This window comes from Citricoccus zhacaiensis, from assembly GCF_014645315.1.
Classification (GTDB): domain Bacteria; phylum Actinomycetota; class Actinomycetes; order Actinomycetales; family Micrococcaceae; genus Citricoccus; species Citricoccus zhacaiensis.
The window spans coordinates 1-45,615 of the sequence record NZ_BMLQ01000012.1; the positions used below are offsets into that span (position 1 = coordinate 1).

At 69.6% G+C, this 45,615-nt stretch carries 40 protein-coding genes and 1 pseudogene; 22 read left to right on the forward strand and 19 right to left on the reverse strand.

Annotated features, from left to right (window positions below):
• Positions 1–337: 337 nt before the first annotated feature.
• The 4 genes from IEX49_RS15505 to IEX49_RS15520 form a co-directional block, all read right to left on the reverse strand.
• On the reverse strand, positions 338–2,050 hold the full coding sequence (locus tag IEX49_RS15505) for a dihydrolipoamide acetyltransferase family protein (protein ID WP_188807024.1): 1,713 nt from the start codon (positions 2,048–2,050) through the stop codon (positions 338–340).
• 27 nt (positions 2,051–2,077) lie between these two features.
• Complete coding sequence (locus IEX49_RS15510; RefSeq protein ID WP_229672782.1) at positions 2,078–3,151, reverse strand: alpha-ketoacid dehydrogenase subunit beta; 1,074 nt, start codon at positions 3,149–3,151, stop codon at positions 2,078–2,080.
• Complete coding sequence (locus IEX49_RS15515) at positions 3,148–4,353, reverse strand: thiamine pyrophosphate-dependent enzyme (RefSeq protein ID WP_188807026.1); 1,206 nt, start codon at positions 4,351–4,353, stop codon at positions 3,148–3,150. Before IEX49_RS15515 ends, IEX49_RS15510 begins: the two co-directional genes overlap by 4 nt.
• 154 nt (positions 4,354–4,507) lie before the next feature.
• Entirely contained in the window at positions 4,508–5,617 is a 1,110-nt protein-coding gene (locus tag IEX49_RS15520; RefSeq protein ID WP_188807028.1) for a histidinol-phosphate transaminase, read from the reverse strand.
• Between the two features lie 95 nt (positions 5,618–5,712).
• Here IEX49_RS15520 and IEX49_RS15525 point away from each other — a divergent pair, with 95 nt between their 5' ends.
• Entirely contained in the window at positions 5,713–6,129 is a 417-nt protein-coding gene (locus tag IEX49_RS15525) for a phage holin family protein (protein WP_188807030.1), read from the forward strand.
• A gap of 38 nt (positions 6,130–6,167) precedes the next feature.
• On the opposite strand, the gene IEX49_RS15530 is transcribed toward IEX49_RS15525, so the two are convergent.
• On the reverse strand, positions 6,168–7,772 hold the full coding sequence (locus IEX49_RS15530; RefSeq protein WP_188807032.1) for a hypothetical protein: 1,605 nt from the start codon (positions 7,770–7,772) through the stop codon (positions 6,168–6,170).
• 37 nt (positions 7,773–7,809) lie between these two features.
• The gene (locus tag IEX49_RS15535; RefSeq protein ID WP_188807034.1) at positions 7,810–8,271 is read right to left on the reverse strand and encodes a hypothetical protein; all 462 of its coding nucleotides are present in this window, start codon (positions 8,269–8,271) and stop codon (positions 7,810–7,812) included.
• 248 nt (positions 8,272–8,519) lie between these two features.
• Between IEX49_RS15535 and IEX49_RS15540 the strand changes: the two genes are divergently transcribed.
• From IEX49_RS15540 to IEX49_RS15565, 6 genes are all read left to right on the forward strand, one after another.
• A complete protein-coding gene (locus IEX49_RS15540; protein ID WP_188807035.1) occupies positions 8,520–9,134 on the forward strand; it encodes a flavin reductase family protein in 615 nt (204 codons plus the stop codon).
• 127 nt (positions 9,135–9,261) lie between these two features.
• Positions 9,262–10,794 carry a DUF1846 domain-containing protein gene (locus IEX49_RS15545; RefSeq protein ID WP_188807168.1) on the forward strand — a complete coding sequence of 511 codons (1,533 nt, stop codon included), beginning with the start codon at positions 9,262–9,264 and terminating at the stop codon, positions 10,792–10,794.
• A 133-nt stretch (positions 10,795–10,927) separates the two neighbouring features.
• Positions 10,928–12,400, forward strand: a complete 1,473-nt coding sequence (gene purB, locus IEX49_RS15550; RefSeq protein ID WP_188807037.1) for an adenylosuccinate lyase — start codon at positions 10,928–10,930, stop codon at positions 12,398–12,400.
• Between the two features lie 149 nt (positions 12,401–12,549).
• On the forward strand, positions 12,550–13,851 hold the full coding sequence (locus IEX49_RS15555; protein ID WP_229672783.1) for an acyltransferase family protein: 1,302 nt from the start codon (positions 12,550–12,552) through the stop codon (positions 13,849–13,851).
• Positions 13,852–13,987: 136 nt separating this feature from the next.
• Complete coding sequence (locus IEX49_RS15560; RefSeq protein ID WP_188807041.1) at positions 13,988–14,641, forward strand: trimeric intracellular cation channel family protein; 654 nt, start codon at positions 13,988–13,990, stop codon at positions 14,639–14,641.
• Between the two features lie 196 nt (positions 14,642–14,837).
• A complete protein-coding gene (locus tag IEX49_RS15565) occupies positions 14,838–15,710 on the forward strand; it encodes a methylenetetrahydrofolate reductase (protein WP_188807043.1) in 873 nt (290 codons plus the stop codon).
• Positions 15,711–15,812: 102 nt separating this feature from the next.
• Here the strand turns inward: IEX49_RS15565 and IEX49_RS15570 are convergent, their stop codons facing one another.
• Positions 15,813–16,517 carry an SDR family NAD(P)-dependent oxidoreductase gene (locus IEX49_RS15570; protein ID WP_188807045.1) on the reverse strand — a complete coding sequence of 235 codons (705 nt, stop codon included), beginning with the start codon at positions 16,515–16,517 and terminating at the stop codon, positions 15,813–15,815.
• Positions 16,518–16,590: 73 nt separating this feature from the next.
• On the opposite strand from IEX49_RS15570, the gene IEX49_RS15575 reads away from it, so the two are divergent.
• From IEX49_RS15575 to IEX49_RS15585, 3 genes are all read left to right on the forward strand, one after another.
• Positions 16,591–17,499 (forward strand): LysR family transcriptional regulator, encoded by a 909-nt coding sequence (locus IEX49_RS15575; RefSeq protein WP_188807047.1) that lies wholly within the window; start codon positions 16,591–16,593, stop codon positions 17,497–17,499.
• 142 nt (positions 17,500–17,641) lie between these two features.
• Positions 17,642–19,009 (forward strand): MFS transporter, encoded by a 1,368-nt coding sequence (locus IEX49_RS15580; RefSeq protein ID WP_188807049.1) that lies wholly within the window; start codon positions 17,642–17,644, stop codon positions 19,007–19,009.
• 42 nt (positions 19,010–19,051) lie between these two features.
• Entirely contained in the window at positions 19,052–19,615 is a 564-nt protein-coding gene (locus IEX49_RS15585; RefSeq protein WP_188807051.1) for a septum formation family protein, read from the forward strand.
• A gap of 8 nt (positions 19,616–19,623) precedes the next feature.
• Here IEX49_RS15585 and IEX49_RS15590 read toward each other — a convergent pair whose 3' ends face one another.
• Positions 19,624–20,277, reverse strand: a complete 654-nt coding sequence (locus IEX49_RS15590) for a hypothetical protein (RefSeq protein WP_188807053.1) — start codon at positions 20,275–20,277, stop codon at positions 19,624–19,626.
• 140 nt (positions 20,278–20,417) lie between these two features.
• On the opposite strand from IEX49_RS15590, the gene IEX49_RS15595 reads away from it, so the two are divergent.
• The gene (locus IEX49_RS15595) at positions 20,418–21,095 is read left to right on the forward strand and encodes a TetR/AcrR family transcriptional regulator (protein ID WP_188807055.1); all 678 of its coding nucleotides are present in this window, start codon (positions 20,418–20,420) and stop codon (positions 21,093–21,095) included.
• Positions 21,096–21,166: 71 nt separating this feature from the next.
• Here IEX49_RS15595 and ligM read toward each other — a convergent pair whose 3' ends face one another.
• Complete coding sequence (gene ligM / locus IEX49_RS15600; protein WP_188807056.1) at positions 21,167–22,594, reverse strand: vanillate/3-O-methylgallate O-demethylase; 1,428 nt, start codon at positions 22,592–22,594, stop codon at positions 21,167–21,169.
• 235 nt (positions 22,595–22,829) lie between these two features.
• Here ligM and IEX49_RS15605 point away from each other — a divergent pair, with 235 nt between their 5' ends.
• Positions 22,830–23,312: an acyl-CoA thioesterase gene (locus IEX49_RS15605; RefSeq protein WP_159553023.1), complete on the forward strand. Its 483-nt coding sequence runs from the start codon at positions 22,830–22,832 to the stop codon at positions 23,310–23,312.
• A gap of 102 nt (positions 23,313–23,414) precedes the next feature.
• Complete coding sequence (locus IEX49_RS15610) at positions 23,415–24,035, forward strand: MarR family winged helix-turn-helix transcriptional regulator (protein ID WP_188807058.1); 621 nt, start codon at positions 23,415–23,417, stop codon at positions 24,033–24,035.
• Between the two features lie 39 nt (positions 24,036–24,074).
• On the opposite strand, the gene IEX49_RS15615 is transcribed toward IEX49_RS15610, so the two are convergent.
• The 8 genes from IEX49_RS15615 to IEX49_RS15650 are packed head-to-tail and all read right to left on the reverse strand — an operon-like array spanning position 24,075 to position 32,907.
• Entirely contained in the window at positions 24,075–25,367 is a 1,293-nt protein-coding gene (locus IEX49_RS15615; protein WP_188807060.1) for an MFS transporter, read from the reverse strand.
• Positions 25,360–26,643 (reverse strand): 2-hydroxyacyl-CoA dehydratase family protein, encoded by a 1,284-nt coding sequence (locus IEX49_RS15620; RefSeq protein ID WP_188807062.1) that lies wholly within the window; start codon positions 26,641–26,643, stop codon positions 25,360–25,362. Before IEX49_RS15620 ends, IEX49_RS15615 begins: the two co-directional genes overlap by 8 nt.
• Positions 26,640–27,722, reverse strand: a complete 1,083-nt coding sequence (locus tag IEX49_RS15625; protein ID WP_229672818.1) for a 2-hydroxyacyl-CoA dehydratase family protein — start codon at positions 27,720–27,722, stop codon at positions 26,640–26,642. Before IEX49_RS15625 ends, IEX49_RS15620 begins: the two co-directional genes overlap by 4 nt.
• Positions 27,723–27,727: 5 nt before the next feature.
• Positions 27,728–28,969, reverse strand: a complete 1,242-nt coding sequence (locus IEX49_RS15630) for a CaiB/BaiF CoA transferase family protein (protein ID WP_188807066.1) — start codon at positions 28,967–28,969, stop codon at positions 27,728–27,730.
• Positions 28,966–30,108, reverse strand: coding sequence for a CapA family protein (locus IEX49_RS15635; RefSeq protein ID WP_188807068.1), 1,143 nt, complete (start codon positions 30,106–30,108; stop codon positions 28,966–28,968). The genes IEX49_RS15630 and IEX49_RS15635 overlap by 4 nt, the downstream gene beginning before the upstream one ends.
• A 20-nt stretch (positions 30,109–30,128) precedes the next feature.
• A complete protein-coding gene (locus IEX49_RS15640) occupies positions 30,129–30,962 on the reverse strand; it encodes an amino acid ABC transporter ATP-binding protein (RefSeq protein ID WP_308421958.1) in 834 nt (277 codons plus the stop codon).
• Positions 30,962–31,960: an amino acid ABC transporter permease gene (locus IEX49_RS15645; protein WP_229672784.1), complete on the reverse strand. Its 999-nt coding sequence runs from the start codon at positions 31,958–31,960 to the stop codon at positions 30,962–30,964. Before IEX49_RS15645 ends, IEX49_RS15640 begins: the two co-directional genes overlap by 1 nt.
• Positions 31,957–32,907: a transporter substrate-binding domain-containing protein gene (locus IEX49_RS15650; protein WP_188807070.1), complete on the reverse strand. Its 951-nt coding sequence runs from the start codon at positions 32,905–32,907 to the stop codon at positions 31,957–31,959. Before IEX49_RS15650 ends, IEX49_RS15645 begins: the two co-directional genes overlap by 4 nt.
• Before the next feature lie 233 nt (positions 32,908–33,140).
• Between IEX49_RS15650 and IEX49_RS15655 the strand changes: the two genes are divergently transcribed.
• Positions 33,141–33,344 (forward strand): hypothetical protein, encoded by a 204-nt coding sequence (locus tag IEX49_RS15655; protein WP_188807189.1) that lies wholly within the window; start codon positions 33,141–33,143, stop codon positions 33,342–33,344.
• 74 nt (positions 33,345–33,418) lie between these two features.
• Here IEX49_RS15655 and IEX49_RS15660 read toward each other — a convergent pair whose 3' ends face one another.
• Positions 33,419–34,519 (reverse strand): YeiH family protein, encoded by a 1,101-nt coding sequence (locus IEX49_RS15660; protein WP_229672787.1) that lies wholly within the window; start codon positions 34,517–34,519, stop codon positions 33,419–33,421.
• 71 nt (positions 34,520–34,590) lie between these two features.
• Between IEX49_RS15660 and IEX49_RS15665 the strand changes: the two genes are divergently transcribed.
• Both IEX49_RS15665 and IEX49_RS15670 read left to right on the forward strand, forming a co-directional pair.
• Positions 34,591–35,634, forward strand: a complete 1,044-nt coding sequence (locus IEX49_RS15665) for a LysR family transcriptional regulator (protein WP_188807073.1) — start codon at positions 34,591–34,593, stop codon at positions 35,632–35,634.
• Between the two features lie 136 nt (positions 35,635–35,770).
• Complete coding sequence (locus IEX49_RS15670; protein ID WP_188807075.1) at positions 35,771–36,769, forward strand: MDR family oxidoreductase; 999 nt, start codon at positions 35,771–35,773, stop codon at positions 36,767–36,769.
• Between the two features lie 86 nt (positions 36,770–36,855).
• Here IEX49_RS15670 and IEX49_RS15675 read toward each other — a convergent pair whose 3' ends face one another.
• Positions 36,856–38,022 carry an epoxide hydrolase family protein gene (locus IEX49_RS15675; protein ID WP_188807077.1) on the reverse strand — a complete coding sequence of 389 codons (1,167 nt, stop codon included), beginning with the start codon at positions 38,020–38,022 and terminating at the stop codon, positions 36,856–36,858.
• A gap of 131 nt (positions 38,023–38,153) precedes the next feature.
• Between IEX49_RS15675 and IEX49_RS15680 the strand changes: the two are divergent.
• The 6 genes and pseudogenes from IEX49_RS15680 to IEX49_RS15705 all read left to right on the forward strand — a co-directional run.
• Positions 38,154–38,477 (forward strand): annotated as a pseudogene (locus IEX49_RS15680) (VOC family protein); the annotation flags it as partial.
• A 70-nt stretch (positions 38,478–38,547) separates the two neighbouring features.
• Entirely contained in the window at positions 38,548–40,185 is a 1,638-nt protein-coding gene (locus IEX49_RS15685) for an MFS transporter (protein ID WP_188807079.1), read from the forward strand.
• Between the two features lie 174 nt (positions 40,186–40,359).
• On the forward strand, positions 40,360–42,573 hold the full coding sequence (locus IEX49_RS15690; RefSeq protein WP_188807081.1) for a tannase/feruloyl esterase family alpha/beta hydrolase: 2,214 nt from the start codon (positions 40,360–40,362) through the stop codon (positions 42,571–42,573).
• A gap of 233 nt (positions 42,574–42,806) precedes the next feature.
• A complete protein-coding gene (locus tag IEX49_RS15695; protein ID WP_188807083.1) occupies positions 42,807–43,709 on the forward strand; it encodes a MetQ/NlpA family ABC transporter substrate-binding protein in 903 nt (300 codons plus the stop codon).
• A 145-nt stretch (positions 43,710–43,854) separates the two neighbouring features.
• The gene (locus tag IEX49_RS15700) at positions 43,855–44,886 is read left to right on the forward strand and encodes a methionine ABC transporter ATP-binding protein (protein WP_188807085.1); all 1,032 of its coding nucleotides are present in this window, start codon (positions 43,855–43,857) and stop codon (positions 44,884–44,886) included.
• Between the two features lie 5 nt (positions 44,887–44,891).
• The gene (locus tag IEX49_RS15705; protein WP_373286746.1) at positions 44,892–45,551 is read left to right on the forward strand and encodes a methionine ABC transporter permease; all 660 of its coding nucleotides are present in this window, start codon (positions 44,892–44,894) and stop codon (positions 45,549–45,551) included.
• Positions 45,552–45,615: the final 64 nt, after the last annotated feature.

Consider the following 45,615-nt stretch of genomic DNA (forward strand, 5'->3'; position numbering starts at 1 on the left):
ACCGGCCGGTACCAGTCCGGGTTGCGATCACATCGGAACAGCACTGTGATGAGTCACACCCGCAGGGTGGACAATCTTCTGATCAAGCTACCGAGGTGGGCCGGACGGGTATCGGCCGACCACCCCGATGAATGGACAAGTCCCGAAAAAGACACCCGAAGGTCAGTGGGTTTTTGAGCCACATCCATGGGACGGAACGGCCGGTAGCCATCCTGCCAGCCAGTCCCAGACCAGCCACCACCAAGACTCACAGTGGGTGTTGAGCTTAAACACCCACCCGAACTCGACTGAAAGTGCCGGGGTGAGGCGATGCCGGGGCTGCGCGGTGAGGTGGGGACTACTCCAGCAGGAGGGCCGGCTCCTCCATGATCGCGGCGACGTCCGCCATGAACCGGGCGGACAGGTCCCCGTCCACCACGCGGTGATCGAAGGAGCCGCCCAGGGTGGTGATCCAGCGCGGGATGACCTCCCCGGAGACCACCCAGGGCTTCTGCCGGATGGTCCCGAAGGCCACGATGGCCACCTCACCACGGTTGATGATCGGCGTGCCCGTGTCGATGCCCAGGGCGCCGATGTTCGTGATCGAGATCGTCCCGTCCGCCATCTCTGCCGGTTGCGTCTTGCCGTCCCGGGCCCGCCTGGCCAGGGTCCCGAGGGCCTCGGCCAGGTCGCGGAGGGACAGCTCGTTGGCGTTCTTGACGTTCGGCACCAGTAGCCCGCGCGGGGTCGCGGCGGCGATCCCGAGGTTCATGTAGTGCTTGACGAGGATCTCCTCGTCCGTCCACGAGGCATTGACGTGCGGGTTGCGCGCCGCGGCCCAGATCACGGCCTTCGCGAGGATCAGCAGCGGGGTGACCTTGACCCCCTCGAACTCGCGCGAGGACTTCAGCCGCTTGACGAACTCCATCGTCCGGGAGGCGTCCACGTCCACGAAGATCGAGACGTGCGGGGCGTCCCGGTAGGACTCGGAGACCGCTGCCGCCGTCGCCTTGCGCACGCCCTTGACGCGGATCCGCTCGGTGCGCCGCGCGTTGTCACCGGTGTCCGGCATCCAGAACGAGCCGGAGGTGTCGATGTTCGTCTCCCGCTCGGCCAGGTAGTTCTCCACGTCCGTCCGCGTGACCTCGCCGAACTGTCCTGTGGCCCGCACCTTGGTCAGGTCCACGCCCAGTTCCTTGGCGATGCGCCGCACCGGCGGTTTGGCCAGCACGCGCTCGAACAGTCCAGCCACGTCCGTCTGGCGTTCGCGTCCGGCTGCCACCAGGTTCCCGACGGCGGCCGGCAGCCGCAGCCCACGCGACGCCGGGGCATTGGCGGGCGTAGGGGCGACCGGAGCTGCCGGAGCTGAGCGCTGGGCGGCGGCATCCTGACTGGCCGCTGGATGCGCCGGAGGCGTCGCTGGCGCGGCTGGGGCAGTCGGAACGGTCGGGGCGGTGAGTCCTGCGGCGTCCCGGACGGGCTCCTCGCGCAGCCTCGGGCTCCAGGACGGCGCCACCGCGGCCTGTCCGGACGGCTTCCGCGGGCGGCGGGTGGCGGCGTCCGCCTTCGGCCCGGAGCCGGTCAGCGCGGCACCGGCTCCCCCGGCAGCGCCACCCTCGGCAGCGCCACCCTCGGCCGCATTGACACCGGTCGCGCCACCGGCAGCACCGCGAGCGGACGGCCCGGCGGGATCACCACCGTCGGTCGGAACGGGGGCCTCTTCGCCGACGCCGTCCTCGGCGGTGTCACCGGATGCTGCTTCCGCTTCGGCCGGCATCGTGTATCCGGTCTCCGCGGTCGCCGGAGCCGAACCCTCCGGGGAACCGTCCGGGGAGGCCGCCGTGGTGATGCCGATGATCGGGGTGCCGACCTCGATGGTCTCGCCCGCCGGGGCCATGAGCTCGGCGACGGTGCCGGCGTAGGGGCTGGGCAGCTCGACCAGGGACTTGGCGGTCTCGATCTCGCAGAGGACGTCGTTGACGGCGACCGAGTCTCCCACGGCCACGCGCCACTCCGTGATCTCGGCTTCGGTCAGGCCTTCGCCGACGTCCGGCAGGGTGAAGATCTCCATGGGTGCCTCCCGGCAATCAGTAGGCGTTCAGTACGCGAAGGTGCGGTCGACGGCGTCGAGGATGCGGTCCAAATCCGGCAGGTACTGCTCCTCCACGCGGGACGGCGGATAGGGCAGGTGGAAGCCGCCGACGCGGATGATGGGCGCCTCGAGGTGCAGGAAGGACCGCTCGGTCAGGCGGGCGGCGATCTCCCCGCCGAGTCCGCCGAAGGTGGGCGCCTCGTGGGCGATCACCATGCGGCCGGTCTTCTCGAGGGAGGCCTGCAGGGTGTCGAAGTCGATCGGGGACAGCGAGCGGAGGTCCACGACCTCGATCGAGCGCCCGTCCTCGGCGGCGGCATTCGCGGCGGCCAGTGCCACCGGGACCAGGGGCCCGTAGGCGGCGATCGTCGCATCGGTGCCGGTGCGGACCACCTGGGCCTGGAAGGCGCCGAGCCCGCCGTGTCCGTCCGCGGCCAGGTCGACCTGGCCCTTGAGCCAGTAGCGGCGCTTGGGCTCGAAGATGATGACGGGGTCCTGCGACTGGATGCCCTGGCGCGTCATCCAGTAGGCATCCTGCGCGTTGGACGGGGTGATGATCCGCAGGCCGGGGGTGTGGGCGAACAACGCCTCGGGCGATTCCGAGTGGTGCTCGATCGAGCCGATGCCGCCGCCGTAGGGGATGCGGATGGTCACCGGCACGGTGGCGGTGCCGCGGGTGCGGGCACGCAGCTTGGCCAGCTGGGTGGTGATCTGGTTGAAGCCCGGGAACACGAAACCGTCGAACTGGATCTCGGCGACGGGCCGGTAGCCGCGCAGGGCCAGGCCGATGGACGTGCCGATGATGCCGGATTCGGCCAGCGGTGAATCGACCACGCGGTCGGCGCCGTAAGTGGCCTTCAGCCCCTCGGTCACGCGGTACACGCCGCCCAGGGAGCCGATGTCCTCGCCCATGAGCAGGGTCTTCGGGTCGGCGGCGAGTTCATCCGCCAGGGCCCGGTTGATGGCCTTGGCGATGGTCAGGGTCTCGACGCCTGCCGCCCCGCCGGCAAGCTGGGTGGGCCGCTCGGCTGACGGCGCTGCGGGCCGGCCGCCCGGCAGGGTGGTGCTCTCCGCGCTCATGCCCGACGTCCTCCATCTGTTGCGTCTGGGGCCTCTAGTGCCTCTGCTGCATCCGCGAAGCCGGCCTGCCATGCACGGTGCCAGGCCTTCTCCTCGGCTACGAGCGGATGCGGTTCCGCATACACCGTGTCGAACACGGCATCCAGCGGCGCGATGGCGTCCCCGGTCATGGCCAGCACGGCTTCGCGGCTCTGGGCCGCCAGCCGCTCCCCCTCGGCGGCGACGTCGGCGAAGAACTCGTCCGGGTCGGTGCCCGCGGCCCCGGTGGCGCGCAGGTACTTCTCCAGGCGGGCCATCGGGTCGACGCCGGCCCAGGCCGCCTCCTCCTCCCGCGTCCGGTACTTCGTGGGGTCATCGGCGGTGGTGTGCGCTCCGACCCGGAAGGTGTGGGCCTCCACCAGGACGGGACCGGCTCCGGTGCGGGCCTGTTCCGCGGCCCAGGCGGTCACGGCGTACATGGCCAACGGGTCGTTGCCGTCCACGGTGATGCCCTCGAAGCCGTAGCCCGCGGCGCGCTGTGCGAGCGGGACGCGGGTCTGGGTGGAGGCGGGCACGGAGATGGCCCACTGGTTGTTCTGGCAGAAGAACACCACGGGCAGGTTGTAGCTGGCGGCGAAGACCATGGACTCGTGGACGTCCCCCTCGGAGGAGGCCCCGTCCCCGAAGCACGCCAGGGCGATCTGGCCCTCGCGCCTCAGGCGGTCGGCGTCCCAGCCAGCCTGATCCCGCTGGATGCCCCACGCGTAGCCGGTGGCGTGCAGGGTCTGGGCGGCGAGCACGAGCGTGTAGGGCTGGAGGCGGTGGTCCTCGGCGGTCCAGCCGGCATGCGCGGCCCCGCGGAACAGCTCGAACAGTTGGCCCGGGGTGACGCCGCGGCCCAGGGCGAAGAGGTGCTCGCGGTAGGTCGGGAAGATCCAGTCGGAATCGTGCAGCGCGGTCAGGGCGCCGGCCTGGGCGCCCTCCTGGCCGATGGCGGGGACCCACAGGGCGAGTTGGCCCTGCCGCTGGAGGGAGGTGCCCTCGGAGTCCACCCGGCGCTCGGTGGCCATGAGTCGGTACATCCGCTGCAGGGCCGCCTCGTCGAGGCCGGCGAGGTAGGGCGTGAACCTGGTGTCCTGGTGCAGGGTGCCGTCGGCGTCCAGCAGGCGGACGGCACCATCAGGCAACTCGGTCGCCGTGGTCAGCGGCTGCGGTTCGTTCACGTGGAACTCCTTCTCCCCCGGCACGTCCGGCGCCGGTCCGGGGTCAAGCCTAGTCGCGCCGGGCCCTACTCGCGCGTTGAACGACGCCGGGACGGCACCTTTCGCTTCCTCCGCCGCTCCCGCGGCACGCACCCGGAAGGTGGGGGCTGGGAGGCTAGGCGGCCGGCGTCGGGCCGTCGGGGAAGTCCGCGCAGAGCTGGAGGAAGCGCGTGTTGGCCTCCTCCTCGCCGATGGTGACCCGGACACCCTCGGTGCCGAAACCGCGCACGGCCAGCGCCTGACGGCCGGCCGCCTCGAGGAACTCGGGCGTGCGGTCACCCAGGGGCAGCCAGACGAGGTTGCCCTGGGAGTCGGGGACGTCCCAGCCGAGGTCGGCCAGGCCGGTCAGCACGCGCTCACGCTCGGAGACGACCTTCGCCACGCGCTCGTTGACCTCGTCGATGTGGTCGAGGGAGGCGATGGCGGCCTGCTCGGCCACCGAGGACACGGCGAAGGGTGTGGCCAGCACTCGCAGGTACTGGGTGACGTGCGGGTGGGAGACGGAGTACCCGACCCGCAGGTTGGCCAGCCCATGGGCCTTGGAGAAGGTCCGCAACACCGCCACGTTCGGGTGCCGGCGGTAGACCTCCAGCGCATCGACGGCGTCCGGCTGGGTGATGAACTCGGTGTAGGCCTCGTCGAGCACCACCAACACGTCCTGCGGGACCTTCGCCAGGAACGCCTCGACCTCGGCACCGGTGAGGGCGGGCCCCGTGGGGTTGTTCGGGGTGCAGACGATGATGACGCGGGTGCGCTCGGTGATGGCCGCGGCCATGGCGTCCAGGTCGTGGCGGAAATCGGCGGTCAGCGGGACCTGGATGTCCTTGGCTCCGGCCGCCCGCACGACGATCGGGTAAGCCTCGAAGGAACGCCACGCGTAGATGACCTCGTCCTGGGTGCCGTCCGGGTGGGTGCCGGCATAGGTGGTGATGATCTGCGTCAGCGCACCCAGGGAGCCTGCACCGGTGACGATGTCCTGCGGGGAGATCTGGAGGTGCTCGCCGAGACGCTCGCGGAGGGCGGTGGACAGCGGGTCCGGGTAGCGGCAGACGTCCGTGAACCGCTCCATGACCGCACGGACCGCGGGCACCGGGCCGTAGGGATTCTCATTGGAGGACAGCTTGTAGGGCGTGAGCCCCTCCACCGGGGCGGCGGGCTTGCCCGCCGCATAGGCCGGGAGCTGACTGAGGACCGGGCGCGGGCGGATGGGCTGCGGTTCGTTCATGGCTCACCAGCCTAGTCCCGGGTCGTGAACGGCTGACGTGTCCACGGACCGTGTCCACAGGCGGTGTCCACAGGCGGGCGTGGGACGATGGCCCCATGGTGAAGTTCCTACTCCGTGTCATCGTCAACGGCCTGGCCCTCTGGGTGGCCACCCTGATCCTGCCCGGTATGGAGGTCATCCCCTCCGACACCGTCGGAGACACCGGCGACACCACCTTGAACACGGTGATCGCCTACCTCGTCATCGGTCTGGTGTTCGGCGCCGTCAACGCGGTGGTCAAGCCGGTCATCTCCCTGCTCTCCCTGCCCCTGACGTGCCTGACCCTGGGTCTGTTCACGATCATCATCAACGCCGGCATGCTCATACTGACCGTCTGGCTGACCTCCTACCTGCCGATACAGGTCACGGTGGACGCCTTCTGGTGGACGGCGGTCTTCGCGGCCATCATCATCTCGATCGTGTCCATGGTGGCCAACGGGGTCTTCGGGCTCAATCGCTCCTCGCGGGACTGACTTGAGGCGCGTGGGCCGGCGCCCGGCCGCACCGGCGTTCACGGGAGGATGAGCTGAAGCGGCGCCGGGGGCAGCGCCCTCCGGCCCTGCCGGTTCGAGCCCCCGTCACCGCCTGAACCGGGCCCGGAGGAACTGCTCGCCCCGGCACCCAACGGACTCCGGGGGTTGCCGGGACGGATCCGCTCCAGCTGCACACTCCGCGTCACCCCGCCGCCGACCGTCAGTGCGGCGATGTGCTCGAGTGCCGGCACCTGCCGCGCCACGTCCGGGTTTCGGTCCAGCAGGGCCGCGTGGAACGCGTAGTTCTCGAAGGAATGACCGGACATCACGCCCTTCCCCTCGGGGTATAGGGACTCGTCGTAGCCGCTCACGGTGATGGTGGTGCGGTTCGCGGCCTGCGGATTGGCCCGTCCGTCCGCGGCGGCAGGAACATCGTGGTCATGCTCCAGGTGTGCCGCCTCCACGCTGGCCGGGACGCTGATCTCGCCGGTCGGTGAGCCAATCGTCAACAGGCCCTGCACGTCATAGTGCTCGGCGATCCGGACGTCCGCGGCGATCCGGGCGGCGTGGAGGCCGCCCTGGCTGTATCCGGTCAGCACCAGGGCATCATCCTGTCCCGCCCCCGCCGCCCGAAGGGCCTCATCCACGGCGGCGGAGACGTGTTGGGAGTCCAGGGCCAACGCCTCGGCGTTCCCGCCCATGTCCCACGGGTTGGTGGACCAGCCGTTCGCATCGTGGAAGTCCCCGGTCTGGGTTCCCGGAAGGGAGACAAGCCACACCGTCTCGGGCGTACCCGCGCCCTCCGGGGTGATCCTCGTGATCTGGACGGACCCCGGGGCGGCCTCGCGGGCCAGATCCAGGTGGGACATGACGGTGGAGATGCTCCCCTCGCCCTCCGGCGTCCAGGTCTCCTTCCACTCGTCTGCCGGTGGGACCTTCTCCTTGGTTCTCACCGGACCGATCTGGACGATCCCGGCGGCTCTCCCCAGCGCCGTGGCCAGGGGGTACAGCTGTTCCGGCCCGGACAGGGCGCCCGTGGCTCCCTCGTCCCGGGCCGCATAGCCGGCGACGTCCGAGGCCACCCGGAATCCCACGCCGAGTCCCAGGGACAGTGTTCCGAGCAGTCCCGCGATGACCTCGGGAGCGGCCTGGATGGCCAGTTCCGTGATCGGCTGCGGGATCGGATGGTTGGAGAGGGCGAGCACCGCCGCGGAGACGAAGGCGGCACCGCCGGCCAGCTCGATGACGGCGCGCTGGGCGGCGGCTTCCGCGTTCCGGTAGGCCTCGGCCGAGGACCGCACGCCGAGGTTCAGCACGTCGGCCTCGGCACTGATGGACAGCAGCCCGGAAGACAGTATTGCAGTGCGTGCCGCCAAGGCCCGGCCCGCTCCGGTCTGGGCCGCCGCCAAGGCCAGGAGGGAGCCCGCCCCCGCGGCCCGCATCGACAGGGCCGCCGCCTCGTCCGTGGCCGCGGCCAGCAGCAGGCTGCCCCGTTCCAGATCGTCCAGGTTGGCGTGGATGCTGGTCGGCCCGCCGTGGACGGAGAACGACGCCGGCGCCTCGCCACGTCCGCCCTCCGTCCGACCCGGAAAGCCGTCCATGAGTCCGGGGCGACCGACGCCCACGGGCACGATTGCCGTCATAGTGCCGGGCGCAGCCGCGGCCACTGGTCCGGCCACCTCAGCACATCCCCAGGGTCGCGGCGCTCGCCACCGTGGCCTTGACGGTGTTGATACTGGACCGCAGCTGACCGATCCTCACGTGCAACTCATCGATCGCCACGCGGGCCAGCACCGCGGATTCCTCCGCCAGCTCGGCCAGGTCCGCCGCCCGCCCACGCAGGCGGTCACTCCGGTCCAGGAACGCCGCCCCGGCCGGCGAGCGCCAGTCCAGGAACGAGAGGCTGTGGACCGACTCGGCCACCCCGCGGGTGCCGGTCCCGACCAGCCGCAGCTCCTCGACCACCTGGTACAGCTGGGCGACCGCCGCCTCCAGGAGACGGAGCTGCTGCTCGTCGCCGAAGACGAGGTCCAGCCCCGACCCGACCGCAGGACACCACACGTCCGGATCGATGTTCGGAAGGGGCAAGGTCCCGCCCACCAGTCCGTGGGCCGCCGGCACGCCGCCGCTGGATACTGTCACGTTCGTCCTCCCACCCTGCACTGCCCCGGTTTCCGCCGGTCACAGCCCCGTTTCTCCTGCTGTCCTCGACGCTAGGTACTCCCGCCGGCTCCTGGGTGGCTGTCAGGGGCTAGTGGGGACAAGCCCAGAGCAATCGGCCCGCTGTGGAGGACCCCACCGCTGCGCCGGACACGACCGCGGGAGGTGACCGGCCGTCGTCGGGCACGGCGTCCACCCCGCCGAACCGGAGGTGCTGGAAGACTGTCCCCATGAAGACCCAGCGCACCGAGTTCGATCCGGCCACCCTCGGCGACCGCGAGACCACCCTGCTGGTGAAGTCGATCCTCATCCCGCGGCCCATCGCCTGGGTGGGGACGGTGGACGCGCGCGGAATCGCGAACCTGGCCCCGCACTCGTTCTTCACGATGGTCTCCGAGGAACCGCCGATCGTGATGTTCTCCTCGACCTCGCGCAAGGACTCCCTGAACAACGCCGAGGCCACCGGGGAGTTCACCGTCTCGCTCGTGGCCCGGCGGCAGTTCGAGGAGGCCAATCAGACCTCGGCGCGTTATGCCCCGGAGGTGAGCGAGTTCGAGGCCGCCGGGATCGAGGCCGAACCCTCGGCCGTCGTCGTACCTCCGCGGGTGGCCGGTTCGCCCGCCGTGATGGAATGCGTGCTGGAGAGCATCCTGCCGGTCGGCGGGAATTTTATGGTGCTCGGGCGGGTGGTGCACGTGGCGGTGGACACGGACACGCTCGCCACGGATGCACGCGGCCGCACCCTGCCTCTCGCCCAGAAACTGGACCCGTTGACCCGCCTGGGCCGGAACGAATGGGGCACCCTGGGCGAGGTGGTGGCCATCGACCGCCCGCAGGGCGCGTAGCCCCGCGGACGTCCGGCCCGGGTGCTAGCTTGACGTCGTGGCCTCGTCGATCTCCCCCTCCGCTCCATCCGCCCCCGAAACCCCCGCCCGAAACTCCCTGGCGGCCTCCGCGCCCGGCGATGCGGGCCTGACCGGGGGCTCCCCGTCCCCGGCACCGAATGGCCTCCCGGGCCACCGGACAGGTTTCGACCGGGACCGCTACATCGAGCTGCAGTCCCGCCACATCGAGGAGCGGCGCCAGGAAATCGGCGGCAAGCTGTACCTGGAGATGGGCGGGAAGCTCTTCGACGACCACCACGCCTCCCGCGTGATGCCCGGCTTCACCCCGGACAACAAGATCGCCATGCTGGAGCGGATCAAGGACGAGCTCGAGATCCTCATCTGCCTCAACGCCAAGGACCTGGAACGCCAGAAGGTCCGGGCCGACCTGGGAATCCCCTATGAGGAGGACGTGCTGCGCCTGGTGGACGTGTTCCGCGAGCGCGGGTTCCTGGTGCAGCACGTGGTGCTGACCCAGCTGGAGGACTCGAACCAGGTGGCGCAGGCCTTCAGCGAGCGCCTCGAGCGGCTGGGGCTGACGGTCGCCCGGCACCGGGTGATCCCGGGCTACCCGCAGGACACCAAGCGGATCGTCTCCGAGGAGGGTTTCGGACGGAACGACTACTCCGAGACCACCCGGGACGTCGTGGTGGTCACCGCACCCGGGCCGGGCTCGGGCAAGCTCGCCACGTGCCTCTCGCAGGTGTATCACGATCATGCCCGGGGCATCGCGTCCGGCTATGCCAAGTTCGAGACGTTCCCCATCTGGAACCTGCCCCTGGACCATCCGGTGAACCTCGCCTACGAGGCCGCCACCGCGGACCTGGATGACATCAACCTGATCGATCCGTTCCACCTCTCCGCCTATGGCGAGCAGGTCACCAGCTACAACCGGGACGTGGAAGTCTTCCCGCTCCTGAAGGCCCTGCTGGAGAAACTCACCGGTTCCTCCCCGTACGCCTCCCCCACGGACATGGGCGTGAACCTGGCCGGCAGCTGCATCGTGGACGATGAGGTATGCCGCGAGGCCTCCCGCCAGGAGATCGTGCGCCGCTACTACAAGGCTCTGGTGGATGAACGCAGCAATGACCGCGAGGCGGACATCTCCGAGCGCGTGGCCATGGTGATGTCCCGGGCGGGCTGCGGCACCGAGGACCGCGCCGTCGTCGCCCCCGCCCTGGCGATCGAGGAGGCCACCGACGCTCCCGGCTCCGCCATCGAACTGGCCGACGGGACCATCGTCACCGGCAAGACCTCTGGCCTGCTGGGCTGTTCGGCGGCCATGCTGCTGAACGCGCTGAAGCATCTCGCCGGGATCGAGGACAGCGTCCACCTGCTCTCCCCCGCCGCAATTGAGCCGATCCAGACCCTCAAGACCGAGCACCTGGGCTCGAGGAACCCGCGACTGCACACGGACGAGGTGCTGATCGCCCTCTCCGTCTCCGCGGCCTCGGATCCGAACGCGCGGGCGGCGCTGGCACAGCTGCGCAACCTGACCGGCTGCGACGTCCACACCACCACCATCCTGGGCACCGTGGACGAGGACATCTTCCGCAACCTCGGCATGCTCGTCACCTCGGAGCCCCGGTTCCAGCGCAAGGCCCTGTACCGCAAGAGGTAACCCCAGGGAACCCGCATCAATTGCTGGATTCCACCCCGGTGCAGCCGGCCGGCACCGGGGTGGAATCCCGCACCTGATGTCTCTCCCGTGTACAGAACCCGGCGTACAAGCCAGGGATGGAAGAATGACAGCCATGCCTGAGTCCTCCACGCCGCAGCCGTCCGCCTCGCCCGCCGCCTCGCCGGCCTCCCCCAACACCGAGGGCCCGACGCCGGCCCGCCAGTCCCTCGCCGACGCCGGCATCCCGCTGGGCCCGCTGGATGGTCGGTACCGCTCGGCCGTCGCCCCGCTGACCGAGCATCTGTCCGAGGCCGCCTTGAACCGCAATCGCCTGCATGTGGAGGTGGAGTGGTTCATCCACCTGGCGCACCACGAGGTGCTGCCCGGCCTGCACCCGCTGACTGAGGACCAGGAGAAGGGACTCCGCGCCATCGTCACCGACTTCGGCGCCGAGGGCGTGGCCGAGCTGGCAGCCATCGAGAAGGAGACGGTCCACGACGTCAAGGCCGTGGAGTACTACATTGGCCGCCGGCTGCCCGCCCTGCAGCTGGAACGCCTCACCCCGCTAGTGCACTTCGCCTGCACCTCCGAGGACATCAACAACCTGTCCTACGCCGTCGGCGTGCGGGACGCGATCAGCGAGGTATGGCTCCCGGCCGCGCGGGCCGCCGTCGGGACCCTGCGGGACATGGCCGAGACCGCGGCGGCGACCCCCATGCTCTCCCGCACCCACGGCCAGCCGGCCACGCCCACCACGCTGGGCAAGGAGATGGCGGTGTTCGTGCACCGCTTGGACCGCCAGCTGAAGCGCATCGAACAGCAGGAGTACCTGGGCAAGATCAACGGCGCCACCGGAACGTACGCTGCGCACCTGTCCGCCGTCCCTGGGGCCAACTGGCCGAAGGTGGCCCGCACCTTCGTCGAGCACCTCGGCCTGACCTGGAACCCGCTGACCACGCAGATCGAGTCGCATGACTGGCAGGCTGAGCTGTACGCGGACATCGCACGCTTCAACCGCATCCTGCACGGTTTCTGCGTGGACGTGTGGAGCTACATCTCGATCGGCTACTTCGCGCAGATCCCGGTGGCCGGTGCCACGGGCTCCTCGACCATGCCCCACAAGGTCAACCCGATCCGCTTCGAGAACGCCGAGTCCAATCTCGAGCTCTCCAACGCGCTGCTGGACTCCCTCAGCGCCACGCTCGTGGAGTCCCGCTGGCAGCGCGACCTGACCGATTCGACGTCCCAGCGCAACATCGGCAATGCCCTGGGCCACTCGGTGCTCGCCCTGTCCAACGTCGCCAAGGGCATGGGCCAGCTCAAGGTGGCCGACGCCGTGCTGGCCGAGGACCTGGACCACAACTGGGAGGTGCTCGGCGAGGCCGTGCAGACGGTCATGCGCGCCCAGGCGATCGCCGGCGTGGAGGGGATGGACAACCCCTATGAGCGGCTCAAGGAGCTCACCCGCGGCCACCGCGTGGACGGGGAGCGGATGCGCGAGTTCGTGCAGGGCCTGGGCCTGGAGCCCGACGCCGAGGCTCGCCTCATCGCACTCACCCCCGCCTCCTACATCGGCCTGGCCGAGGAGTTGGCTCACCTCCACTAGGGGTCAGCCCTCCTCCGAGGGTCCAGCCTCACGGGGCGATCAGAGTTCGCCGGTATCAACAGACCGGCCGGGGGGCCCCTCCCGGGTAGGGTGCCGGTCGATACCTCTGGGTGATGTGCCCGGCGGTGCCGCGTCCATACCTTCACAGGGTGAACCTCACCAAAGACCTCATTCCTCAGACCACACGGGTGCAGCCGTCCCGGCATCACGGCCACCTCGGCGGAGCACCCCTCGCGGCCGGGCGTGACACCGGCATCGACCTGGTGCGGGCGTTCTGCGTGGTCGTCGTGGTGCTGCTGCACGCGCTGATGGCCGGTGTCACGGTGGGCGGGGCCGGCCCCGAGTTCGTCAACGCCGCCGAGGGGACCGCATGGTTCACGCCCCTGACCTGGGCGGTCCAGGTCATGCCGCTGTTCTTCGTGGTGGGAGGCTTCACCGGATCGATCGCCTTCCGCCGTCTGCGGGAGCGGGGCGGGACATCCGTGGACTTCCTCGCGGGGCGAGTGCACCGGCTCCTGCTGCCCGCGGTGTTCACCATCGGCGCGGCCGGCCTGGGTCTGGCGATGCTCGCGGACGGGGGCGTCTCCGCCGAGTTGGTGCAGACGGCGGGGTTCCGGTTCGGCCAGCCGCTCTGGTTCCTCGGCGCCTTCCTCCTCTGCCAGGCACTGGTGCCTGCCCTGTCCGCCGCGCACGATCGTGCGCCGCTGGGCAGCGTCCTCGGCCTCACCGCGGCCGCCGTGGTCGTCGATGTGCTGCGCATCGCCACCGGCCTTGAGGGGATCGGGTTCCTCAACCTCGCGTTCGTCTGGCTCACCCTCCAGCAGCTGGGGTTCTTCCTCGCTGACGGTCGCCTGGACACCCTGGACCGCCGCACCCGGGCCATCGCCGGCCTGGGCGCAGTCGCCCTACTGGCCGGGTCCTTCCTCATGGGGTTGTTCTCGCCGGACCTCATCGAGAACCTCAATCCTCCGACGCTCGCCCTGCTCCTGGTGGGCGTGGCCCAGACTGCTCTGCTCTCCCTCGTCCGTCCCACCCTGACCCGTCTCAGTACCCGTCCCCGCATCGAGGCGGCCATTGGCTTCGTCACGGCACGCACCATGACCATCTACCTCTGGCACATGCCCGTGCTGCTGGCCATGGCCGGTGCCACGGCACTGCTGGCCATGGACACGGGCCTTGCGCTGCCAGAGCCGTCCAGCGCCGCCTGGTGGCTCACCCGCCCGCTATGGCTGGGCACGGCCGCGGCACTCACCACTGCGGCCGCGTGGGCGCTGGCGGCCGGTGAGCAACGCCGGATGCCGCCGCCCACCACCTCCGTCTTCCGCGTGGCGCAGGCGGTGTTGGCCGGCCTCGCCGGCGTGGCACTCCTGCTCGTGGCCGGTACCACGGTGTTCACGGCCACGGCAGCAGTCGGCCTGTTCGTGGTGGCCCTCCGCCGGATCCGGCGGTAGAACCGGCTGGTGGATACGCCTATCCTGAGGGTCCACGGGCCCGCTGGTGTTCCGCACGCCCGTGGACCATCACTGCCAACGGCAGTCCGGGTCACAGCACCTCGTACACGGCCTCGGAGACAGCAAAGGACGGCGGATGATCGCAGCCCCCGAGGCACCGGCGTACTTGGAGACGCTGCTGTTGGTCCTGGACCTCTTCGGTGTCTTCTTCTTCGCCGTCTCAGGGTCACTGCTGGCCGCCCGGCGGGGGTTCGACCTCATCGGCTCCGTGTTCCTGGCTTTCCTGGCGGGGCTCGGCGGCGGCGTGGTGCGGGACCTCATCATCAACGAGGACGTCCCCAACGCCTTCGCCAACCCTCTGTACCTCATCCCGCCGGCGCTGGCCGCGGCCCTGGTGTACTTCCGGCTGGTCACCCAGGGCCGGCTGCGCCGCACGCTGCTCGTCTTCGATGCCGCCGGGCTCGCCCTGTTCTGCGTCACCGGCACGCGCACTGCGCTGGCAGCAGGAATCGAGCCGATCATGGCCATCCTCCTGGGCGTGGCCACCGGTGTGGTCGGCGGCCTGCTGCGGGACGTGGTGGCCAACGAGGTCCCCGAGATCTTCAACCGTCACGGCCTCTACGCCGTGCCCGCACTGTTCGGTGCGGGGCTCAGCTCGCTGCTGTGGACGCTGGATGTCTTCAATTGGCTGACCGCAGGCCTCGTGATGCTGGCCGTCTTCGCCTTCCGCCTCATCTCGTTCCGGAGGCGCTGGACGGCCCCCAATGCCGCGCACGGCTCCGGTTCCTGATCTGTATCCACCGAGTTCCGTCCGTTGCCTCTATACCTATGGACATAGTTATATTAGGCTCGGCTCAACGCGGCGTGACCGGGACCACACGGACCGGTCACGCCGCGGCCAAAGCCAGCCCGGCCGACGTCGGGCCCGTCCTCCCGGAGCAACCGGACCGCACGGGCCACGGCCCCCAAACATCCGAAGGATCCGCATGAGCTCCCCGAACCCCACCCCCACCGCCTCCGGCCGCCCCTCCGTCATCACCGATCCGTCCCTGGAGATGACCGGCAAGGACAAGGACATCGATGCGCTGCGCGAGGCCGCCCCGCTGATTCCGGCCGGCACCCGCATCAACGTCACGTTCCTGGGCAACGAGGATCTCGGCATGCGCGTCAAGGCCTCCACCGCCGCCAAGGAGCTGGGGTACGTCCCGGTCCCGCACATCTCCGCCCGCCGCCTGACCTCCGAGGCCGAGCTGGTGGAGTTCCTCACGGCACTGCGTGACCAGGTCGGTGCCACCCATGCCTTCGCCGTCGGCGGCGACCCCTCGGAGCCGATGGGCCCCTACGGCGCCTCCGTGGACCTGATCACCTCCGGCCTGCTCAAGGAGTACGGCTTCACGGACATCTCGATCGCCGGCTACCCCGAGGGCCACCCGGACATCTCCGACGCCCAGCTCTGGGACGCCCTCGAGCGCAAGTACGCCTCCCTGCAGGAGCAGGGCCTCAACGGCACCATCCTGACCCAGTTCGGCTTCGACGTGGACCCCGTGTTCGCCTGGATCAAGGAGGTCCGCCGCCGCGGCATCGACCTGCCCATCCGCATCGGCGTCCCCGGCCCGGCCGGCATCAAGCGACTGCTGACCTACGCCTCCCGCTTCGGCGTCGCCACCTCCGCGGGCATCGCCAAGAAGTACGGCTTCTCCATCACCAACCTCCTCGGCACCGCCGGCCCGGACAAGATGATCCAGGACCTCGACGCCGGCCTGACACCGGCCGAGGGCGACGTCAAGCTGCACTTCTACACCTTCGGCGGAACGAAGACGACCGCCGAGTGGATCAAGGACTACCAGGCGAAGCACTGACCCTGTTCACCATCGGGTGGGGGCCAGTCGGGAGCCACCCCGGCTGACCCCTGCCCCGACGCTTCGAGGGCGATTCCCAGTGGTGGGGGTCGCCCTCACGTGTCAGTAGGTGGCGCGCCCGCCCGAGGCGTCATAGACGGCACCGGTGGAGAAGCTCACCTTGTCCGAGCACAGCCAGGCGATGAGCTCGGCGATCTCCGCGGCGGTACCGAACCGCTGCATCGGGGTCATCGCCTGCGAGCGCGCCAACACGGCGGGGTCCGTGGTCGCGTTCATCGGAGTCTCGATGGCGGCCGGGGCCACCGCGTTCACCAGGACGCCCGTGGGGGCGAGCTCCTTGCCGATCGACTTGGTCAAGGCGATGACCGCGGCCTTGGAGGAGGAGTAGGCGGCCATGCCGGCATTGCCCTCCTTCGCGGCGATGCTGGCCAGGTTCACGATCCGCCCCCAGCCGCGCTCGACCATGCCCGGGGCGAAGGCCCGGCACATCAGGAAGACGCCGTCCGCGTTGACGGCGAAGGTCTTGCGCCAGCCGGCCAGTTCCGTGTCCAGCACGCGCGCGTTCGGCCCGATGATGCCGGCGCTGTTCACGAGGATGTCCACCGGGCCGGACGCGGCGGCCAGCGCCGCCACGGACTGCTCGTCGGAGACGTCCACGGAGAAGTCCGCGCCGGCAGCCAGGTCAGCGGTGAAGACCTCGACGCCGTCCTCATGCAGTCGCTGCGCGGTGGCCGCACCGATCCCGCTCGCCCCGCCGGTGACCAGGGCACGGAGTGGGGCTCTTGCCGGGGACGGCTGGGGCTGCATGGTCGCTCCTATGGTGTAAGCCGGGTCTGGTCTAGGCGTGGCCGTGGTGTGGCCGGCGGCTAGGATCGACGCTGTGGACACCCGGTGGCTGGAAGCCTTCATCACGGTAGCCGAAGAACTCCACTTCGGCCGTGCCGCGTCTCGGCTGCACATGGCCCACTCCCCGCTGAGCCAGGTGATCCGCAAACTGGAGCGGGAGGTCGGATCCGAGCTCTTCGAACGCAGCACGCGCTCGGTCACCATGACCAGCGCGGGCGCGGCCTTCCTGCCCTACGCCCGGGAGACCCTGGAACGCCTCGAGTCTGGCCGGGACGCCACGTCGGTTGCCGCCGGCCAGACGGTAGGCCGCGTCCGGATCGGCTACTCGGGCGTGCTCAACCACGTCCTGCTGCCGACGTTGACCCGCCGGGTCCACGAGGAGCTACCCGGCGTGCGGCTCGAGTTGATCGGCCGGATCCTCACCCATGACGCTGAACAGCAGCTCGGGCTCGGCGCCCTGGACCTCGCCTGCGTGGGGCTGCCGATGCCCGCGAACTCGCTGAACACCCGTCTGCTGTACCGGGAGTACCTGGGCGCCGTCCTGCCCGGGACCCATCGCCTCGCGCAACAGGACGGGCCGGGGACCATCGACCTGGCGGAGCTCGCCGAAGAGCCGTTCGTGACCACCTCGATGTCCGGTGGCTCCGCCCTGCGCCAGACGCTGTTCCGCCAGTGCGCGGATGCCGGTTTCATGCCCCGCGTGGTCCAGGAGACCTCGGACCCCTACGTGGTGCTGCTCCTGGTGGCCGTCAGCGTGGGCATCACCCTGATGCCCGAGACCATCGCGCCCATGCTCCCACCCGGTTCCGTGTTCCTTCCCCTGTCCGCGCCCAGCGTGCCCCTGGAACACGGCATCGCGTGGCGGACCCGGCCGCCGTCGCCCGCGTTGCAGGCCGTGCTGGACCTGGCCGAGCAGGTCATCGCGGAGAAGGTGACGCGCTAGCCACGCGGACGTACTATGCGGATTCTCTACACAATCCATCCCGATCTTCGTCATTCACTTATATAGTTTCCATTCCTACACTCGTGTGAAGCACATCACCTCTCGCGCTCTGCGGGGGTTCCCACGAGACAAAGGGCGGTCCATGTCGACTGCAATCACCGAACCAGCTTCGGTTCCCGTCAACGCACCCGGAGACACCCGGAACGCCCGGCGCGCCGCGCTCTCCGGCTTCCTGGGCAGCACCCTGGAGTACTACGACTTCTTCATCTACGGCTCGGCCGCGGCGCTGGTCTTCAGCTCCGTGTTCTTCGCCGATGACAGCGCCACCTCCGTCCTGCTGTCCATCAGCACCCTGGGCGTGGCCTACGTGGCCCGCCCCCTTGGCGCCGTCCTCTGGGGGCACCTCGGAGACACCTTCGGCCGCCGCAACACCCTGATGGCCTGCCTGCTGATGATGGGCGTGTCCACCCTCCTGATCGGATGTCTGCCGACCTACGACCAGATCGGCATCTGGGCCCCGATCCTGCTGGTGCTCTTGCGCCTCCTGCAGGGCCTGTCCGCCGGCGGTGAATCGCCGGGCGCGGCCTCGCTGTCCATGGAGCACGCCCCGGCGGGCCGCCGTGGCTTCTTCGCCTCCTTCACCATGTCCGGAATCATGTTCGGCATCGTGCTGGCCACTCTCGTCTTCATCCCGGTGGCCGCCATGGACGACGAGGCGTTGCTGTCCTGGGGTTGGCGCGTCCCGTTCTGGATCTCCATCCTCCTGACCATCTTCGCCTTCGTCGTCCGCCGCACCTTGGACGAGCCGGAGGTCTTCGAGGAGACCAAGGAGGCCAACGAGGTCGTCAAGGTCCCGTTCGTCGAGTTGTTCCGCAGCCACTGGGCCTCTGTGGTCCGCGTGATGTTCGCCGCCACGTTCGCCATGATGAACACCGTCGTCAACGTCTTCGGCCTGGCCTACGCGGTCGAGTACAACGGCATCGAGCGCACCACCATGCTGCTGGCCATCGCCGCCGGCAACTTCGCCGCCGTCCTCACCCAGCCGTTCTACGGCTGGCTCTCGGACAGGATCGGCCGCAAGCCCGTCTTCATCGGCGGTGCCCTGGGAGCCGGCGTGATGATGTTCGTGTTCTTCAACGCCATCGGCACCGGGAACGTGGCCATGGTGTTCATCTCCGCGATCATCCTGTTCGGCGTCTTCTACGCAGCACCCAACGGCTCCTATATGGCCAGCTTCCCGGAGCAGTTCCCCGCACGGGTCCGTTACTCGGGCATGGCGATCGGCCTCATGCTCGGCCTGCTCGTCTCCGGCTTCGCCCCGGCCCTGGCCCAGTTGATGACCAGTGGCGACACCGCCAACTGGGGTCCCGTGGCCTGGATGTGCTGCGGGTTCGCCGTGCTCTCCGCCATCGCCTTCGCCACCGGCCCGGAGACCTACAAGGTGCCGATGCAGTTCCTGGGCCTGAAGCGCAGCGAACTGAAGAAGCTCAAGTCCGAGGGTGCCTTCTGAGCCGGAACTGATCCGCACCCCGCGGTCTCGTAGGCTGGGTCCATGAGCCAGCACCCCGCGCAGCGACCGTCCGGCAGAGTCCGGGCGGTCGCTGGCGTCTACAGGGCGCGGAAGGCTTCGAAGGTTCTGTGCACGACGTCGGCGCTCGCCCTCGCGGCCGTCCTCGCCGGCTGCGGTGGTCCGGGAGATGCCGAGGAGGTGGTGGGTGCCTCGACCCCCTCACCGGCCGTTTCGGCGGAGGCGACGAGCATCTTCCAGCTCTCCCCCGGCCAGTGCTTCGACCGGCCCGCCGCCGAGGGGCTGTATGAGGTGGCGGTGGTTCCGTGCGAGGTGGCCCACGACCTGGAGATGTACGCCCTGTTCCAGCTGGACGACCCGGCCTGGCCTGGTGAATCCGCGGTTCACCAGCAGGCCGACCAGGGCTGCCGCGAGCAGTTCGTGTCCCTCACGGGCACGGAACCGGCGCAGTCGGATCTGGGCTACACCATGTACACCCCGTCCGAGGGGTCCTGGTCCGAGGGTGACCGCCAGGTGCAGTGCGCACTGCAGCTCAACAGCGGCGGCCGGATGATCGGCTCACAGATGGCTGCCCCCGCAGCCGGTTAGTGCCCGCGTTAGCCCGCCGCACCGTCCAGGAACCACCGGTATCTCAACCGCAGGGCCCGCTCGGTACTGCCCGCCACTGCTCCGATCCCGAGGGTGATCGTGAGCCACAGCGGCAGCTGCACCGGCGAGACGAAGGCCCCGATGCTCTCGGCCACCGGCGGAATGGCAGTCAGCTGCTCGGCCAGCTCCAGCAGGACCAGGACGACCCCGATGCCGATCAGGATCAGGGAGATCACACCGATCCAACGGCTCCACACCGGGTGAGAACTATCAAAGCGCGCGCGGCGCCCCTCGGCGGAACGCGAATCCGGGACCAGCTGGCGGGCGGCACCGTCCTCGGTGACATAGTGGCAACGCTTGAGCCCGAAGGCACTCGTGGCCACCTCAATGACCCCACCGGGAACGGGGAACACGGCGGGCGACTTGGACTCGGCGTGGAGCCTGCCGTCCAGGTAGAGCCGGGCCATGACCTCGCCGGTCTTCGCATCACCGAGATAGCCGACGCTCACGGCATAGTCCACCGGCTGGCCATCCTCGCCGGTGATCCGCAGGTGCATGAGGCCGCGGTTCAGCAGTTGCCACCAGCGAAAGCGTTTCAGGGGACGCCCGTCGCCCGGTTTCACGCGCTTGGTCAGGCGATCCCGCCGCCAGTCCTGGAACATGCCTTGCCCTCCTCCGGGGTGCCGGGCCGGCGTCGTGCTGATGACGATCCCGGACCCTTCGCCGCATCCCTGTAGCACGCCGTGTTAGTCCTGCGCTGAAACCGTAACACAGCGTGTTATTTGAGTGCGAGAATGGGCCGATGGCATCCAAGGACGCAGCAGACATCGGCACTCGCGGGAGGATCATCATCGCGGCCGCGGAAATGGTCTCCGAGGACCCTCGTGCCCGGCTGAGCGTGCGCGCCGTGGCCGCGCGGGCCGGCATCAGCACCGGCTCACTCCGATACCACTTCCCGACCCAGCGCGAGCTCCAGGACACGGTCCTGCAGACCATCTACGAGGTGGTGGCGCCGGACGACCAGATCAAGGACCGCTCGCTGCCGCCCCGGGACCGCCTGGTCGGCTGCCTGCGCAACATCCTCGCACCGGCCGGCGTCGGGCAGGAGGCCCGGGACGGCTGGGCCACCGTCTTCCGCACGTTCATCGCCCCGGAGCCGACCGACGAGTCCGACGCGGCATATCAGGCTATCTGGCGGGAGGCACAGCATCGCGTGGAGTACTGGCTCTCCGTCCTGGCCGAGGAGGGTGCCATGCCCGCCGGCGACCCGTCGGCCCGCGCCCGGTTCCTCATGACGGTGGTCAATGGGCTCTCGATTGAACGCGCCCTGCCGGCGGACGCCTCCCTCCTGGCCCATGAGACCGCGACCCTGTACCTGGCCGTGGATGCGGTGCTCGGCTCACCGCTGCCTGACCCGACAAACGCCAGGGACGACGTCGGCGCCCCACCTGCGGAAGGTGAGGCGCCGACGTCGTCCTGATGACCATGCGGGCCACCCCACCGGTGGGGATGGCCCGCATAGCGGATTCGTGGCCGTTCAGGCCGAGGGGATCAGCCCTTGTAGCCGGTGCGCCAGCCGCCCTGGTAGGACTCGCGGGCCACGGCGGAGAACGGAACCGGGGAGACCGTGGCGGAGACCTCGGTCTGCACGTGCGGCTCGACGGTGGTCTTCCGGGTGCCGCCGTCCGGCTCGCCCCAGATGACCTTCAGCTCGGCGCCCTCGGGGACGTCCGGGTTGATGGTGGCCAGGGAGAGGGCGCGCTTCTCATTGGCGGAGTAGCCGGTGAACATGGACACGCCCACCACGTTGCCGTCGGCGTCCACCACGGCGTCGTAGTTCGAGGAGCCGTAGTTGGCCAGCGGCAGGTCGAAGTACTTGAAGGGGGTGCCCTCCGTGTCATACAGCGAGGACTGGATGCGCTTGATGTCCTCCGGGTCCCATGCCAGGGTGACCTTCTTGCGCTGGGCGGCCGGGTCGATCTTCTCGAGGGCCTCGCGGCCGATGAAGTCGTGGTCGAACTTCACGAAGTTGCCGTACCCGAGCTCCCAGGGGTTGAGGTAGTAGTCCTCGATGTTGTCGGAGACGAAGGAACCGGCCACGGCGTTGTTGGCCTCGTAGGAGTCGGCGCCCAGCCAGGCGCGGTACTCGGCCATCATGCCGTCGCCAGTGTAGATGGCCGGCAGCGGGGACGGGATCCAGCCGGACTCCAGGGTGTTGGACGGGTAGGCGCGGGAGCCCACGGGCAGCATGCCGAACTCGGCGCCGGCGGCCAGGATGGCCTCACGGATGCGGTCGTAGTCGGCGTAGGGGCCCCAGATCTCCAGGCCCGGGGCGCCGGACATGCCGTGGCGCAGGGTGCGGACCTGGGTGCCGTCGATGTTCATCCACGACATGTTGAAGAAGCCCAGCTGCTCCAGCGAGCCACCGTGCAGCTTCTCGATGATCTCCCAGGCACGCGGGCCCTGGATCTGGAAGCGGTAGTACTCGCGGTGCACCGGCTTGCCCATGGGGCGGGACGGGGAGCGGCGGTCCTCGACGATCTCAAGGTTCTTGTAGTCCCCGCGCTGGGCCTGGAAGAGCATCCAGTTGGTGACGGGGGCGCGGCCCACGTACACGTACTCCTCCTCTTCCTGGCGGAACAGGATGCCGTCACCGATGACGTGGCCGGCCGGGGTGGTGGGGACGTACTGCTTGGCCTTGTTCACGGGGAACTTCGCCACGGAGTTGATGGCGGTGTCCGAGATCAGCTTGATGGCATCCGGGCCACGCAGGATCAGGTTGTCCATGTGGTGCGACTGGTCGAACAGCACAGCCGAGTCACGCCAGGCGCGCTGCTCCGAGCGCCAGTTGGAGAACTCCGGCGCGACGACGGGGTAGATGTAGGCGCCGATCTGTGAGTTGCGCAGGTGGTCAACCACGTTGCCGGACGCGTCCAGCACGTCCTGCAGGGACTTGGTGTTTGCAACGGTTTCGGTCATCGAAACGGTCCTTTCTGGGGTTACTGCCGGGGCGACCGCGCGGACGGGGGTGATCCGCACCACACGAGGTTCACTCCAGACCATATACCTATGACGATAGGTATGTCGAGACCTTTTTTCCTCGTCCCCTCCTCGCCCGCTACTCCTCCCCTCCTCGCCCGCTTCTCGCCTCTTCTCCGCATCCTTCGCCCTGCCCGGCCCGGACGCAACACCCCGAGCGGGCTACGCTCGGACCATGAGCGAAGAACCGACCGACCGCACCGCCGCCCTGCCCACGATCGGCCTGGACGGACCCATCGATCCGGCCACGGACGGCGTCAGCTTCCACACGCGCAAGTGGGTCAAACCCGAAGACCTCAACGCCAACGGCACCCTCTTCGGCGGCTCGCTCCTGCGCTGGATCGACGAGCAGGCCGCCATCTACGCCATCATCCAGCTTGGCAACCACCGCAGCGTCACGAAGCTGATCTCCGAGATCAACTTCGTCTCCTCCGCCGAGCAGGGGGACATGATCGAAATGGGCCTGAAGGCCACGCACTTCGGCCGCACCTCCCTGACCATGCGCGCCGAGGTCCGCAACATGATCACCCGCCAGGTCATCCTCACCATCGAGAAGATCGTCTTCGTCTCCCTCGGCCCGGACGGCAAACCCGTCCCGCATGGCTACACGGATATCACCTATCACCGGGACCGCCTCCCGGTGCAGAACCGCAGCTGATGCAGCACCACACACCCCTGCCCGACGCCGGCCCTCGCCCCACCGGCACCGCCCACCTGAACGGTGGCGGAGAATCACAAGCGACTTGATATCCTCGAAAGGGTGACAGAGATCGAACGAGACGCGCGCGGCGCTCCGGCCACCGACCGGCTGAACTACACCGCCTACCGGCTGAGCCGGGCGCTGGACCGGTTCACCGAGAATTTGGCCCTGGCCCACGGGGTGACGCTGTCACAGTTCCTGATCCTCCAGGTCCTGGGCGAGGGGCTGCCCCTCTCCAACGCCCAGCTGGGACGGCGTACCTTCGTCAGCGCACAGGCCGCCCACCTTGTGGCGAACGAGCTGATCGACCTCGGCCTCGTGGAACGCGGCAACCACCCGACGAACCGCCGGGTGCGCCTGGTCAAGCTGACCGAGAGCGGCTGGGACCTCGTCCAACGCTGTGGGCAGGAGCTGCAGCGCCACGAGCGGCGGCTCACCGCCGCGGTGGGCGAGGACCTCGGCAACTCGATCGTCGACGTCCTGGACCACGCGGCCCGCGAACTCGCCGGCGGATACTTCGGGGATGACGAGGCCGAGGCGGACGCCATCTCCCGGCGGCAGATCACCAGCCGGCCGCGGCACGTCCCCTCGCGCCTGGCCGCGAACCGCCTGCGCTCCGCCGGCAGGGACGCCAAGGATGCCAGCGACTCCGGCGACCTCGCGGACGGCTCCGCCGACTGATCCCCAGTCCGGCCGACAGTTCCCGCTCTGGCGACAGCCTCAGGAGCGCGACGGCGCCGTCCGGACCAGCACCAGCGCGGTGCAGACCAGTGCGCTCGCGGCGGCCACCGCCAGGGACACCCGCCCGGAGCTGGCATCGATCAGCCAACCCATGAGCAGGGCACCGAACGGCACCATCCCATAGCTGCCGAGGGTCATCCAGGACATCATGCGCCCGAGGAACCGGGGGTCCACGGACTCCTGTGCCGCGGCGTTGACGATCCCCTGGTAGTAGCCGATCCCCAGTCCCAGCAGCGGGGCGGCGCACAGGAAGAGCGCCAGGGTGGGTGCTGCCGCGTTCAACGCCAGCACCACCCCGAACACCGCCGTGGCCGGGACCATCGCCCGCACGGAGACCTTGCGCTGCCGGGCCGCCAGGATCCCTCCCAGCACGGCGCCCACGGCATTGAGCGTGTGCACGGCGCCGACAGCACCGGCATCCCCGCCATAGCTGAGGTCCACTGTGGAGGTCAGCACCAGACCGAAGTTCATGGCCAGCAGGGACACCACCACGTTCACCACCAGCAGGGTGTTTACGTCCCGGCCGCGCTGGAACGGGACGCGGCCGCGCGGGCGGGCTCCGCCGTCGTGCTGGGCCCGGGGGTGCAGCTCGGCCGGGTGGATCATCCACCGGGTGCCGAAGACCACCAGGTAGGCACCGGCGTTGATGAGGATGCACAGGGCCGCCCCCAGCCCCTGGAAGGCGAGGCCGGCGAGCGCCGGGCCGACGGAGCGGGCGGCCGCCAGGGCGATGGTGCTGATCGAGGCGGCACTGGACAGGCCGCCGGGTCCCACGAGTTCGAAGATGATCGCCTGCGCCGCGACGCGTTCGAAGGCCTGGACGGAGCCGAGGACGCCGACCAGCCCATAGATCAGCCACAGATTCGGGTCCTCGGTCACCACCAGCGCCAGGGCGGCTGTGACCACGGCGGAGAGCAGCGAGGTCACCAGCAGCACGGTCCGGGCGGCCACCCGGTCCACCAGTCGGCCGGCGGCCAGACCCAGCACGAAGATGGGCAGGAATTGTGCGATCGTGATGCCGCTCAGGGCCTGGGCGCTGCCTGTGGCGTTGAGGACGACCAGCTGCAGGGCCAGGTTCTGGAACCAGACCCCGGTGTTGGAGATGACCTGGCCGATGAAGTACAGGGAGAAATTCCGCTGCCGGAACGGGCCTGACGATCCCGATACTGCCGGGGACCTCGACTTGCCCTCCGCGCCGGGATCTCCCTCCGGATCGGGCTCTCTCTCCGGGCCGGGCTCTCTCTCCGGGCCGGGTTCGTCCGGCTCAGACACGGCGCCGGATGAACTCGGCTATCCGCTCGGGGATCCGGGCGGCCGAACTCGACCGCTGATCCGCGTTGTTGGCCCGGATCTCCAGTACGGGGATCCCCTCGGCTTCCAGGGCCTCGGTGATGAATCCGCTGCCCGGGGTGTCGTCGGCCACCAGGTGCACCACGCCGTCCACTCCGTGGGTCAGGGCCTCCTTGACGTACCACTGGGAGGACCACGGCGGCACGTACAGCTGGTCGGTGATCCCCACGAACCGGGCGGCGAGCGCGCGCACGGGGTCGTCGCCGTACCGGAGGTAGCCGTCCGCGGCGATGGCCAGGTACATGGACCACACGAACACCGCCCCGAACTCCTCCTGGAACCGGGTGTACAGGCCCAGGTCTGACCACAGCCCGCGGCCGACCCACATCAGCCGCTTCCGCTCCCCCGGGCAGACGGCGACCTGCCGGTCCACACGCTCGGCGGTCTCCTCATAGAGACTCCGCGCCGCGTCCACGGCCCACTGGGTGCCGCGCTGCCACTGCGGCGCCATCACGGCGGGCATGGTGTCATTGACGAGCACCGGGGTGGGCCGGGTGGTGGCGATCAGGTCCCGGGTGCGCCGGTTCCACTCGGCCTGCTCGTTGCCCAGGGCCATGATCTCGGCCAGGCGGCCATAGTCCATGGTCCGTCCGGTCCGCTCCTCGAGCCAGGCGATCAGGTCCTGGATCTCGCCCTCGAGCAGGTCCAGGCGCTCCGTGCCGAAGGCCTGCTCCCACTGGTGCGGCACCAGTTCCCACCACCGGTCCGGCACCGGGTCCGCACCGGTGCGGGACAGCAGGAAGGTCTCGGTTCCCGGGCGGTTGCCCCACTGTTCGAAGATCTTGGCCGTGACGTCCCCGCTGCGTTCGGCTACCGCGAAGCGGGGGGCCGGCAGCCCGCCCCACGGCCGGTCCTCGGCCGGCAGATCCTGCTCCCCCAGCGGCATGGCGTCGTACTGGAGGCTGAAGTCCGGCAGCCCTCCAGCGGCCAACCGGTCCATGGAGGCCGGCCCGGCCTGCTTCGCGGCGATGATCGAGGACCACCACTGCGTGACCACGTACGGGATGTCCAGGGCGCGGAAGACCTCGTGCGGGGCATCGGCGTTGACCAGGGCGATCGGCTCACCGGCGGCCGCGCGCTGGCGCACCGTCTGGAACCACTCCTTCTGGTGGCGGGTGGCGGCCACGGCCGAGCGCAGCCGCTGCCCTGCGGGGGCCTGTGGTGTTCGCGGCTGGGCCGGTGTTCGCGGCTCGGTCACAGCGCGTCCTTCCTGTTCACGTTCCGTTGCAGCGCGCGGATGATCCCAGCGGTGGCGTCCTGGACACCGCCGGCGGGCACGCGGAGCTGTTCGGCCAGCCAGAGGTCACGGCTGGCCAGCGCCGGGCGGTACTCCGCCAGGTCCCAGACAGGGCCGTCGTCCAGGTCCCGCACCAGCGCCACCACCCCGGCGGCACCGCAGCGTTCCGTCTCCGCCAGCAGGTGCTCAGTCCGTTCGGAGGACAGGGAGCGGGCCGCCGCCGGGGGCCGGGCGGTGTGCCGGTCGGCCAGCTGGGCGCAGGCCTCCTCCAGCGTGGCGGCGTTGACGGCGTCCCCGATCCAGGCGGCGTCGCCGGCGTCATGGTCCTCCCCCACCACCACGGCCCCGGCCGCCTCGAGCGCCGCGTAGACGGTGGCATCCGGATGCGAGCTGCCGGTCAGGTACACCGGTACCCGCGCACCGGCCAGTTCGGCGGGCTCGTCCAGCTCCACCGGCTCGGCCGCGCTCCGGACCAGTTCCCCGATCCGTTCCCAGGCGTCCTCGGGAGACAGTTGGGCCGCAGCACGGTAGGCCGTCAGCGCCGTGGTTCCGGAGAGAACCCGTTCTCGACGCCGGCCCTGCACCGCCTCGAGCGCCTGGCCCAGCTTTGCTTCGCGCGCCGCGGCCTCGGCCAGCGACGTCGCGTCGACCTGCTGGCCGGTGACCCCGGAGACGAAGGCCGCCAGTCTCTCGTACTGGTGGGACACAAAACGCCGCCGATGGGCACCGCCACCGCGGGGAGCATCCAGGAGGTGGACCGGGAACGGCACCCGGCCGCGCTCGTCCAGGATGCGCAGGACGTAGTAGACGCGCAGGTCCGCCATGGAGTCGTTGCAGACCACCAGCCCGGCCAGCTCGTCATGGTCGCCGGAGAGGATCTCGTCGAGAACCCGGGCCGCCACGGCGTCGGCGGCCCCGAGCAGCTCGGTGGCCTCCTGGGAGACCGCACCGGTCCAGGAGCCGAGGATCCGCACCGGGACGGCCCCGCAGGCCAGGACGACCTGCCGCGGTACATCGGCCCCGACCACGCCGATGCGCATCGCGCTCACAGCACTCCCGCGGCGCGCAGATCCTCGATCCGGCCGGCGTCGTAACCGATGGCTCCCAGGACCGCATCGGTGTGCTCGCCCAGGTGGGGTGCCGGCACGTCCAGGGTGGTCTGGCTGGCGGAGAAGACCATGGGCAGCCCGGAGCCGTAGAGCCCCTCGAAGTGCCCGAACTTCGGGTGGACGAGCGGGACCACCTCGCCGCGCTGGACCACCAGCGGGTCCCTCACGGCGTCGGCGGTCGAGCGCACCGGGGCGGCCGGTGCTCCCTCACGGTCCAGGGCCTGCAGCACCTCGTCCAGCGGCTTCTCGGCAGCCCAGCCGGCGATCAGCCCGTGCAGGCGGTCGGCGTTGGCCACCCGGGCGTCCCGGGTGCCGAAGTCCTCGGCGTCCAGCAGGTCCGGCCGGTCGATGGCGCGGAGCACCCCGGCGGCGAACTGGTCGGTGGGTGCACAGATCGCGAAGTAGCCGTCTGCGGCCCGGAAGGTGCCGAACGGCGCCAGCCGGGGCACGTGGGCGCCGGTGCGCAGCGGGAAGCCCACGGACTCCAAGGCATCGAAGGGCTCGCAGGCCACCATGGAGGTCAGCGCCCCCAGCATGGAGACGTCCACGTGCTGGCCCTCGCCGGTGTGCTCGGCCTGCAGCACGGCGGCCAGGGTGCCGATCACCGCGAAGAGCGGTGCGGACAGGTCCCCGATCGGCAGACCGAACCGCACCGGGGGCTGGCCCGGCTCCCCGGCGGTCATCATGACGCCGCTGAGTGCCTGGACGATGGTGTCCATGGCCTTGCGGTCCCCGTTGTCCGGACCCGCCCCGAAGCCGCTGATCGAGGTGTAGACGAGCTTCTCGTTCAGGTGGCGCACGGAGGCGTAGTCGATCCCGAGGCGTTTGGTCACCCCGGCGCTGTAGTTCTCCACCAGGATGTCCGCCTCGCCGATCAGGTCGAACAGCACCTGGCGGCTCTCCGGGTGCTTCAGGTTCAACGTGATCGATTCCTTGCCCCGCCCGCGCAGCATCATCGAGACGGACATGTCGTCATCCGAGGTACGGCGCAGGCTGAGGCCACCCTCGGTGACATAGGGAGAGTTGTTGCGGGAGGAGTCCCCGCCGCGGGCGGGGTTCTCCACCTTGATCACCCGGGCGCCGAGGCCGGCCAGCAGCAGCGTGGCATAGGGGCCCGCCAGGGCGGTGGTCAGGTCGATGACGGTCTTGCCCTTGAGCGGTGCGGTCACGGTGTTCATCGGGGATGGTCCTCCAGTTGTACGGTCAGTCGGTCTCCGCTCCAGGCCAGGACGGTGTCCAGGCCGGCTTCGCGGGTGATCTCTTGCAGGTAGTGGCCCACGGCCTCACCGCCATCAGCGCGGGGCACGGGAACGGGACGGGCGTCGTCGTCGATCCAGCACGGGATGACCTCCGCGCTGACCCGCCCCTCCGCCTCCAGGGTGATGACGGCGATCGCCGTGTTCCGGCTCTCGGGGTGGAAGGGGTACTCGGGCATGGCGGGGTCCGGTGAGAACCCGAACAGCCGGATCCGCTCCCGGGCCCAGGCCCTCCGCTCGGGAGAGTCCCCGGGCTGGCCGCCCAGGGCGTGCGTCACCGTGGCGAGGTTGCCCAGCCCGTGGAAGATGGGCCGGCCCCGGTAGGCCTCGATCCCCTTGAGAATGTGGGCGTGGTGGGCGATCACGGCCACCGCCCCGGCGTCGATCGCCGCGTGGGCGATCTCGTACTGGTACTGCGCGATGTCCACGGGTTGGTGGACCAGTCCCTGGTGCAGGGCGACGATCACGTCCGTGCCCTCCGCCACTTGGGCCGCCACCCGGTCCGAGAACGCTGCCAGGGACCGCGGTTCGGCGAACGTGTAGGTCCGCGGCGGTCCGCCGGGGTTGGCGCCCCGGGGCTCATAGTGCGTGACGACCTCGATCCAGGCGCAGCCGGCCTTGCTGCTCCCGGCCCAGGACTCCCGGGGACCCACGCAGTTGACGCTGAGCACCGCGACCTTCCGGCCCTCGTGCCCGACGACGGCCGGTTGCCAGGCCTCCACCAGGTCACCGCCGGCGCCGGTGGTCACCATGCCCCGGTCCCGGCAGTGCCGACGGGTGTCCTCGATCCCCTCGCCACCGAAGTCATAGACGTGGTTCCCGGCCAAGGTGAGGACGTCGAAGCCCGCACCGGCCACCGCGTCCAGCGCGGACGGCGGCGCAGGCAGGGCTGGCACGTCCGAGGACATCGTGGCGGTGGCCTCGGTGTGCGGCACCTCGAGCTGGCCGATGACCACATCGGCCTCCGCCAGGACCGGGGCCACGGCGGCGAGGAGCGAGGTGGCATCCTCCCGTTCCAGGACGAGGTCCCCGGTGGCCATGATGGTGGTCGTCGGTGCCATACCTGGCGCCATGCCCACCGTCATCCCCGCCGCTCGTCATTGGCCCGCATTGAGCGGGCCAGGAAGGAGCGCAGGCGGTCCGTCTCCGGGGCGCGGAAGAACTCGTCCGCGGGACGGTCCTCGATGACCCGGCCCTCGGCCATGAACACGCAGCGGTCAGCGACCTCGCGGGCAAACTCCATCTCGTGGGTGACCACCACCATGGTCCGGCCGGTGGCGGCCAGGGCCTTCATGGTCTGCAGCACCTCGTCGATGAGTTCCGGGTCCAGGGCGCTGGTCGGCTCGTCGAACAGCAGCACCCGCGGCTCCACGGCCACCGCACGGGCGATGGCCACGCGCTGCTGCTGGCCGCCCGAGAGCTGCCGCGGGTACGCGTCCGCCTTGTCCGAGAGGCCCACCTTGGCCAGCAGGTCCCGCGCCGCGGCCTTGGCCTGGGCCGAGGGAACCCCGTGGACCGCGATGGGGGCCTCGGTGACGTTGCGCAGCACGGTCCAGTGCGGGAACAGGTTGAACTGCTGGAACACCATGCTCATCCGGCGGCGCTGGGCGCGGACCCCGGCATCGGTCAGCGGGCGCAGGCTGCGGCCCTGCTCGAAGCCGAGCAGGTCGCCGTCCAGGTACATGGCGCCGCCGTCGATCGTCTCGAGCTGGTCGATGCACCGCACGAGGGTGGACTTGCCGGAGCCGGAGGGTCCGAGGATGGCCACCACCTCGCCCTCGTTGACGGTCAGGTCGATGCCGTCCAGGGCCGTGTGGTCCCCGAACTGCTTGCGCAGGCCCACCACCTCGAGCACCGGGGTGGCGAGTGCTGCTCCCGCCGTGCCGCGCGCGGTGCCGGTCTGGGATCCGTTCATCACTGGTTCTCCTTGGTCCGGTTGTCGATCGCGGTACCGGCCTGGCCGGCGTCGGGCGCAACTGGGTCGGTGGAGGTGCCGGCCGCCGCGGCGCGACCGGTGGCCTTGGGCGCCGCGCGGGTGGCCCCACGGCTGTAGTGGGCCTCGATCTTGCCCTGGATGACCGTGAGGATGGAGACCGAAACGAGGTACCAGATCACCGCCACGATGAGCATGGGCACCACGTCATAGGTGCGGTTGTAGATGACTTGCACGGCATGCAGGAGGTCGCCCATCGCGATGACGCTGACAAGGGAGGTGCCCTTGAGGGTCGCGATGACCTGGGAGCCGGTCGGCGGGATGATGACCCGCATGGCCTGCGGCAGCACGATCCGGCTGAAGGAGTGCCACCGGCTGAAGCCCATGGCCGCCGAGGCGTCGTGCTGGCCCTGGTCCACCGAGAGGATGCCCGCCCGGATGATCTCCGCCATATAGGCCGCCTCGTGGAGGGACAGGCCGATGATGGCTGCGGTCAACGGCGTGATGAGGTCGTTCGTGGACCAGCTGAAGAACTCGGGCCCGAACGGCACGCCCACGGAGATCCGAGGGAGTAGGTAGGCGAGGTTGAACCAGAAGATCAGCTGGACCAGCGGCGGGACCCCGCGGAAGAAGCCGACGAAGGCCTTGCACGCCAACCGTGCGGGCCAGTAGTCGCTGAGCTGCCCGGCCGCGAGCACCACGCCGAGGGAGGTGCCCAGCACCATGGCGACCGCCGTCAGCAGGATGCTGGTGAGCAGGCCCAGCAGCACGCTCGGGTTGAAGAGGTACTCGGCGACGATCGGCCATTCGAACCGTTCGTTGGTGACGAGGAAGGTCAGGATGCCGAAGGCCACGAGGACCAGCACCACGGTGCCCAGGATGCGCAGCGGTCTGATTCGGGGGCGGGCATCGGCAACATCGACGGCATCGGTTCGCACAGTGGGTGCGGCAGTGGTCATGGAGATCTCCGAGACGGTCATTCGCCGGATGATTCACCGGACGTCTGTCCGGTCATCGGGTTGAGGGTGGGAGCATCGACCTTGGTGTCGTCCAGGCCCCATTCGGCCATGATCCGGTCATACTCGCCGTTCTCGAAGATGCCCTCGAAGGCGGCCAGCATGGCCTCGGCGAGTTCGTTGTCCTTGGGCATGAACATGGCGAGCTGGTCGATGCCGGCGCCCTGCTCCTCGGACTGGGCAATGAACTCGAACACGCCCTCGTCCTGGGTCTGGATGTCGATGGCCGCAGTCTGGGTAGTCCCGGCGTAGTCGGCGCGGTCCGACCGGACGGCGAGGATCGTGGAGTTGGTGTCCTCCAGCCCCAGGAACTCGGGGGCTTCGAGGCCCTCGCCCTCGCACCACTCGGCGTAACGCTCCAGCTGGCTCTCGGTGACGGAGCCGGTGACGCCGGCGACGCGGGCACCACAGACGTCCTCCGGCGTTCCTAGGTCCTCCTGCCGTTCGCTCAGGTAGAGGTAGGACGTCCGCGTGGTCATCCAGACCACGGCGTCGAAGTCCTCCTCCCGCTCGGCGGTGGTGCGGACCGGGCCGTTGAAGGCGTCATAGCGGCCGGACAGCATGCCGGTCAGCATGGCGTCCAGTCCGGACGAGGTCTGGATGGTGAACGGAACGCCCAGCTGCTCGGCGAGGGCCTCCTGGATGTCCGGGTCGATGCCCGTGATCTCGCCGCCCTCCTGCAGGGTGCGGTACGGCGGGTGGGTGTCACCGGCGATGGTGATGCCCCCGGCGGACTTGATGTCCTCCGGCAGTAGGTCGTACGCCGGGGCCTCGGTATTGACCCCACCGGCGGCGGTGGACGCGGATTCCTCGCCGGAGGATTCGACTCCGGCATCCGACGAGGAACAGGACGCGAGGGCGAGCACGGTCAGACCAGCGAGGGCTGCGGTGCCGAGACGGCTGTACTTCATGGCGATCTCCCAAGTAAGTGAGGTGCATCACGGGTGGAATGTGTGACGAGAATATCATGTCGCTTGATATTCGTCATAGCCTCTTGTGGAGATTGGCGCGGGAGCATCCACCGACCAGCAGCTCCAAGGGATTGATCAACGATGTAGATCATCAACCAAATACCCAGGCGGAGATGAACCCGTGCACGGCGGAGCCAGGAGGCCGATGATGGGAGCAGACGAAAGGAGACGTCATGAGCGATCAGAAGGCTGGCCCCGGGACCAGCACCACCACGTCCACCGCCACCGCCGAGGCCGCGAGCACCCACGCCGAGGTGGCCGACCAGCTCATGGCGGAGGCCACCAAGGCCCAGGCCCGGCATGACCAGGATGATGCCCGCGCAGACGAGTGGGGCATGGCGTCCTTCCCCGCCTCCGATCCGCCGCAGAACTACTGAGCGGACGCGCTTCCAGTCACATCAAACCTGCCCAACCACAGGGATAGCCCCGGTGGCTGGGCCTGATGCCGGCCCTACAGTCCCAGTGCGCTGATCCCGCCCAGTGAGGTCCCGAGGATGACTACCGTGGAGAGCAGCCCGAGCAGCACCGGCCGGTAGCCGACCCGGAGGAGGCTCTTCAGGTGCACCCCGAGGCCCAGGGCGAACATCGCCGCGGACAGTAACAATGTCTGCAGGATCTGGACCACGTCCAGGACCGGCTCCGGCAGCACGCCCGTGGTCCGCAGGAGCATGGCCGCCACGAAGCCGAGGACGAAGAGCGGGACGATCGGCGGGCGCTTCGCCGTGGTCGCGGCACCACCCTGCCGCCGCAGGTGGATCGAGAGCCCAGCGGCCATCGGCGCGAGCATCAGCACCCGGGCCAGCTTCACGGTCACAGCGATCGCGAGCGCACCACCGCCCACCGCCCCGCCGGCGGCCACCACCTGCGCGACCTCATGGGTGGAGGCACCGATCCAGATCCCCAGCGTTTCCTCCGACAGGCCCAGCAGTCCGCCGAGGAACGGCACCAGCGGGATCATGATCGTGCCGAACAGCACCACCAGCGCGATGGCGGTGGCGACCTCCTCCTCCTTGGCCTTGGCCACCCCGTCCATGCCGGCCACCGCCGCCGCGCCGCAGATGGAGAACCCGGAGGCGATCAGCAGCCGCTGCGCCGGAGAGATCCCCAGCCGGGCGCCAATCCACAGTGTCCCGAAGAACGTCACGGCCACGGACGCCACCACCACGGCCAGCACCCCGAAGCCCAGGTCCAGGACCGAGGTCAGGGACACCTGCAGCCCGAGCAGCACGATCCCCGTGCGGAGTAGCTTTTTGGCCGAGATCGCCACCCCGGGAGCCAGCACCGCCGGCACGGGGGCCAGGTTCCGCCACAGGGCCCCGGCCAGGATCGCCACGAGCAGCGGGCTGATGCCCGGCAGCAGGTGCGCCAACCCCCAGGCGAGTACCGCTGCAGCGAGGCAGACGGCGAGACCGGGCAGGGCCGGCGTCGGGAACCGACGGAAACCCCGCCGTGCCTCCGGCAGATCCGCAGAGGTTGAACCGCGCTCGCCGCCGGTCGCAGGAGTCGGCGTGGGTGCCGCGGCTTGGGGTCGGATGCTGTCAGGAAAGGGCACCCTTCGACGATTCCAGCACCAGCGGACTGCCAGTAGCCCCCGCCTGACCAACGCGGCCATATGATGCTGATATGTCCACCGCAGCCGAGGGCGACCCTCCGCAGAGCCGCTTGCCTGTTCCTCAGCAGGTTCCGCAGCACACCCAGCAGAACCCCCCACCGCGCGCCCCGCACATCGACTCGTGGCTGAACCTGACCATGCTGCGACTGCTGGTGGGCGTCGCCGATCGAGGGAGCCTGAGCTCCTCGGCGCGGGCTGCGGGAATAGCGCAGTCCAATGCCTCCCGTTCCCTCCGGACGCTCGAGCGGCGGCTGGGCTACACGCTGCTGCGCCGGTCCACCCGCGGCTCGACGCTGACGCAGGAGGGCGTGCTGACGGTGGAGTGGGCGCGGGAGGTGCTGGACGGCGTGGACCGGCTGTCCGCGGGGGCTGATGCCCTGGCGCACCGGGGGCAGGAGGAGCTGGCGATCGGGGCGAGCATGACCATCGCCGAGCACCTGCTGCCCGGCTGGATCGGCGCGTTCCGGGCACGGCGGCCGGGCGTGGCCACCCAGCTGCGGGTGATGAACTCGGCCCACGTCATCGAGGCGGTGACGGCCGGGACGGTGGCGCTGGGCTTCGTGGAGACCCCCGACCTGCCGGCGGACCTGCGTGCGGTCACGGTGTTCACGGACCAGCTGGTCGTCGTCGCCGGTCCAGGGCATGCGTGGGCACGCCGCGACGAGCCACTGGACCCGGCCGAGCTGGCCATCACCGCCCTGGTCGAGCGCGAGGAGGGGTCCGGAACTCGCGCCTTCCTCGACCGCCTCGTGGACGATCACCGCCCCGCCCCGCTCGTGGAGCTCAACAGCAACTCGGCGATCTGCCAGGCGGTGGTGGAGGGCATCGGACCCGCCGTCTTGTCCCGCCTGGCTGTGGAGGGCTACCTGCGTTCCGGCCAGCTCACCGAGATCCCGACGCGCGGGCCACGGCTCGACCGCATCCTGCAAGCCATCTGGCGGGGCCGGCTGTCCGACGGCGGCACGGCGGCCGAGTTCCTCGAGGTCGCCCTGGGCGGTGGACGGGGAGGCTGCCCCTCGCAAGGCTCCCGGTACCCCTCGCAAGTTTCCCGGTGATCATGACTATCCCCGGTCATGATCACCGTGAGTAGTCAGGATCGGCGGGAAAGATGCTCTGGGCCCATGGCGTCCAGCGGTGCTCCTCCGTACCGTGAGTGGGGAAGAGCAACCGGTATCGAACGAAGGAGGACGCATGCGCGCAGTGATCGTGGCAGCCAAGGGCGCCGAGGCAGAGGTCAAAGAGGTGATGGAGGACCAGCTGCTGGTCGGCGTCGGAGAATCCGGCACCGTGGAACTGGACGTGCTCTACTCCAGTTACAACTACAAGGACGGCATGGCCATCGACGGCGGCGGCCGGGGCATCCTGCAGAGCTTCCCGATCATCCCGGGGATCGACATCGTCGGCACGGTGACCGGTTCCGAGGACCCGGACTGGTCAACCGGGGACACCGTGGTGCTCAACGGGGACGGCATCGGCGAGTCCCTCCACGGCGGCTTCGCCACCCGGGCCCGAGTCCGGCCGGACGCCCTCGTGAAGCTGCCCGAGTCATTGAGCCCGGAGCGCGCTGCGGCCATCGGCACCGCGGGCTTCACCGCCATGATCTCCGTCCTGCAGCTGGAGGACGCGGGCGTGACCACGGAGTCCGGTGACGTGCTGGTGACCGGCGCCGCAGGCGGGGTCGGCTCGGTGGCAGTGTCCCTGCTGGCCGGCCGCGGCTACCGCGTGGTGGCCTCCACCGGACGCGTCGAGGAGGAAGGCGACTACCTCCGCGGCCTCGGCGCCGCCGACCTGATCGACCGCCACGAACTCTCCGACGAGCTGGGCAAGCCCGTGCAGTCCGAGCGGTGGGCCGGGGCCATCGACGTCGCCGGCAGCACCACCCTGGCCAATGTCCTCGCGCAGACACAGTACGGCGGCACGGTCTCCGCGTGCGGCCTCGCCCAGGGGATGGACCTCCCCACGTCCGTCGCACCCTTCATCCTGCGCGGCGTCACCCTCACCGGCGCGAACTCGGTCAAGGCCCCGCGGGAACTGCGGCAACGGGCGTGGAATGCGCTGGCGTCAGAGTTGGACCTGGAGAAGCTGGACGAGATGACCACGACGATCGGCCTGGCGGACACCATCCCCTACGCGGAGCGGATCCTGGCCGGACGCACCCGCGGGCGCACCGTCGTCGACGTCAACGCCTGACCGCCCTCTGCACTTTCAGGGCAGAAAACTAGTGATCTCTGCCCTGAAAGTGGTGCCCGGGCTGTGTCTCCTGCGGGAGTCAGCCGTCAGCGGAGTCCGCGGAAGAACTCCGTGATCTCCTGCGCCAGGGCCGCGGGCTGCTCGAGGGCGGCGAAGTGCCCACCGCGGTCCATCTGCGTCCAGCGGCGGATATCCGTGAAGTGACGGGCGGCCAGGCTGCGCGGCGGCACGCGGATCTCGGCAGGGAAGGCCGCATAGCCGGTGGGCACATCCACGGTGGCGCCGCCGCTCAAAGGCCCGATGCCCTGGACCTGCCCGTGGTACGGCCAGAACGAGGACGCGATGGCACCGGTGAACCAGTACAGGGCGATGTCCGCCAGCATCCGGTCCCGGTCCACGGCTTCGAACACGTCACCGCCGTGGTCCGTCCACCCGTGGAACTTCTCCCCGATCCAGGCCGCCAGCCCGGCCGGGCTGTCCATCAGGGCGGCCGCGAGGGTCTGCGGCTTGGTGCCCTGGATCTGGGTGTAGGCACCCTCCTGCCGGCGCCACTCCGCCTGCTGTTCCAGGTAGCGCCGTTCCTCCTCCGTGGTCTCCTCGGTGGGGGCCGCGCCGGGCAGACCGACCAGGAAGTTCAGGTGGATTCCGGTGAGTCGCTCCGGGTGGCGGACGGCGAGGCTGGTCGCGATGTGCGCGCCCCAATCCCCGCCCTGGGCGGCGAACGTGCGGTAGCCGAGGACATCCGTCATCAGTTCGGCGAAGAGATCGGCCATCTCCGGAATGGCGAGCCGGGCCTGATCGGGCCGAAAGGACGGCCCGTAGCCGGGCAGGGAGGGCGCCACCACGGTGAACGCATCGGCCGGGTCTCCCCCGAAGCGGGCCGGATCGGTGAGCCGCGGGATGAGGTCGAGGAACTCGAACACCGAGCCGGGCCAGCCGTGGCTGAGCAGCAGCGGCACGGGCGCGGGTCCCTGGCCCGGGACATGGAGGAAGTGCAGTGGAATCCCCCGCAACTCGCTGCGGAACTGCGGGAAGGAGTTCAACTCCGCCTCCTGGGCCCGCCAGTCGAACCGGTCCCGCCAGTAGCCGACCAGCTCGGCCAGCCAGTCGACGTCGGCCCCGTGGGCCCAGGCCTCTCCCGGCGCCCGGTCCGGCAGACGGGTGGTGGCCAAGCGCCGGGCGAGATTCTCAAGGTCAACGTCGGCGATGTGCAGTTCGAAGGGCACGGGTTGGCGGGGATCGACCGTTGTCATGGCCCCATTGTGGCGCACGGCACGTCTGGGCGCGAGGCCCCCTGGAGTGCCCGGGGTGCGGCGGATGGACGGCGGATGGACGGCGCACCCAGTCATCGACGACAGCCTGCCAGTGTCCCTACGATGGGCCGATGGCACCCACCCACCACACCATCGACTACGTCGAGCTCGCCGCCCCGGACCTGGAGAGGGCCAAGGCCTTCTACGGCGAGGCCTTCGGCTGGGCCTTCAACGACTACGGCCCTGATTACGCGGGCATCCAGGCGGCGAACGGTGATGGTGAGGTCGGCGGACTGAACCCCCACGCGGTTGCTGGATCCGGGATGCCGCTGGTCATCATCTACTCGGACGACCTCGACGCGACCGTGGAGGCGGTGCGCTCGGCCGGCGGACAGATCACCCAGGAACCCTACGAGTTCCCCGGCGGCCGGCGGTTCCACTTCACCGATCCCGGCGGCAACGAGCTGGCGGCCTGGTCCACCTCCTGCTCCTGCCCGGTCACAGCCGGGTCTGTACCATGCACGAGTGCCACCTTCAGAGCCGCGGACCAGTGCCGCCAGCAACCCGCCGTCCGCGTCCTCGGCTTCCCCGGCCTCCCCTCAGGCCAACCACCCGGAGGCCGCCTCCCCGGCCGTGAACCCGCGGCTCCTCGTCGCGGTGCTCGCGGCCACCGGCATCGTGGTGTCCCTGGCGCAGACGCTCGTGGTGCCGATCCTCGGCGATCTGCCCGTCATCTTCGGCACGGACGTCGCCACCGCCTCCTGGGTGATCACCGTGACCCTGCTCGTGGGCGCCGTGAGCACGCCGGTGATGGGCCGGCTGGCGGACCTGTACGGCAAGAAGCGGATGATGCTGGTGGCGGTCACCCCCTTCATCATCGGGTCCATCGTCTGCGCCCTCGCCACCGACGTGGTGGTGATGATCCTCGGCCGCGGACTCCAGGGCCTGGGCACCGGTATGATCCCGCTGGGCATCTCCCTGATCCACGACGTGCTGTCCAAGGAGAAGGCCGGTTCGGCCATCGCCCTGATGAGCTCCTCCATGGGCATCGGCGGCGCCCTCGGCATCCCGGTGGCCGCGGCCATCGCCCAGTTCGCCAGTTGGCGCGTGCTCTTCTGGGCGACGGCGGCCATTGCCGTGGCCACGGCCGTCGCCATTGCCCTGATCGTCCCCGCGCTCCGCCCGTCGGCCCGTCCCGTCATGGCCGACGGTCCCAGCGCAGCCGGCACTGCGGGCGGCGCTGCAGGCCAGCCCCTGCCGGCAACCCCTGGCGGCAAACCCGTCGGCTTCGACGTGGTCGGCGCGATCGGCCTGGCCATCGGACTGACGGCCCTGCTGCTGGGGATCTCCAAGGGTGCCGAATGGGGCTGGGGCAGCGTCCTGACGTTGGGCAGCGTGGGGGTGGCCGTCGTCGTGCTCGTGGCCTGGGGTGCCTACGAATGGCGCCGGCCGGGTCCGCTGGTGGACCTGCGCACCACGCTGCGGCCCGTGGTGCTGCTGACGAATCTGGCCTCGGTGCTGTTCGGCTTCAGCATGTACGCGATGAACCTGATCATCCCGCAGGTGATGCAGTTGCCCGTGGACCTCGGGTACGGACTGGGCCAGACGATGATCCAGATGGGCCTGTGGATGGCTCCCATGGGTCTGGGCATGATGGCCGTCTCCGGGCTCGGCGCGCGGATCAGCTACCGCAGGGGTCCGAAGCTCACCCTCACGCTGGCCGGCGTCATCATCGCCGCGGGCTACGGCGCCACCGCCCTCATCCTCGCGACCCTCGGCAGCCGTGCCCCGGGGCCCGCCGACGGGGCGACGATCCTGTGGACACTGGTGCTGCTGTGCGGCGCCGGAGCCCTGGTCGGTTGCGGCATCGGCTTCGCCTACGGCGCCATGCCCGCCCTGATCATGAGCGCCGTGCCAGCCACGGAGAAGGCCTCGGCGAACGGGCTCAACGCGCTGATGCGCTCGCTGGGCACCACCATCTCCGCCGCGGTCATCGGCGCCCTGCTCGGAGCCCTGTCCCAGCAGGTCGGCGGCATCCCGGTGCCCACCCAGACCGGGTTCCTGGTGGCCCTGCTGTGCGGCGCCGGGGCAGCGTTGGTGGCGGCCGGCGTCGCGGTGATGATCCCGGCGAAGAGGCCGGAACGGGGCCAACCTTCCGCCTGACGGTGTGATCCTTGACACACTCACGGCGCTGGATCCACGATATGGCCACAGTCCGTCGGCGCTCCCCTCGCCCTGGTGATCCATCCTCGCTGTTCTCGATGGGTTCCGTGGCGGGCGAATCGCGGGTCCTCCCGCACGGCACCGCCGGAAGCCATCACTCGGGGAGGAATCATCATGTCCAGAGTCAAGAACGGGGTGCGGCGACTTGCCTGCACCGTGGCGGCGGTATCCATGGTGGCGGTGGGCCTCTCGGCTCCAGCCCAGGCCACCGGACCGGCGGGCCCGGCCGACGTGGGAACGGGCGGTGCTGACCACTGCTCCGCCCTCGCCGGGCTGGAGATCGACGCCGAGCAGATCGGGGTGCCCACCTCGGGCGCCGTCGTCAACAGTGCCGAACACGTCTCGGACGAGACGGACGGGACCTACTGCAAGGTGATCGGCAAGACCCTGCCGGTCGATCCGGAGGCTCCGGGGGTGACGTTCCAGGTGAACCTCCCGGACGGCTGGAACGGGAAGTCCCTGCAGTTCGGTGGAGGTGCATTCAACGGCACGCTCGTCACCGGAACCGGACACCACAACCTGCAGCCGCAGGACCTCGAGACCCCGCTGGCCCAGGGCTACACGACCCTCGGATCCGACGGCGGCCACGAGTCGGACGCTGGCTTCGATGCCGAGTTCGCCCTCAAGGAAGAGTCGCTGAAGGACTACGGCCTGTACTCCATCAAGAAGGCCCATGACGTCTCCGAGATCCTCATGGACACCTACTACGGCCAGGAGTCCGAGTACGCCTACTTCATCGGTGGCTCCCAGGGTGGCCACGAGGCCCTGGACGCCGCGGCCCGGTACCCGGACGACTACGAGGGCGTGGTGGCCAACTACCCGGCCTACAACGTCATGATGCTGCACCTGTCCTCCCTGAACGCTGGCCGGGCCATGTATGCCGAGGGCGGTGAGGCCTGGCTCAGCCCGGAGGACACGAAACTGCTGACGGACACCGTCTACGAGGTGTGTGACACGGTCGAACTCGACGGCGCCGTGGACGGCATCATCTCCAACGTGGCCGGCTGCAATGAGGTCCTGACCATCGATGCGGTCGAGCAGCTGCTGGGCTGTGAGAGTGGTGCCACCGAGGAGGATGCCTGCCTGACCCCGGAGCAGATCGCCGCCATCGATACGGTCCACTCGAGCTATGTTCCTGGCGTCGAGATCGCCGGGCAGACCGAGGCCAGGCGCTGGCCGATCCTGGAGGGCGCCCTCTGGCAGGCCTCGAACTTCGGCGCCGAGCCGCAGCCGTCCAATCCGCTCTCCGGCAGTGAGGGACTGCTCTACAGCGTCGGTGCCACCAACGTGAAGTACCTGATCACCCAGGACCCGGAGTACGACGCCATGGAGTTCGACCCCACGGAATGGGAGGAGCGGATCCAGGAGCTGGCGTCCATCACGGACGTCTCCAATGTGAGCCTGGAGCCCTTCTTCGACCGCGGCGGCAAGCTGCTGATGACCCACGGCACCGCGGACGACTTCATCAGCCCGCACAACTCGGACGCCTACTGGGAGCAGCAGCTCGAGAGCTTCGGCGAGGAGCTCGCGGACAGCGCCCGGTACTACAAGGTCCCGGGACTCGGCCACGGCTTCGGGCCGTTCAACGCCACGTGGGACGGGCTGGGTGTGCTCGCCGGCTGGGTGGAAGACGGCACGGCGCCCGGCACCCTGACCGCCGAGGACGCCAATGAGGGAACGGACCGGACCCGGCCGATGTGCGAGTACCCGGCCTGGCCCCAGTACCAGGGCACCGGCTCCGAGGACTCGGCCGATTCCTTCGAGTGCGTGACCACGGAGACGGTGGCCGACTTCACCGACAACGAGCCGGACTCCTCGTACTACGCCCCGGTGCGGTGGCTGCAGTTGGCGGGGATCACCCAGGGCTATGCCGACGGCTCCTTCGGCAAGTACCGGGACATCAGCCGCGGCGAGTCCGTGGCCTTCCTCCAGCGGCACCTCGCTCCGGATGCCGAGCCGGGCGACACCACGTTCACGGATGTACCGGAGGGCTCCACCTTCTTCACCCCGATCAGCTGGGCAGCCGGCGAGGAGATCACCCTCGGGTATGCCGACGGGCAGTTCAGGCCCGGCCAGTCCGTGACCCGCGGCGAGTTCGCCTCCTTCCTCTACCGTGCCGTGGACCCGGCACACCAGGGCCCGGAGGAGAGCGAGTTCACGGACGTGGACACCACCGATACCCACTACGAGGCCATCACGTGGATGGCGTCCGAGGGCATCTCGCAGGGCTACCGTGACGGTTCCTACAAGCCGCACCAGCACATCACCCGCGCCGAGACCGCCACCCTGCTCTACCGATACGAGTACCTGGTGGCCGACCGAGGGTGATCCTCTCCCCTCCTGCCCAGCCACAGGGATGTTCACTGCGGCTGGGCAGGATTGCGGGGGGCCGGATGAGCAGGGGCACTGGCGTCACACAGCTCCACGTTGCGTCCGGAAAGCGCAGTCGGGGCCGCCGCTAGCCGGTGAACTATCCTGTATGTCGGCGTATGACGGCAAGAGCGCGCACAAAAACTACGCTTTAACCGGTCACCACCCCCTTGACAACAGGAGCACCACCCATGACTCGTAACCACACCCGCGCACTCTCCCTCTCCGCCCTAGCCCTGACCGGTGCTCTGGCCCTGACCGCCTGTGGAAGCGGGGAGTCTGATGCCGAACTGGGCACCGAGGGGAACCCGGTCCAGCTCGGCGTGGTGGGCGCCTCCGAGCCCTACTGGACCACCTTCGAGGAGGCCGTCGAGGCCGAGGGCATCCAGCTCGACATCGTGGACTTCACCGAGTACACGCAGCCGAACCCGGCCCTGTCCGAGGGCGAGCTGGACATCAACCAGTTCCAGCACATCCAGTACCTGGCGGACTACAACGTCTCCGCCGGGGATGACATCCAGCCGATCGGCGCCACCGCCATCTACCCCATGGGCCTGTACTCCGAGAAGTACGACTCGGTGGACCAGATCCAGGAGGGCGAGACGGTGATCGTCCCCAATGACACCGTGAACCAGGCCCGTGGCCTGCTGGTGCTGCAGTCGGCGGGGCTGATCACGCTGCAGGACGGCGGCAACGCCTCCTCTACCCCGGAGGACATCATCGAGGAGGAGTCCAAGGTCGAGGTCTCCGCCCTGGACGCCGCCGTGACCGTGACCTCCCTGCCGGACGTCGCCGCCGCCATCGTCAACAACGACTTCATGGGGGACGCCGGCCTGACCCCCGAGGACGCCATCGCCCAGGACGACCCCGAGGATCCGGCCGCCCTGCCCTACGTCAACATCTTCGCCACGAAGGCCGAGGACAAGGACAACGAGGTGCTGAACAAGCTGGTGGAGATCTACCAGACCAACCAGGACGTGCTGGACGGCGCCCAGGAGTCGGCCGGCGGCTCCGCGGTATTCCTGCAGACCCCGGCGGCGGAGCTGCAGGAGTCGCTCACGACCACCGAGGAAGCCCTCAGCAACGCGGGCTGACCCCCGGCAACCGGGCCCGACGCCGGCCGGCACCTCCCGCTGAGAGGCGCCGGCCGGCGTCGGGCATGGTGGGCCTCTTCTGTCCGCACAGGAGGGACCCGGACAGTAGGTGCCCGAACCGAAGGAAATGCAGGACAATCACCCCATGCCCCACATCGCCCTGAAGGACGTCACCAAGGAGTATCCCGCGCCTCAGCGCGGTCATGCTCCCACCGTGGCGGTGGACCGTGTCAGCCTCGAGATCGAGAAGGGTGACGTCTTCGGCATCATCGGCTATTCGGGTGCGGGGAAGTCAACCCTCGTCCGCCTGATCAACGCGCTCGAGCCGGCCACCGCCGGCTCCATCGAGATCGACGGGACGGACATCACCCGGCTCTCGGCGGCCCGGCAGCGCCAGATGCGCACCGGCATCGGGATGATCTTCCAGCGCTTCAACCTGCTCAGCTCCCGCTCGGTGCGCCGCAACGTGGAGTACCCCCTCGAGGTCGCCGGGATGGGCAAGGCCGAGCGGCGGAGGAAGGCACTCGAGCTGCTCGACTTCGTGGGCCTGGCGGACAAGGCGGGCGCCTTCCCGGAGCAGCTCTCCGGCGGTCAGCAGCAGCGCGTTGGCATCGCCCGGGCCCTGGCCGCGGACCCGCCCATCCTGCTCGCGGACGAGGCCACCTCCGCCCTCGACCCGGAGACCACGGACGAGGTCCTGGACCTGCTCGCCAAGGTCAACAGGGATCTCGGCGTGACGATCGTGGTCATCACCCACGAGATGGAGGTGATCGCCCGGATCGCCACCAAGGTCGCCGTGATGGACCGCGGCCAAGTCGTGGAGGCCGGCGAGACCTACTCTGTCTTCACCAACCCGCAGACCGCCACGTCGAGGCGCTTCGTGCGCACCGTGGTGCGCAATCTGCCGACCGGCGATGAACTCACCGAACTGCGCGCGCAGCACGAGGGACGGTTCTTCACCATCTCGTTCACGGACGAGGGGGCCACCGAGGCCCGCGTCTTCGGGGCGCTGGCGCGCGCCGGCGTCGACTTCAACCTGGTGTATGGCGGGGTGGACTCCATCCAGGGCCGCGTCTACGGGCTGCTGACCATCGCCGTGCGCGGGGACGCGGCGGCGGTGGACGAGGCGGTCTCCTCCATCGGCTCCGGGGTCACCGTCGAGGAGGTGCACGCATGAGCATCATCGAACAGGTCACCGAGCTGATGCCGACGCTGCTGGAGCAGACCGGCATCATGCTGTGGATCGTGGCCCTGGCCCTCATCTTCGGCGGGATCTGCGGTCTCATCCTGGGCCTGCTGCTCTACGTGACCCGCAAGGGCGGGATCATGCAGCAGACGGTCGTCTTCTGGGTCATCAACATCCTGGTGAACACGTTCCGGCCCGTGCCGTTCATCATCTTCATCGCCGCCATCCAGCCGTTGGCCCGGCAGGTGGTGGGCACCGGCATCGGCTCCGACGCCGTGGTGTTCGGCATCTCGATCGCCGCCAGCTTCTTCATCGCCCGGCTCGTGGAGCAGAACCTCATGGCCGTGGACCCGGGCGTGATCGAGGCGGCCCGGGCCATGGGCGCCAGCCCCTGGCGCATCGTCCGCACCGTGATCCTGCCCGAGGCCCTGGGTCCGCTCGTGCTGGGCTACACCTTCGCCATCGTCGCCCTGATCGACATGTCCGCCGTGGCCGGCATCATCGGCGGCGAGGGGCTGGGCAACTACGCCGTCTCCTACGGCTACCGCCAGTTCGACCCCGTGGTCACCTGGACCGCGCTGTTCATCATCGTGATCGTGGTGCAGTTGATCCAGGCCTTCGGCAACATCCTGGCCCGCAAGATCCTGCGGCGGTAGCCCACCGCAGAACAAGGCACGTTCGAGAACCACGACGGCGGCCGGGCACCCTGGGTGCCCGGCC

Excerpts from the sequence above, each read along its gene's own strand:
- IEX49_RS15510 (WP_229672782.1), bottom strand. The coding sequence starts at position 3,151 with ATGAGCGCGGAGAGCACCACCCTGCCGGGCGGCCGGCCCGCAGCGCCG.
- purB (WP_188807037.1), top strand. The coding sequence starts at position 10,928 with ATGCCTGAGTCCTCCACGCCGCAGCCGTCCGCCTCGCCCGCCGCCTCG.
- IEX49_RS15570 (WP_188807045.1), bottom strand. The coding sequence starts at position 16,517 with ATGCAGCCCCAGCCGTCCCCGGCAAGAGCCCCACTCCGTGCCCTGGTC.
- IEX49_RS15665 (WP_188807073.1), top strand. The coding sequence starts at position 34,591 with ATGTCCACCGCAGCCGAGGGCGACCCTCCGCAGAGCCGCTTGCCTGTT.
- IEX49_RS15590 (WP_188807053.1), bottom strand. The coding sequence starts at position 20,277 with ATGTTCCAGGACTGGCGGCGGGATCGCCTGACCAAGCGCGTGAAACCG.
- IEX49_RS15625 (WP_229672818.1), bottom strand. The coding sequence starts at position 27,722 with ATGCGCATCGGCGTGGTCGGGGCCGATGTACCGCGGCAGGTCGTCCTG.
- IEX49_RS15560 (WP_188807041.1), top strand. The coding sequence starts at position 13,988 with ATGATCGCAGCCCCCGAGGCACCGGCGTACTTGGAGACGCTGCTGTTG.
- IEX49_RS15530 (WP_188807032.1), bottom strand. The coding sequence starts at position 7,772 with ATGACGGCAATCGTGCCCGTGGGCGTCGGTCGCCCCGGACTCATGGAC.
- IEX49_RS15505 (WP_188807024.1), bottom strand. The coding sequence starts at position 2,050 with ATGGAGATCTTCACCCTGCCGGACGTCGGCGAAGGCCTGACCGAAGCC.
- IEX49_RS15520 (WP_188807028.1), bottom strand. The coding sequence starts at position 5,617 with ATGAACGAACCGCAGCCCATCCGCCCGCGCCCGGTCCTCAGTCAGCTC.
- IEX49_RS15645 (WP_229672784.1), bottom strand. The coding sequence starts at position 31,960 with ATGACCGTCTCGGAGATCTCCATGACCACTGCCGCACCCACTGTGCGA.
- IEX49_RS15675 (WP_188807077.1), bottom strand. The coding sequence starts at position 38,022 with ATGACAACGGTCGATCCCCGCCAACCCGTGCCCTTCGAACTGCACATC.
- IEX49_RS15670 (WP_188807075.1), top strand. The coding sequence starts at position 35,771 with ATGCGCGCAGTGATCGTGGCAGCCAAGGGCGCCGAGGCAGAGGTCAAA.
- IEX49_RS15655 (WP_188807189.1), top strand. The coding sequence starts at position 33,141 with ATGAGCGATCAGAAGGCTGGCCCCGGGACCAGCACCACCACGTCCACC.
- IEX49_RS15700 (WP_188807085.1), top strand. The coding sequence starts at position 43,855 with ATGCCCCACATCGCCCTGAAGGACGTCACCAAGGAGTATCCCGCGCCT.
- IEX49_RS15580 (WP_188807049.1), top strand. The coding sequence starts at position 17,642 with ATGTCGACTGCAATCACCGAACCAGCTTCGGTTCCCGTCAACGCACCC.
- IEX49_RS15525 (WP_188807030.1), top strand. The coding sequence starts at position 5,713 with ATGGTGAAGTTCCTACTCCGTGTCATCGTCAACGGCCTGGCCCTCTGG.
- IEX49_RS15630 (WP_188807066.1), bottom strand. The coding sequence starts at position 28,969 with ATGAACACCGTGACCGCACCGCTCAAGGGCAAGACCGTCATCGACCTG.
- ligM (WP_188807056.1), bottom strand. The coding sequence starts at position 22,594 with ATGACCGAAACCGTTGCAAACACCAAGTCCCTGCAGGACGTGCTGGAC.
- IEX49_RS15595 (WP_188807055.1), top strand. The coding sequence starts at position 20,418 with ATGGCATCCAAGGACGCAGCAGACATCGGCACTCGCGGGAGGATCATC.
- IEX49_RS15605 (WP_159553023.1), top strand. The coding sequence starts at position 22,830 with ATGAGCGAAGAACCGACCGACCGCACCGCCGCCCTGCCCACGATCGGC.
- IEX49_RS15585 (WP_188807051.1), top strand. The coding sequence starts at position 19,052 with ATGAGCCAGCACCCCGCGCAGCGACCGTCCGGCAGAGTCCGGGCGGTC.
- IEX49_RS15635 (WP_188807068.1), bottom strand. The coding sequence starts at position 30,108 with ATGGCACCGACGACCACCATCATGGCCACCGGGGACCTCGTCCTGGAA.
- IEX49_RS15540 (WP_188807035.1), top strand. The coding sequence starts at position 8,520 with ATGAAGACCCAGCGCACCGAGTTCGATCCGGCCACCCTCGGCGACCGC.
- IEX49_RS15650 (WP_188807070.1), bottom strand. The coding sequence starts at position 32,907 with ATGAAGTACAGCCGTCTCGGCACCGCAGCCCTCGCTGGTCTGACCGTG.
- IEX49_RS15640 (WP_308421958.1), bottom strand. The coding sequence starts at position 30,962 with ATGAACGGATCCCAGACCGGCACCGCGCGCGGCACGGCGGGAGCAGCA.
- IEX49_RS15565 (WP_188807043.1), top strand. The coding sequence starts at position 14,838 with ATGAGCTCCCCGAACCCCACCCCCACCGCCTCCGGCCGCCCCTCCGTC.
- IEX49_RS15695 (WP_188807083.1), top strand. The coding sequence starts at position 42,807 with ATGACTCGTAACCACACCCGCGCACTCTCCCTCTCCGCCCTAGCCCTG.
- IEX49_RS15690 (WP_188807081.1), top strand. The coding sequence starts at position 40,360 with ATGTCCAGAGTCAAGAACGGGGTGCGGCGACTTGCCTGCACCGTGGCG.